This is a genomic window from Meridianimarinicoccus aquatilis, from assembly GCF_004358675.1.
Taxonomy (GTDB): Bacteria; Pseudomonadota; Alphaproteobacteria; order Rhodobacterales; family Rhodobacteraceae; genus Meridianimarinicoccus; species Meridianimarinicoccus aquatilis.
Window position 1 is genome coordinate 1 of sequence record NZ_SMZO01000001.1, and the last position, 55,413, is coordinate 55,413.

Annotated in this window: 58 protein-coding genes, 1 tRNA gene, 1 pseudogene and 1 riboswitch (1 of these 61 only partly in view); of the genes and pseudogenes, 40 read left to right on the plus strand and 20 right to left on the minus strand. The window is 60.2% G+C overall.

The window, feature by feature from the left end:
- The 8 genes from E2L05_RS00005 to E2L05_RS00040 all read left to right on the plus strand — a co-directional run.
- Nucleotides 1-937: protein adenylyltransferase SelO family protein (locus E2L05_RS00005; protein ID WP_208016198.1), on the plus strand; the 937-nt coding region annotated here is incomplete at its 5' end.
- Nucleotides 938-1,009: 72 nt separating this feature from the next.
- Complete coding sequence (locus E2L05_RS00010; RefSeq protein WP_133340845.1) at nt 1,010-1,420, plus strand: Fur family transcriptional regulator; 411 nt, start codon at nt 1,010-1,012, stop codon at nt 1,418-1,420.
- A gap of 103 nt (nt 1,421-1,523) precedes the next feature.
- Entirely contained in the window at nt 1,524-2,105 is a 582-nt protein-coding gene (locus E2L05_RS00015) for an FMN-dependent NADH-azoreductase (protein ID WP_133340846.1), read from the plus strand.
- Between the two features lie 95 nt (nt 2,106-2,200).
- Nucleotides 2,201-3,100 (plus strand): DMT family transporter, encoded by a 900-nt coding sequence (locus E2L05_RS00020; protein WP_133340847.1) that lies wholly within the window; start codon nt 2,201-2,203, stop codon nt 3,098-3,100.
- A 44-nt stretch (nt 3,101-3,144) separates the two neighbouring features.
- Entirely contained in the window at nt 3,145-4,422 is a 1,278-nt protein-coding gene (gene eno / locus E2L05_RS00025; protein WP_133340848.1) for a phosphopyruvate hydratase, read from the plus strand.
- A 230-nt stretch (nt 4,423-4,652) separates the two neighbouring features.
- Nucleotides 4,653-5,624: a polyphosphate kinase 2 gene (gene ppk2, locus E2L05_RS00030; RefSeq protein ID WP_133340849.1), complete on the plus strand. Its 972-nt coding sequence runs from the start codon at nt 4,653-4,655 to the stop codon at nt 5,622-5,624.
- Nucleotides 5,625-5,719: 95 nt separating this feature from the next.
- Complete coding sequence (locus E2L05_RS00035) at nt 5,720-6,256, plus strand: alkylphosphonate utilization protein (protein ID WP_133340850.1); 537 nt, start codon at nt 5,720-5,722, stop codon at nt 6,254-6,256.
- 49 nt (nt 6,257-6,305) lie between these two features.
- The gene (locus tag E2L05_RS00040) at nt 6,306-6,731 is read left to right on the plus strand and encodes a cupin domain-containing protein (RefSeq protein WP_133340851.1); all 426 of its coding nucleotides are present in this window, start codon (nt 6,306-6,308) and stop codon (nt 6,729-6,731) included.
- A gap of 68 nt (nt 6,732-6,799) precedes the next feature.
- Here the strand turns inward: E2L05_RS00040 and pgi are convergent, their stop codons facing one another.
- The 8 genes from pgi to E2L05_RS00080 form a co-directional block, all read right to left on the minus strand.
- Nucleotides 6,800-8,404, minus strand: a complete 1,605-nt coding sequence (gene pgi / locus E2L05_RS00045) for a glucose-6-phosphate isomerase (RefSeq protein WP_133340852.1) — start codon at nt 8,402-8,404, stop codon at nt 6,800-6,802.
- A 31-nt stretch (nt 8,405-8,435) separates the two neighbouring features.
- Entirely contained in the window at nt 8,436-9,110 is a 675-nt protein-coding gene (gene pgl / locus E2L05_RS00050) for a 6-phosphogluconolactonase (protein ID WP_133340853.1), read from the minus strand.
- Nucleotides 9,107-10,558, minus strand: a complete 1,452-nt coding sequence (gene zwf / locus E2L05_RS00055; RefSeq protein ID WP_133340854.1) for a glucose-6-phosphate dehydrogenase — start codon at nt 10,556-10,558, stop codon at nt 9,107-9,109. The genes pgl and zwf overlap by 4 nt, the downstream gene beginning before the upstream one ends.
- A 169-nt stretch (nt 10,559-10,727) precedes the next feature.
- Nucleotides 10,728-11,312 carry an HNH endonuclease gene (locus E2L05_RS00060; protein ID WP_133340855.1) on the minus strand — a complete coding sequence of 195 codons (585 nt, stop codon included), beginning with the start codon at nt 11,310-11,312 and terminating at the stop codon, nt 10,728-10,730.
- Between the two features lie 157 nt (nt 11,313-11,469).
- Complete coding sequence (locus E2L05_RS00065) at nt 11,470-12,144, minus strand: alpha/beta hydrolase (protein ID WP_133340856.1); 675 nt, start codon at nt 12,142-12,144, stop codon at nt 11,470-11,472.
- On the minus strand, nt 12,141-12,770 hold the full coding sequence (locus E2L05_RS00070; protein ID WP_133340857.1) for a DNA-3-methyladenine glycosylase family protein: 630 nt from the start codon (nt 12,768-12,770) through the stop codon (nt 12,141-12,143). Before E2L05_RS00070 ends, E2L05_RS00065 begins: the two co-directional genes overlap by 4 nt.
- The gene (locus E2L05_RS00075) at nt 12,749-13,501 is read right to left on the minus strand and encodes a cobalt-precorrin-6A reductase (protein ID WP_133340997.1); all 753 of its coding nucleotides are present in this window, start codon (nt 13,499-13,501) and stop codon (nt 12,749-12,751) included. The genes E2L05_RS00070 and E2L05_RS00075 overlap by 22 nt, the downstream gene beginning before the upstream one ends.
- Nucleotides 13,502-13,503: 2 nt before the next feature.
- Nucleotides 13,504-14,556: a cobalt-precorrin-5B (C(1))-methyltransferase gene (locus E2L05_RS00080; RefSeq protein ID WP_133340998.1), complete on the minus strand. Its 1,053-nt coding sequence runs from the start codon at nt 14,554-14,556 to the stop codon at nt 13,504-13,506.
- A gap of 117 nt (nt 14,557-14,673) precedes the next feature.
- Between E2L05_RS00080 and cobA the strand changes: the two genes are divergently transcribed.
- Nucleotides 14,674-15,528, plus strand: a complete 855-nt coding sequence (cobA, locus tag E2L05_RS00085) for a uroporphyrinogen-III C-methyltransferase (RefSeq protein ID WP_133340858.1) — start codon at nt 14,674-14,676, stop codon at nt 15,526-15,528.
- Between the two features lie 51 nt (nt 15,529-15,579).
- Nucleotides 15,580-16,905, plus strand: coding sequence for a cobyrinate a,c-diamide synthase (locus tag E2L05_RS00090; protein WP_133340859.1), 1,326 nt, complete (start codon nt 15,580-15,582; stop codon nt 16,903-16,905).
- Nucleotides 16,906-17,050: 145 nt separating this feature from the next.
- Here the strand turns inward: E2L05_RS00090 and E2L05_RS00095 are convergent, their stop codons facing one another.
- Nucleotides 17,051-17,719: a PEP-CTERM sorting domain-containing protein gene (locus E2L05_RS00095; RefSeq protein ID WP_133340860.1), complete on the minus strand. Its 669-nt coding sequence runs from the start codon at nt 17,717-17,719 to the stop codon at nt 17,051-17,053.
- A 363-nt stretch (nt 17,720-18,082) separates the two neighbouring features.
- Here E2L05_RS00095 and E2L05_RS00100 point away from each other — a divergent pair, with 363 nt between their 5' ends.
- Nucleotides 18,083-19,327: an MFS transporter gene (locus tag E2L05_RS00100; protein WP_133340861.1), complete on the plus strand. Its 1,245-nt coding sequence runs from the start codon at nt 18,083-18,085 to the stop codon at nt 19,325-19,327.
- 16 nt (nt 19,328-19,343) lie between these two features.
- On the opposite strand, the gene E2L05_RS00105 is transcribed toward E2L05_RS00100, so the two are convergent.
- The 3 genes from E2L05_RS00105 to cysS form a co-directional block, all read right to left on the minus strand.
- A complete protein-coding gene (locus E2L05_RS00105) occupies nt 19,344-20,108 on the minus strand; it encodes a squalene/phytoene synthase family protein (protein WP_133340862.1) in 765 nt (254 codons plus the stop codon).
- Complete coding sequence (gene cimA, locus E2L05_RS00110) at nt 20,105-21,763, minus strand: citramalate synthase (protein WP_133340863.1); 1,659 nt, start codon at nt 21,761-21,763, stop codon at nt 20,105-20,107. Before cimA ends, E2L05_RS00105 begins: the two co-directional genes overlap by 4 nt.
- 88 nt (nt 21,764-21,851) lie before the next feature.
- Entirely contained in the window at nt 21,852-23,222 is a 1,371-nt protein-coding gene (gene cysS / locus E2L05_RS00115) for a cysteine--tRNA ligase (protein WP_133340864.1), read from the minus strand.
- Nucleotides 23,223-23,327: 105 nt separating this feature from the next.
- Here cysS and alr point away from each other — a divergent pair, with 105 nt between their 5' ends.
- The 14 genes from alr (at nt 23,328) to E2L05_RS00180 (ending at nt 36,038) form a co-directional block, all read left to right on the plus strand.
- Nucleotides 23,328-24,392 carry an alanine racemase gene (alr, locus tag E2L05_RS00120; protein WP_133340865.1) on the plus strand — a complete coding sequence of 355 codons (1,065 nt, stop codon included), beginning with the start codon at nt 23,328-23,330 and terminating at the stop codon, nt 24,390-24,392.
- A gap of 92 nt (nt 24,393-24,484) precedes the next feature.
- A complete protein-coding gene (locus tag E2L05_RS00125) occupies nt 24,485-25,267 on the plus strand; it encodes an MlaE family ABC transporter permease (RefSeq protein ID WP_133340866.1) in 783 nt (260 codons plus the stop codon).
- Nucleotides 25,264-26,010 (plus strand): ABC transporter ATP-binding protein, encoded by a 747-nt coding sequence (locus E2L05_RS00130; protein ID WP_133340867.1) that lies wholly within the window; start codon nt 25,264-25,266, stop codon nt 26,008-26,010. The genes E2L05_RS00125 and E2L05_RS00130 overlap by 4 nt, the downstream gene beginning before the upstream one ends.
- A gap of 96 nt (nt 26,011-26,106) precedes the next feature.
- Nucleotides 26,107-26,763, plus strand: a complete 657-nt coding sequence (gene gph, locus E2L05_RS00135; protein WP_133340868.1) for a phosphoglycolate phosphatase — start codon at nt 26,107-26,109, stop codon at nt 26,761-26,763.
- Between the two features lie 408 nt (nt 26,764-27,171).
- Nucleotides 27,172-27,525: a hypothetical protein gene (locus E2L05_RS20945; protein ID WP_208016199.1), complete on the plus strand. Its 354-nt coding sequence runs from the start codon at nt 27,172-27,174 to the stop codon at nt 27,523-27,525.
- A 50-nt stretch (nt 27,526-27,575) separates the two neighbouring features.
- Nucleotides 27,576-27,974, plus strand: a complete 399-nt coding sequence (locus E2L05_RS20950) for a hypothetical protein (RefSeq protein WP_208016200.1) — start codon at nt 27,576-27,578, stop codon at nt 27,972-27,974.
- A gap of 458 nt (nt 27,975-28,432) precedes the next feature.
- The gene (locus E2L05_RS00145; RefSeq protein WP_133340869.1) at nt 28,433-28,900 is read left to right on the plus strand and encodes a hypothetical protein; all 468 of its coding nucleotides are present in this window, start codon (nt 28,433-28,435) and stop codon (nt 28,898-28,900) included.
- Nucleotides 28,897-29,391, plus strand: coding sequence for a hypothetical protein (locus tag E2L05_RS00150; protein WP_133340870.1), 495 nt, complete (start codon nt 28,897-28,899; stop codon nt 29,389-29,391). The genes E2L05_RS00145 and E2L05_RS00150 overlap by 4 nt, the downstream gene beginning before the upstream one ends.
- Nucleotides 29,372-29,860 carry a DUF6634 family protein gene (locus E2L05_RS00155; protein WP_133340871.1) on the plus strand — a complete coding sequence of 163 codons (489 nt, stop codon included), beginning with the start codon at nt 29,372-29,374 and terminating at the stop codon, nt 29,858-29,860. Before E2L05_RS00150 ends, E2L05_RS00155 begins: the two co-directional genes overlap by 20 nt.
- 113 nt (nt 29,861-29,973) lie before the next feature.
- Nucleotides 29,974-30,366: a hypothetical protein gene (locus tag E2L05_RS00160; RefSeq protein ID WP_133340872.1), complete on the plus strand. Its 393-nt coding sequence runs from the start codon at nt 29,974-29,976 to the stop codon at nt 30,364-30,366.
- A gap of 150 nt (nt 30,367-30,516) precedes the next feature.
- The gene (locus tag E2L05_RS00165; protein ID WP_133340873.1) at nt 30,517-31,107 is read left to right on the plus strand and encodes a class I SAM-dependent methyltransferase; all 591 of its coding nucleotides are present in this window, start codon (nt 30,517-30,519) and stop codon (nt 31,105-31,107) included.
- Between the two features lie 60 nt (nt 31,108-31,167).
- Nucleotides 31,168-34,272, plus strand: a complete 3,105-nt coding sequence (locus E2L05_RS00170) for a DUF3427 domain-containing protein (RefSeq protein WP_165971652.1) — start codon at nt 31,168-31,170, stop codon at nt 34,270-34,272.
- A 385-nt stretch (nt 34,273-34,657) separates the two neighbouring features.
- Nucleotides 34,658-35,415 (plus strand): IS5 family transposase gene (locus E2L05_RS00175; protein WP_133340999.1). Its coding sequence is split into 2 segments (ribosomal slippage): nt 34,658-34,994 and nt 34,994-35,415, totalling 759 coding nucleotides; the frame shifts between segments, so codons are not numbered across the junction.
- Nucleotides 35,412-36,038 carry an ATP-binding domain-containing protein gene (locus tag E2L05_RS00180; protein WP_165971653.1) on the plus strand — a complete coding sequence of 209 codons (627 nt, stop codon included), beginning with the start codon at nt 35,412-35,414 and terminating at the stop codon, nt 36,036-36,038. The genes E2L05_RS00175 and E2L05_RS00180 overlap by 4 nt, the downstream gene beginning before the upstream one ends.
- Nucleotides 36,039-36,077: 39 nt before the next feature.
- Here the strand turns inward: E2L05_RS00180 and E2L05_RS21020 are convergent.
- A pseudogene (locus E2L05_RS21020) lies at nt 36,078-36,191 on the minus strand (IS3 family transposase); the annotation flags it as partial.
- Between the two features lie 341 nt (nt 36,192-36,532).
- Between E2L05_RS21020 and E2L05_RS00190 the strand changes: the two are divergent.
- The 3 genes from E2L05_RS00190 to E2L05_RS00200 are packed head-to-tail and all read left to right on the plus strand — an operon-like array spanning nt 36,533 to nt 38,272.
- Nucleotides 36,533-36,736, plus strand: a complete 204-nt coding sequence (locus E2L05_RS00190; RefSeq protein ID WP_133340875.1) for a helix-turn-helix transcriptional regulator — start codon at nt 36,533-36,535, stop codon at nt 36,734-36,736.
- The gene (locus E2L05_RS00195; RefSeq protein WP_133340876.1) at nt 36,736-37,242 is read left to right on the plus strand and encodes a helix-turn-helix domain-containing protein; all 507 of its coding nucleotides are present in this window, start codon (nt 36,736-36,738) and stop codon (nt 37,240-37,242) included. The genes E2L05_RS00190 and E2L05_RS00195 overlap by 1 nt, the downstream gene beginning before the upstream one ends.
- Entirely contained in the window at nt 37,220-38,272 is a 1,053-nt protein-coding gene (locus tag E2L05_RS00200; protein WP_133340877.1) for a tyrosine-type recombinase/integrase, read from the plus strand. The genes E2L05_RS00195 and E2L05_RS00200 overlap by 23 nt, the downstream gene beginning before the upstream one ends.
- 6 nt (nt 38,273-38,278) lie before the next feature.
- On the opposite strand, the gene E2L05_RS00205 is transcribed toward E2L05_RS00200, so the two are convergent.
- From E2L05_RS00205 to E2L05_RS00215, 3 genes are all read right to left on the minus strand, one after another.
- Nucleotides 38,279-40,051, minus strand: coding sequence for a 7-cyano-7-deazaguanine synthase (locus E2L05_RS00205; protein ID WP_243721815.1), 1,773 nt, complete (start codon nt 40,049-40,051; stop codon nt 38,279-38,281).
- Between the two features lie 52 nt (nt 40,052-40,103).
- Nucleotides 40,104-40,883 carry a hypothetical protein gene (locus tag E2L05_RS00210; RefSeq protein ID WP_133340879.1) on the minus strand — a complete coding sequence of 260 codons (780 nt, stop codon included), beginning with the start codon at nt 40,881-40,883 and terminating at the stop codon, nt 40,104-40,106.
- Between the two features lie 135 nt (nt 40,884-41,018).
- A tRNA-Lys gene (locus tag E2L05_RS00215) sits at nt 41,019-41,094 on the minus strand.
- A 107-nt stretch (nt 41,095-41,201) separates the two neighbouring features.
- Here E2L05_RS00215 and dapF point away from each other — a divergent pair.
- From dapF to E2L05_RS00240, 5 genes are all read left to right on the plus strand, one after another.
- Entirely contained in the window at nt 41,202-42,041 is an 840-nt protein-coding gene (dapF, locus tag E2L05_RS00220) for a diaminopimelate epimerase (RefSeq protein WP_133340880.1), read from the plus strand.
- A complete protein-coding gene (mtaB, locus tag E2L05_RS00225; RefSeq protein ID WP_133340881.1) occupies nt 42,038-43,294 on the plus strand; it encodes a tRNA (N(6)-L-threonylcarbamoyladenosine(37)-C(2))-methylthiotransferase MtaB in 1,257 nt (418 codons plus the stop codon). Before dapF ends, mtaB begins: the two co-directional genes overlap by 4 nt.
- 61 nt (nt 43,295-43,355) lie before the next feature.
- Nucleotides 43,356-43,946, plus strand: coding sequence for a hypothetical protein (locus tag E2L05_RS00230; protein WP_133340882.1), 591 nt, complete (start codon nt 43,356-43,358; stop codon nt 43,944-43,946).
- Nucleotides 43,947-44,037: 91 nt separating this feature from the next.
- On the plus strand, nt 44,038-44,316 hold the full coding sequence (locus tag E2L05_RS00235; RefSeq protein ID WP_133341000.1) for a hypothetical protein: 279 nt from the start codon (nt 44,038-44,040) through the stop codon (nt 44,314-44,316).
- A 3-nt stretch (nt 44,317-44,319) separates the two neighbouring features.
- A complete protein-coding gene (locus tag E2L05_RS00240) occupies nt 44,320-44,931 on the plus strand; it encodes a glutathione S-transferase (RefSeq protein ID WP_133340883.1) in 612 nt (203 codons plus the stop codon).
- Nucleotides 44,932-45,007: 76 nt separating this feature from the next.
- Here the strand turns inward: E2L05_RS00240 and E2L05_RS00245 are convergent, their stop codons facing one another.
- Entirely contained in the window at nt 45,008-45,670 is a 663-nt protein-coding gene (locus E2L05_RS00245) for an outer membrane protein (RefSeq protein ID WP_133340884.1), read from the minus strand.
- Between the two features lie 324 nt (nt 45,671-45,994).
- Here E2L05_RS00245 and petA point away from each other — a divergent pair, with 324 nt between their 5' ends.
- From petA to aroC, 4 genes are all read left to right on the plus strand, one after another.
- Nucleotides 45,995-46,558: a ubiquinol-cytochrome c reductase iron-sulfur subunit gene (petA, locus tag E2L05_RS00250; protein WP_133340885.1), complete on the plus strand. Its 564-nt coding sequence runs from the start codon at nt 45,995-45,997 to the stop codon at nt 46,556-46,558.
- A 12-nt stretch (nt 46,559-46,570) separates the two neighbouring features.
- On the plus strand, nt 46,571-47,986 hold the full coding sequence (locus E2L05_RS00255; RefSeq protein ID WP_133340886.1) for a cytochrome b: 1,416 nt from the start codon (nt 46,571-46,573) through the stop codon (nt 47,984-47,986).
- A 17-nt stretch (nt 47,987-48,003) separates the two neighbouring features.
- Nucleotides 48,004-48,789, plus strand: a complete 786-nt coding sequence (locus E2L05_RS00260; protein WP_133340887.1) for a cytochrome c1 — start codon at nt 48,004-48,006, stop codon at nt 48,787-48,789.
- Between the two features lie 205 nt (nt 48,790-48,994).
- Nucleotides 48,995-50,107, plus strand: coding sequence for a chorismate synthase (gene aroC, locus E2L05_RS00265; protein ID WP_133340888.1), 1,113 nt, complete (start codon nt 48,995-48,997; stop codon nt 50,105-50,107).
- Nucleotides 50,108-50,144: 37 nt separating this feature from the next.
- Here the strand turns inward: aroC and E2L05_RS00270 are convergent, their stop codons facing one another.
- The 3 genes from E2L05_RS00270 to E2L05_RS00280 all read right to left on the minus strand — a co-directional run bounded on the left by E2L05_RS00270 (nt 50,145) and on the right by E2L05_RS00280 (nt 52,971).
- Nucleotides 50,145-51,023, minus strand: a complete 879-nt coding sequence (locus E2L05_RS00270) for a DMT family transporter (protein ID WP_133340889.1) — start codon at nt 51,021-51,023, stop codon at nt 50,145-50,147.
- A gap of 74 nt (nt 51,024-51,097) precedes the next feature.
- Nucleotides 51,098-51,385 carry an HU family DNA-binding protein gene (locus tag E2L05_RS00275; RefSeq protein WP_133340890.1) on the minus strand — a complete coding sequence of 96 codons (288 nt, stop codon included), beginning with the start codon at nt 51,383-51,385 and terminating at the stop codon, nt 51,098-51,100.
- Nucleotides 51,386-51,504: 119 nt separating this feature from the next.
- Nucleotides 51,505-52,971, minus strand: coding sequence for an AMP nucleosidase (locus tag E2L05_RS00280; RefSeq protein ID WP_133340891.1), 1,467 nt, complete (start codon nt 52,969-52,971; stop codon nt 51,505-51,507).
- A gap of 494 nt (nt 52,972-53,465) precedes the next feature.
- A riboswitch (TPP riboswitch) is annotated at nt 53,466-53,557 on the plus strand.
- 44 nt (nt 53,558-53,601) lie between these two features.
- Here E2L05_RS00280 and thiM point away from each other — a divergent pair.
- The 3 genes in view from thiM to thiD are tightly spaced (at most 1 nt apart) and all read left to right on the plus strand, a layout consistent with a single transcriptional unit that may run on beyond the window.
- Nucleotides 53,602-54,399, plus strand: a complete 798-nt coding sequence (gene thiM, locus E2L05_RS00285; protein WP_133340892.1) for a hydroxyethylthiazole kinase — start codon at nt 53,602-53,604, stop codon at nt 54,397-54,399.
- Between the two features lies 1 nt (nt 54,400).
- Nucleotides 54,401-55,036 (plus strand): thiamine phosphate synthase, encoded by a 636-nt coding sequence (gene thiE, locus E2L05_RS00290; protein ID WP_133340893.1) that lies wholly within the window; start codon nt 54,401-54,403, stop codon nt 55,034-55,036.
- A protein-coding gene (gene thiD / locus E2L05_RS00295) for a bifunctional hydroxymethylpyrimidine kinase/phosphomethylpyrimidine kinase (protein WP_133340894.1) crosses the window boundary here: on the plus strand, nt 55,033-55,413 show its 5' end (the start). Its footprint extends 426 nt past the window's final position; 381 of the gene's 807 nt are visible here — the first part of the coding sequence; it begins with the start codon at nt 55,033-55,035; the stop codon falls past the right edge of the window. Before thiE ends, thiD begins: the two co-directional genes overlap by 4 nt.

Sequence of the window (55,413 nt, forward strand, 5' to 3'; positions counted from 1 at the left end):
CCCGATGCCGGGCGCGGTGCTGACCCGCGTCGCAAGCAGCCACCTGCGCGTTGGCACTTTCCAATACTTTGCCGCCCGCGGCGATGAAGAGGCAATTCGCCTGCTGACAGACCACGCTATCGCGCGCCATTATCCCGATGCAGACGGGGCGCTTGGCCTTCTGACCGCGGTGATCGACGCGCAGGCGGGGCTCATCGCCCGCTGGCTGGGCGTTGGGTTCATCCACGGCGTCATGAACACCGACAATTGCGCAATCTCGGGCGAAACCATCGACTATGGCCCCTGCGCCTTCATGGACAGGTTCGAAGCGGGCAAGGTGTTTTCCTCCATCGACCGGTTCGGGCGCTATGCCTATGACCAGCAGCCCGACATCGCGGTGTGGAACATTGCGCAATTTGCAACCTGCCTGCTGCCCCTGATAGATACCGACCCAGACACGGCTGTCGCAAAGGCAACCCAAGCCGTGCACCGCTTCCCGGATCTTTTCGCAGAAAAATGGCTCAGCGTCTTCCGCGCGAAACTGGGCCTGCGGGATATCGGCACGCCCGAAGAAGACGGCGCGCTGATCAATGCCCTGCTGGCTGCCATGCAGGCGGGCGGCGCGGATTTCACCAATACCTTCGCAGGGCTGGCACAGGGCACCGCAACAACCGCCTTCAGAACCCCTGCCACCTTCGATCCGATTGCTGCCAAGCTGAACGAACGGCATGCCGCGCAAGGCGGCGCAGATACCGACGCCATGGCCCGCGCAAACCCAACCCTGATCCCGCGCAACCACCAGATCGAAGCGATGATTGCCGCCGCACTGGACGGCGATTTCGCGCCCTTCCAACGCCTGAACGACGCGCTGGCCCATCCGTTCGATCCAGCCCCTGATGACCTGACCGCCCCCCCGAAACCCGCGCAAGAAGTGCAGGCAACGTTCTGCGGAACCTGACTGCGCGGTTTTTTTGCTAGAGCCGGGCGCCGTCATCCCGTAAAACCATGAGACCACAAAACGGAACGGCTGATGCCCCGCACGATCATTGCCCGCTGTGAACAAAAGGGCCTTCGCATGACGGAACAGCGCCGCACGATTGCCGGCGTTTTGGACCGTGCCCGCGACCACCCACATGTGGAAGAATTGCATGCCCGCGCGTCGGCGGCCGATCCACGCATCTCGCTTGCAACCGTCTATCGGACCGTCAAACTGCTCGAAGAGTCTGGAATTCTTGAAAAAGTTGACTTCGGTGATGGCCGGGCGCGGTACGAATCCGCCGAGCGCGAGCATCACGATCATCTGATAGATCTGGACACCGGCAAGGTGATTGAGTTCGTCGACCCCGAAATCGAAGAGCTTCAAGAACGGATCGCCAGCAAACTCGGATACAGACTGATGGGCCACCGGATGGAACTCTACGGGGTTCCCAAAAAGGATTAACCTCAACTCCGCATAAATGCACAAATGCAGTGCGTGAGCGGCCATTTCATATATTTCTGCACAGTGTACACCTGTGTCAAACACCTTGATCGGAGTATGACACATGACCCTTACACACACCCCATCGGCCCCGACCCGCATTTTGCACATCGACGCCTCTGCCCGTACAATCGGGTCCGCAACGCGCACCCTCAGCGCGAATGTCGTCAGTCGCATTTCCGATGGCCCTGCCACCGTCACCCGCCGTGATCTGGGCACGCCGCTGCCCTTCATCGACGAAACATGGGTGGGCGCAACCTTCACCCCACCTGCAGACCGAACCACCGCTCAGCGCGAAAAACTGGCTCTGTCCGACAGCCTAGTTGACGAGCTGGAACGCGCCGACACGATTGTCATCGGCACCCCGATCTACAACTTCGGCGTGCCTGCCGCCCTCAAGGCCTGGGTCGATCAGGTGGCGCGGGTCGGACGCACGTTCAACTACACCGCCGAAGGGCCAAAGGGCCTGTTGACCGGCAAGCGCGCGGTGATCGCCGTCGCCTCTGGTGGAACAGAAATCGGCTCTGACCTCGACTTCGCGACCGGGTATCTGCGCCACGTTCTGGGGTTTCTCGGGATTGACGATGTGACCGTGGTCACTGGCGACACCGTCGATGCAGAATTGCCCGTCAAACACGCCGCCTGATCGTAATCCAAGGGCGCCGACATTTCGGTCGCGCCCCACTGGCGCCACCTCGGAAAAGCCGCTACGCCGAAACCACACTCCACAAGGTAATCGGCATGGAAAACATTAACGGCATCCTCTTCATGGTGGCCGCCATGGGTGGCTTCGCGCTTGAGGACATGTTCATAAAACTTGTGTCGGCGAACCTGCCCACAAGCCAGATCCTGCTTGTTCTTGGCATTGGTGGAACCGCAATATTCGGCCTTTGGGCCGTGCTTCGCGGCGATAGCCTGTTCGCCCCGGCGATGTTCACGCGCACCATGATGCTGCGCAACCTTGGCGAAATGATCGGTACAGTCTGCTTCGTGACAGCGATTACGCTGACGCCACTGGCCAGCGCCTCGGCTATTTTGCAAGCGACCCCACTTGCCGTCACCCTTGGGGCCGCGGTGTTTCTCGGCGCGCCTGTGGGCTGGCTCCGCTGGACAGCGATTCTTGTGGGCTTCGTTGGTGTGCTGATGGTCGTGCGTCCCGGACTGGCGGGGTTTCAGCCCGCATCCCTCTTTGCCGTCGGCTCTGTGATCGCCTTGGCCACAAGGGATCTGTGCACACGCGTGGCACCGACCGGCATCTCGTCGATCGTTCTGTCGGCATACGGGTTCGGCATGATGCCCATTGCCGGGCTACTTCTGCTTCCCTTCGGGGACGGGCCGCAACTACCCACACTCGGTCAAAGTGGGTATCTGCTTGGCGCGCTTATTGCTGGAATGCTTGGCTATTATGCCCTGACCTCAGCTGTCCGCATGGGCGACGTGGCCGTGGTCACACCCTTTCGCTATTCCCGCCTGATTTTCGCGATTGGAATCGGTATCGCCGTCTTCGGCGAAATGCCCGACCACTGGACGTTGATCGGCGCTTCCATCATCATCAGCTCGGGGCTTTATACGCTCTTGCGCGAACAACGCCTTCGCCGCAGTGCCGCGCGCCCCCTAGCCACGTCGATGCCGCCGCGTTAAACAGTGGCAGAACGACCATCGTTAGCGCCAACAAGGACGTATTCATGAGCACTATCATCGACATTATCGGCCGCGAAATTCTCGACAGCCGTGGCAACCCCACCGTCGAAGTCGACGTGATCCTCGAAGACGGCACCCTGGGCCGGGCTGCTGTGCCGTCTGGCGCATCAACCGGTGCCCACGAAGCCGTCGAAAAACGGGACGGCGACAAAAGCCGCTACATGGGCAAAGGCGTTCTTGACGCCGTGGCCGCTGTAAATGGCGAGCTGGCCGAAAGCCTCGTCGGCATGGACGTGACCGAACAGGCCTCCATCGACGCACTGATGATCGAACTCGACGGCACACCCAACAAAGCACGCCTTGGCGCAAATGCCATTCTCGGCGTCTCACTGGCCGCTGCGCACGCCGCCGCTGACGTGACCAGCCAACCACTGTATCGCTATGTGGGCGGCACCTCGGCGCGCATCCTGCCCGTTCCGATGATGAACATCATCAACGGCGGCGAGCATGCCGACAACCCGATCGACATTCAGGAATTCATGATCATGCCGGTCAGCGCGAACAACATCGCCGACGCCGTGCGCATGGGCTCCGAAGTGTTCCACACCCTGAAAAAAGAACTCTCTGCGGCGGGCTTGTCCACTGGCATCGGCGACGAAGGCGGCTTTGCACCCAACATCTCGTCCACCCGCGACGCACTTGATTTCATCCTGAAATCCATCGAAAAGGCGGGCTACAAGCCGGGCGACGACATCTATCTCGCCATGGATTGCGCGGCGACCGAATACTACAAGAACGGCAAATACGAGATGAAGGGCGAAGGCGCTTCGCTCAGCTCCGATGAAAACGTCGCCTACCTTGCCAAACTCTGTGACGACTATCCGATCATCTCGATCGAAGACGGTATGTCCGAAGATGACTGGGACGGCTGGAAAGCCCTCACCGACGCGCTTGGCGACAAGGTGCAGCTTGTGGGCGACGATCTGTTCGTGACCAACCCTGTGCGTCTGGCCGATGGCATCGCACGCGGTTGCGCAAACTCCATGCTGGTCAAGGTAAACCAGATCGGCACCTTGTCCGAAACGCTCAAGGCCGTCGATATGGCCCACCGCGCACGCTATACCAACGTGATGAGCCACCGCTCCGGCGAAACCGAAGACGCCACCATCGCCGACCTCGCCGTGGCCACCAATTGCGGCCAGATCAAAACCGGCTCGTTGGCGCGGTCCGACAGACTGGCCAAATACAACCAACTGATCCGCATCGAAGAAATGCTGGGCGAAACCGCCGAATACGCGGGCCGTTCGATCCTCAAAGGCTAATGTAATACCCCTTTGAAATGCACATAAGGGCGGGCTTCAGGCTCGCCCTTTTTCTTTGTGCGATATCGGGGTCAAAAGACTGTCCAGCCGGAACAGTGACCCTGACAGTGTCACCTGCTCGCTTCTGGTCGGCCTAATCTCGCCCAACAGCCCGAAACACGCCAATACGTTGATCCGGATCAAGGCTCAAAATCAGAAATGCGGTTACGCAAGCGCAAAAGGAGTTGCGCATGAAAGCTGATCAAACGGTTACGACCGACCTGAGCCAAACACCTGAACCCGTCGCAAACAACGACACGGCAGCCCCAACACCTGCCGCTGAAAAAGCGCCCTCGGCAAATCCGACACCCGAACAGGTGCGCTTGGCCTTCGAAGGGGGGCGCTACCCCTATCGCACCCGTATGGGGCGCCGCGATTACGAAAAGACCAAGGCGCAGCTTCAGGCCGAGTTGCTCAAGGTTCAGCTTTGGGCACAGGAAACCGGCGAAAAGTTCGTGCTGCTCTTTGAAGGCCGCGATGCTGCGGGTAAGGGCGGCACGATCAAGCGCTTTACAGAACACCTCAATCCGCGCCTTGCCCGCGTTGTCGCGCTGAACAAACCCACCGACGAAGAACGCGGCCAGTGGTATTTCCAGCGCTACATCAAACACCTGCCCACCAATGGTGAAATGGTGTTCTATGACCGGTCTTGGTACAATCGCGCGGGCGTCGAACGGGTGATGAGCTTTTGCGACCCCAACGATTACCTCGAATTCATGCGCGAAACCCCTGAACTCGAACGCATGTTGGTGCGCTCTGGTATCCGGCTCTACAAATACTGGTTCTCGGTGACGCAAAAAGAACAGCATGCACGCTTTGCCAGCCGCGAAACCGACCCGCTCAAGCAATGGAAGCTGTCGCCAATAGACAAGGCCAGCCTCGAGAAATGGGACGATTACACAGAAGCCAAAGAAGCGATGTTCTTCTACACCGACACCGCCGATGCCCCGTGGACCGTCATCAAATCCAACGACAAGAAACGCGCCCGCCTGAACTGCATGCGGCATTTTCTGGCCTCGCTGGACTACCCGGACAAAGACGAAGAATTGGTCGGCGCACCAGATCCGCTGATCGTCGGGCAAGCCGGGCATGTGATCAACCGCTCAAGCCATATCCTTGGCACCGCGCTGCACCCGGCGACGCGCCAAAAGGCTACGGACTGATCACCAGGAACGCTCTGCGACGGCACTCCCCCTTGCTTTGCCGTCGCAGGGCAGTCTAGGTCACCGAACCCCATTGAACCCGACAAAGGCGCGAGATGACCTCTCTTTCCCCGACTTGCGATCTGTGCGGCGCGGCAGACGACCTTGCGCCCCTGCCCGTCACTCCCCGTGACACTTTGGTAACGCTCTGCCCGGTTTGCACGACCGGCGCAGCCGGTGACATTCAGGACAAGCCGCACTGGCGTTGTCTTGGGGATGCAATCTGGTCAGAACGCTCCGAAGTTCAGGTTGTCGCGTGGCGTCTTCTGACGGCGCTTGACGACACGATCTGGGCACGGGACATCTTGGAAACCGTCTATCTCGCCCCCGAAACCGAAGCGTGGGCGCAAGACGGGCTGTCTTTCGACGCGCCTGACGTGACCCACAAAGACAGCAACGGCGTGGTGCTTGCGCAAGGCGATACGGTGACCCTGATCAAGGATCTCAACGTCAAAGGCGCCGGCTTCACCGCAAAGCGCGGCACAGCCGTGCGCGGCATCTCGTTGGTGCCCGACAACGCCGCCCAGATCGAAGGCCGCGTGAACGGGCAGCACATCGTGATCTTGTGTGAATTCGTCAAGAAATCAGCCTAGCCTCGCCTCGGGTCATTGCACAGGGGGCCAGACCGGGTACCCTGCCCCCATGACAGCAGATGACATCATCACCGCGCTCGATCTCGCACCACACCCTGAAGGCGGGTATTACCGGCAAACTTGGGTAGCAGACGCTGCGCCGGGTGAACGGCCCGCAGGTACCGCGATCTACTTTTTGCTGAGGGGCGGTTTTCCCAGCCACTGGCACAAAGTGGACGCGACCGAGATCTGGCATTTCCACGCGGGTGCGCCCCTGCTTTTGCGGACCGCAGCGGGCGATGCTGGCCCTGCTCAGACCCTGACGCTCGGCCCGGATCTTCTCGCAGGGCACCAGCCGCAAGGCATCGTGCCCACCGGCCATTGGCAGGCCGCAGAAACCACCGGCGATTGGACTCTCGTGGGCTGCACAGTGTCGCCGGGGTTTCAATTCGAAGGCTTCACACTGGCCCCGCCATGCTTCGACATTCCCGGCTGAGCAGCGGCACCGCACCGACATGTTACCGATGCGATACCGACGTAATACCGACGCGGCGTGCGCTGCCTTTAGTTTCCGGTAAGGTACGCCACAAGCTGTGCTGTGGACCCATCCTTGCCATCGGTGCTTTGTGTGCCGTCCAGCACCGGCCCCAGCGCCGTCGCGAGCTCTTTGCCCAGCTCCACACCCCATTGATCGAACGAGTTGATCCCAAGGATCACCCCTTCGACAAACACGCGGTGTTCGTACAAGGCTATGATACTCCCGAAGATTTCCGGCGTCAGTTGAGGATAGACCAGCGTGGTGGACACACGATTCCCGGGGAACACCCGGTGCCGCGCCTGACGTTCCAACTCGTCACCCGTCAAGCCCTTCGCGGCCATGATATCCCGCGCCTCGTCCAGTGACCGGCCCCGCAGCAACGCTTCAGATTGCGCCAGACAGTTCGCCACCAACAAGCGGTGCTGATGCGCCAGATCCGGCTCAAACCCTTGCTTTGCAACCATGAATTCACATGGAACAACCCCAGTTCCCTGATGGATCAACTGATAAAAGGCGTGCTGACCATTGGTCCCCGGCTCGCCCCAGACGATGGGTCCAGAAACGCGCGGAAGGTCGCTACCATCCATCGCCACGCGCTTGCCGTTGCTTTCCATTTCCAACTGCTGCAGATAGGCCGGAAGGCGGGCAAGGCGTTGATCGTACGGCAAAACCGCACGGCTGGGATAACCGCAAATCTGATGGTGCCAAATCCCGACCAAGGCCAGAAGAACCGGCAGGTTTTCGGATAAGGGCGCCGTGCGGAAATGGGTATCCATGGCCGCGCCGCCCTTGAGAAACGCCCGGAAATTGTCACCACCAACAGCCAGCATCAAGACCAGCCCGATCGGCCCCCACATGGAATAGCGTCCGCCGACCCAGTCTTCGAAACCAAAGACACGCTCTGGGGCAATGCCAAACGCCGCAGTCTTTTCCGCCGCGGTAGACACGGCAGCGAACTGCGCAGCCGGGTCAGAAACCCGTTCCGCCATCCAGCGGCGCGCCGTTTCGGCGTTGGTCATCGTCTCAATGGTCGTGAAGGTCTTGGAGGCGACAATCACGAGAGTCGTTTCAGGATCAAGACCCTGTAAAACTTCGGCAATCTGTGCGCCATCCACGTTGGACACGAAATGCGTGCGCGGCCCGTCATGCCACGGGCGCAGCGCAAGCGCCGCCATCGCCGGACCCAAATCCGACCCGCCGATACCTATATTCACGACATCGGTAATTGCACCGCCCTGGCCTTTGAACTGACCTGAGCGCACCTCCTCGCAAAAACGTTCCATCCGGTCCAGTGTCGCGCGGACCTCGGGCATCACGTCTTGGCCATCGACAACAACCGATGCATCGACGTTGCGCAAGGCCGTGTGAAGCACGGCACGCCCTTCGGTTTCGTTGATCGCTTCACCAGCGAACATCGCATCCCGGCGCGCGGGAACGTCAGCCGCTTCTGCCAGACCCCACAACAGGCCCATCGCCGTAGTGTCGAGGTTGGTCTTGGAATAGTCGAACAACATGTCGCCGAAACGTATGGAAAACTCAGCCGGGCGCGACGGGTCGTCGAACAATGCCAATATAGAACGGCCTTCGACGGTGGCTTGGTAACGGGCCAATTCGCCCCAGAAATCGGTCATGGCAGTGTTCTCCGGCAAGGTCTGCGCCACTTTATTCGGCCCAGTGGACCGTGGCGGTCTTCAAAATAAGCGATATCGGGGCGACGAGCGGGTCATCAAGGCTTTCGGCGCGTTCTACCGCAGCACGCTTCGCGGCGCCAGTAATCACCACATGTGTGCTCATCGCACCACTCAGTACCGGGCCTGTAAGCGTGACACGTGGTTCCGGTTGCCCCGGCGCAGTCACGGCCATTACCGGCGGCGCGTCGGATGCAACGGCGCTGGCCAGTTGTTCCGACCCGGGAAACAGCGAAGCCGTGTGCATGTCCGCCCCCATACCAAGCACCAAGACCGACAGCGGGAGCATAGGCGTCAGCTTGGCACTCACGGCTTGCAAACCCTCGTCAGGCTCCAGTCCGTCGGTGTAGAAGGGCAAGAATTGGGCCGTGGCGGCGTGGCCTGTCAAAAGGCGTGCACGCACCAACCGTGCGTTGGATCGTTCCGATGTTTCAGGCACCCATCTTTCATCGCCAAGCAGAACGGTCACACGGTCCCAATCCAACCGCACAGCGCTAAGCGTATCAAAGAGCGGGCCGGGGGTCGTACCACCGGGGACCGCGAAGCTAACCTTGTCGTTGGACATCAAGGCGTTGTTCAGGTCGCTGGCCAACGTGTCGGCCAGATCCATCATCATCATATCGCGATCGGGGTATTCGACCAAATTCATGTGCGTATGTCCCGCCATCTGCGTCCGTCCCGGTGCAACAGTTCAAGCGATGCCTCCGGCCCTGATGTGCCACTGTCGTATTTGGCCGGGCGAACTTTTGCCTCTTCCCAATTCGCAATGATCGGGTCTGTCCAAGCCCATGCGGCTTCGACTTCGTCGCCTCGCATGAACAGGGTCTGGTTACCACGGATCACATCCATGATCAGCCGTTCGTAAGCGTCTGGCACTTCTTCGGCATCCGGGCCAAGTGCCTCGGCAAAGGTCATATCAAGCGGCACATCAACCAAGCGCATACCGCCCGGCCCCGGTTCTTTGATCGTCACGCGCAGGTCCATTCCCTCGTCAGGCTGAAGGCGGATAGCAAGTTCATTGGCCCGCCCTCCTGCATCTTTGCCAAAGATCGAATGCGGCGGTTCACGAAACCGCACAACGATCTCAGACACCCGCGAGCGCAACTTCTTTCCTGTCCGAAGATAAAAGGGCGTTCCTTGCCAGCGCCAGTTGGCCACTTGGACTTTCATCGCCACAAAGCTTTCCGTAGTGCTGCGCGGATCCTCGGCATGATCCACATAATTTTCGCCTTCGGCCCCTTCGTACTGGCCGCGAACAACTTCGTTCGGCGCTACGGGTTCCAGAGCGCGGATTACCTTAAGTTTTTCATCGCGAACCGCGTCCGGTTCGAAACGGGCCGGAGGCTCCATCGCGATCAGGCACAACAACTGCATGAGATGGTTCTGCACCATATCCCGCATGGCGCCTGATTTGTCGTAATAACTTCCGCGCCCGCCAACCCCGACGGTCTCGGCCACGGTGATCTGAACATGATCGATGAACTGCGAATTCCACAGGGGTTCGAACAGGATGTTGCCAAACCTGACCGCCATGAGGTTCTGCACGGTCTCTTTGCCAAGGTAGTGGTCGATCCGGTAAATCTGACCCTCGTCAAAAAAAGTAGCTAAAGTCCGGTTCAACGAGCGCGCTGTTTCAAGGTCGCGGCCAAAGGGCTTTTCCACCACGATGCGGCTTTGATCGTCGGACAGGCCGCGGGTTTTCAGTCGCTCGGCAATATCGCCGAACAAGAACGGGGCAACAGAGAAATAGAACGCGCGCACGACACCATCACGCAACTTTTCGCGCAATGCGTCCCATCCGTCATCGCCCTGCGCATCCACTTGCGCGTAGTCGATATGCTCCAGAAAGCCATCAATAACGTCGTCGCCTTGTTCCGCCTTATCGCTGAATTCCTTCAGCGCATCACGGATCATAGACCGATACTCCGTCACATCCATATCGGACCGGGCTGCCCCGATTACCTGCGCAGCCTCAGGCATTTGCCCAGCCGCAAATCGCCGGAACAGACCGGGCAAAATCTTGCGGCGCGCCAAATCGCCAGTGCCCCCAAAAATCACAAGATCGAACGTATCGACCGGGATTACGCGAGAAACCATATGAACACCTTCGCATCGAGGCTTGCGCGATCATGGCCGTCCCGGCCGCTGTGATAGCGCAAACAGTTTCCGATAGCCCTGTCCTTAGCAGAGTTTTTCGAACCGACAAGTAGTCACACTGCACATTGGTAACAGCGCAACACTGTACCAAAGGTGTCAGATTACCCGTTCAGCCGTCAAGTTCCGCATCCCAATAGAGAAAATCAAGCCAAGTATGGTGCAGATAGTTCGGCGGGAACTTGCGCCCATGGTTTCGCAACTCTTCGGCATACGGTTGGCGGGGCGGCTTGCGCAGAGTGAAACCCACCTGCTTTAGCGATCTGGACCCTTTGGCAAGGTTGCAGCGCCCGCACGCGGCAACAACATTTTCCCAGCTCGTCACACCGCCGCGAGCACGCGGGATCACGTGGTCAAAGGTCAAATCACCCGTCGCGCCGCAATACTGGCATGAAAACCCATCCCTCAAAAAAAGATTAAAGCGCGTGAAGGCCACGCGCTTTTGGGGTTTTACAAATTCTCTGAGCACAACGACCGAGGGGATGCGGATCTCGGTCGTGGGGCTTCGAACAACCTTGTCGTATTCGGCAATGATATCGACCCTGTCGAGAAACGCCGCCTTGATCGCATCCTGCCAAGGCCAAAGCGACAATGGGTAATAAGAGAGGGGCCTGTAATCCGCATTCAGAACAAGTGCGGGGTGGTGCTTCAGGCTGTTTGGTTCCCTGACAAAATTGGTTCGAAACTCAGCATTCATCGGTGATCACGTCCCTGCCCTGCTTGCCCATTCGGACCAGGGGCGGGACGACCCGCCCCAACGGTGACTTTGACTATATATGGCGTTGACCTTCTGACAAGCCCCACACACTAGATGTCAAAATCACCTACAGCGGCGATGTAACGCCCGCATGACGTTATTGACTGGCTTCAAGTCCCAGACGATCGCGCATGAAGGCCAGCGCAACGCTCAGCCCATCGGGCGCAATCCCATGAGCCGTGCCCTTCATTACATGGGCAAAAACCTCAAATCCCGCAGCAGTCAGCGCATTTGCTGCATCAGGAAGGGATTGCGGCGGCACCACATCATCCTGATCGCCGTGCAAAAGAAGCACAGGCGGACGGCTGCGAACTTCGTCCTCAAGCAATTCCGGCTCAAGCAATCTGCCCGAAAAACCGGCAATTCCTGCGATCGGAGCATCCCGTCGCGGCGCGACGTGAAGCGACATCATCGTTCCTTGCGAGAATCCGATCAGGAAAAGACGATCCGGTGTGATGCCTTCGTCTTCCAAAACTCCGTCAAGGAATGCGTTCAGATCGGCCGCTGCAGACACCAGGCCGTTTGCCGCTTCTTCTTCTGATGAGCCGTCAATCCAGGGAATCGGAAACCACTGGAACCCCATCGGGTTCGCCGTGCTGCGTTCAGGTGCATTTGGCGCGATGAACACCGTGTCCGGCATGTGCGGCGCTAAAGGTTCCGCCAACCCCAAAAGGTCGTTTCCGTCAGCCCCATAGCCGTGCAAGAACACGACGACGGATTTGGTTATGCCACTATCTGGAGCGCGTCGCCCCGATTCGAGTGCGCGTGTCATCGAATGCCCTCTCGCTGTTTGTCCCAAGCGTAGTAGGCCCAGAGCAGCCGCGCCGCAACCGCACGCCAGGGCGACCAAGCTTTTGCCATGTCGCGCAAGGCTTTTTCGCGCGGTCGTTCGGATAACCCGAAGATGAGCCGCGCTGCTTCCTGCAAGGCAAGATCACCTGGCGCAAAGACATCGGCCCGGCCAAGCGAGAACATCGCATAGATTTCGGCGGTCCATGTGCCGATGCCCGGAACAGCGACGAGCGTGCCCACCACATCGGGGCTTGGCGCATCAATCAACGCGTCGAAGTCGATGCCCGCATCCGCCAAAGCACGGGCGTATCGCATCTTTTGCCGCGACAGGCCGCAGGCGCGCAGGGCCTCGTCTTCCATCGCTGCAATGGCATCGGGCGTGGTTGCACCCGCCGCCTCCATCCGGGCCCAGATCGCGTTGGCCGATGCGACCGATACCTGCTGGCTGACAATAGCTGACAGAAGCGCGGCAAAGCCGCCATCGGTCCGACGCAAGGGCAGCGGCCCAACAAGGTCCATCGCGGTCGCAAACCGCGGCTCGATCCGGCACAGATAAGCCGCACCTTCGGCCACACAGGCAGGCGTCAGGATGATGCGTTCGTCCATGCGTGCTCCTTAATGCGGGCCAGCGCGGCCTCCACGGTGGTGACGCTTTCAGCATCAGGTGGCGACGGACGGGTGATCATGGCCACGGGCATTCCCAGTGCGCGGGCCGCGTCCAGTTTTGACCGACTCGCTGCACCGCCCGCGTTTTTGACCACCAACCAATCCACGTTCAGTCGAGAGAATAGCGCGATTTCGTCTTCAACCGAAAACGGCGGACGCCCCACAAGATACTCACCGCCGGGAAAGGGAAACGCGTCGTCGGGCGGGTCGATCTGGCGGCAAATCAAGCGGCGGCCAGTCAGATTTTCAAAACCGCCCAAAGTTTGCCTTCCGGTCGCCAGAAAGACGCAGGACCCTGGTGCGATGTGTTGCGCGGCGTCTTCTTCACGGCGGATCATGGTCCACGCATCGCCCGGCCCCGCCACCCACTCCGGTCGCAGAACTTGCAGGTATGCAATGCCCTGCTCTGCGCAAACCCGCGCACTGCGGGCGCTGATGCGGTGGGCAAATGGATGGGTCGCATCAACAACCAGCCCGATACGTTCGGCATGTAGAACCTGTGCAAAGCCCTCTGCTGTGCCAAAGCCCCCGATCCGGGTCGGGATCGGCAAAGGCGCGGGTGCTCGCACAGCACCGGCCAGTGACGCCATGCCCGACACGCCGGGCATCTCCGACAGGCCCTTGGCAATGGCCCGCCCTTCCGCCGTGCCCGCGAGCAGCAGGACCTTCAATGTCATCCCGCGCGCCCCAGCACCGTGCCTGCACGATCAATGACAACAGTATCCACAGTTACCGGAGCCGCCCCAAGGATCTGCTGCGCCTGTTCGCGGGCCGCCTCAGCCACAAGCACAGCAAGGCCTGGGCCCGCTATCTGCACCGCCTCAAGCGCCGTGTTTGCGCCGGAAACATCGGGCAAACCGGCTTGCCGCGCCATGACCCCAAGCCGGGCAAAATCCACCGTCGACCGGCGCGAATGCAGATCCCGCGCGCCCTGTGCCAGTTTCGTCATTTTTCCTATCCCGCCACCGACCGTCAGCCGCGCCACGGGGTGCGCAGCAAGGTACTTCAGCAGACCACCCGCGAAATCACCCATGTCCAGCATCGCGTGATCTGGAAGGGCGAACATCTCTTGCACCACTTTTTCACTGGTCGCACCAGTGCATCCCGCCACATGTGGCAGGCCGCCCGCCACGGCGACATCAATGCCGCGGTGAATCGAGGCGATCCATGCAGCGCACGAAAACGGCCGGACAACACCTGTTGTGCCAAGAATCGACAGACCGCCTTCGATGCCAAGCCGAGGATTCCATGTCTTGGCGGCCAAAGTCTCTCCGCCGGGCACGCTGATCGTGATTTCGACATTGCCCAGCCTGCCGTGCCGTTCCGCAAGGCCCGCGACCACTTCGGACATCATCTGGCGGGGCACGGGGTTGATGGCGGGTTCCCCCACATTGATCGGAAGACCGGCACGGGTTACCGTGCCCACGCCCGGCCCTGCCCGAAATGTCACGCCTTGCCCGGCGTCGCGGACCGAGGCGCGGATCATAGCACCATGGGTCACATCCGGATCGTCGCCCGCGTCTTTTTCGACACTGCACGCCGCCCATCCCGGCCCCACATCGCAGTTTTCAATAGCAAAAACAGGGGTTTCGCCGCGCGGCAAGGTCAGTTGCACCTGCGCGGGAAAGGCTCCGCCCCATAGCCGTTCAAGCGCCCCCCACGTGGCGGCGGTCGCGCAGGCACCTGTGGTCCAGCCACGGCGCAACTTTGGAGGATCGGCATTCATTCGCAAAGTATGACGCCGGGTGCGGCCCAACGCAACGCGCCGCTGCATGCCGCATTCGGCACAAGGCGCGACGGTGTTGCTCTTTCTTGCTTGGAAAAATCGGGCCATAACGCGGATATGAGTGAATCGCCCTTTCTTGCAGGCCATGATTGGCCCGACTTGTTACCCGGCTGGGTTTGGCTTTGCGGTGCCGGGCCGGGTGATCCGGGCCTGCTGACACTGCACGCGGCACGGGCGCTGCAGCAGGCGGATGTGATTGTCTATGACGCACTGTGCAACACCGCCATTCTGGACCTTGCCGGGCCTGAAACCGAGCAGATTTATGCTGGCAAGCGAGGCGGAAAACCGTCGGCTATTCAACGGGATATATCCCTGAGGTTGGTCGATTTGGCGCGGGCCGGAAAGCGGGTTTTGCGACTTAAGGGGGGTGACCCTTTTGTCTTTGGGCGCGGCGGGGAAGAGGCACAAACGCTGGTGCAACACGGGGTGCCCATTCGCATCGTGCCGGGCATCACGGCGGGCATCGGCGGTCTGGCCTATGCGGGCATTCCAGTGACCCACCGCGACGTGAACCAGACCGTGGCCTTTGTCACAGGACATGATCAAAGCGGCAATGCACCGGGGGCCGTAAACTGGACCGCTCTGGCACAGGCCGCGCATGTTCTGGTGATCTATATGGGCATGAAACATATAGAAAAAATCACCTCGGAGTTGATCGCAGGTGGCCGTGATCCGAACGATCCTGTCGGCGTTGTGACGCAGGCCAGCCTGCCTGATCAACAAGTTCTGGAAACCACGCTGGCCCGCTGCGCGGCGGATGTCGTAACCGCCAATCTAGCACCACCTGCCGTGATTTGTGTGGGCCGAGCTGTTCTGATGCGGCAGACCTTGGACTGGCAAAGTCTGGCCGCTGGCGTTCCGCCGCGCAGCCTTGATCCGCTGGATCGAGGTCGCCCTGCAGAGGCGTCTTGATCCGGTGAAAACGCCCGTCGGATTCGCGTATGGCTTTTGTATGGCACGCGTATGACCCATGTGCCCCCACCAGACCAAGCCGTCGGGCGCGGGCTTTTAATAGCGGCGCCCTCTTCTGGCAGCGGCAAGACCACCGTCACGCTTGGGCTGTTGCGGGCGCTGCACCGGGCCGGGCATATCGTGCGCGGGGTGAAATCCGGGCCTGACTATATCGACCCGAAATTCCACGAAGCGGCCTGTGGCGGCGCGCCGTGTCTGAACCTTGATGCTTTTGCCATGGGGCCGGACCGGCTTTGCTCGTTGGCCGCCGGGCCGGGGCTTTTGATTGCCGAAGGGGCCATGGGTCTGTTCGACGGTGCGCCGCCCGACGGGCGCGGCTCGAGCGCAGACCTGGCCCGCGCCTTGCATCTGCCGACCGTGTTGGTGGTGGACGCAGCGCGCATGGCCCAATCGGTTGCGCCGCTGGTTGCCGGGTTTGCCCGGTTCGAGCCAGAGGTTCGGATCGCGGGCGTAATTCTGAACCGGGTGGGCAGCCCGCGCCATGCGGCGATGCTAACCCGTGCGCTTGCGCCGCTGGGCATTTCGGTTCTGGGGGCCGTTCCACGCGACGGGACGCTTGAAACGCCCTCGCGGCATCTGGGATTGGTGCAGGCTCAGGAGCGCGGCGATCTGGAGGCATTTCTGGAGCGGGCCGCGGACATCATGACAAGCGCCCTTGATCTTGATGCGCTAACCCGGCTTGCTGCGCCCCTTCCCGCGCCGCAGACATCGTCGCGCAACGGCTTGCGAATGCACCCGCCCGCACAGCAGATCGCCGTGGCGCAGGATGTGGCCTTTGGGTTTACCTACCCGCATATGTTGGATGATTGGCGCAGCTTTGGGGCAGAGGTGATCCCGTTTTCACCGCTCGATGACGAGCCTGTACCAGAGCAAGCCGGGTTTGTGTTTCTGCCCGGCGGATACCCTGAGTTGCACGCCGGGCGCGTGGCGGCCGCAGCGCGTTTCAAGGCGAGCCTGAACAGATGCGCGGCATCGGACGTGCCGATTTATGGCGAATGCGGTGGGTACATGGTGCTGGGCGATGGGCTGATCGATGCGCAGGGTGTGCGGCACGAGATGGCCGGCTTGCTGCGGCTGGAGACAAGCTTCGCCTCGCGCAAATTGCATCTGGGGTATCGGCATTTGCAGGGCGGCGCCGCATGTGGACCGATTTCAGGAGATTGGGCGGGCCACGAGTTTCACTATGCCACGACCCTTCGCGCAGACGGCACGGCGGTTTTTGAAGCTCAAGATGCAGAAGGGGCGCCCCTGCCCGCGATGGGTTTGCGCGAGAGCAGTGTCATGGGATCGTTTGCCCATCTGATCGACCGGGTGTGAGGGCGACAGGAGGGCTTTGCCCACCGTTCTGCACGTTCCGAGTCAGATTTGTGGCTCGGACATTTGAGGGTCTTTGCGAAACCAATGATGGGCTTCAGACTCCGAGCACGGCGAAACAGTATCTAGCCGTGCTCGGGCGGATTGATTATTTGCGCCGACGTCGGCCAACGAAGCCCGCCAATCCAAGTGCCCCGGCCAACAATGGCAGCGAGGCGGGTACCGGGACCTCGGCGGCAGGGGAATAGGCCGTGATCAAACGCGTCCAGTCACCCGGGCTGGTCGCCTGCCAACGGATATCAACCGAGTTTCCGTCAAAAACAGTTGTATCATTGGATTCCAAGCCCCTGGCCGTAAAGTTGTTGTACGACAAGCCGGGCAGGCCAAGTTGCGCATCGCTGTCGAACATATTCTGGTCCGAAGTCATGAATGCAAAAACCTGACTGTCCAGCGTGATTTTAGCGGTTACGGCTTGGCCACCGGGCGCAGGGTCCCACTGAATATAGTGGCTGGACACGACAGTTCCGGCTTTGATGTAGTAATCCCCGCCTGGCGCAGTGGTGATGAAACTTGCACTGGTGTCGAAGACCCGATCAACGCGCAAATCAGCTGTAAGTGTAAAGTTCTGAACTTCATCCCAAGCCAACAGTACGCCGTCATTTGGGTCTTTCGCGATGGGGTTGGGTGGGGTCGTGGTAATGGTGCAGGCCACGGCGGTTGCGCCGCAATTGGTGATATCCACAAGCGTCGCTTTTGCAGGCGCCGCAAGCGCCACAGACAGAGCGAAAGCTGTGCAAGTTGATTTGAAATACGTCACGATAAATCTCCTCTCGACCGGGTGGGTGTCATCTAGACGGCACCCTACTTGCCTGGCATCACATCAATCGGCTTCCCCTACGTAGCTTAAATTTGCAGAACGCCCGGATCAACACTCGACCCGCTCAAGAGCGCTTCTTCCGCACCAGTATCTTGAATTTTAGTTAACCGTCATTTTGGGGACTTGGCTGATCCAGCTTTCGCTTCGCAGGTCCGATCAACCCTGAGGTGCATCAAAGATCGTATCCGTGGATCACGCATTCGCACACTTGGGGAACGCTCTTGGCCGGTGCCATCGCTTCGTGCCAACACGACGCGCTGACGGCATCTTTCCCATTGCCTCTGCCGGGTATATTGGCAGGGTATGAGCACCGACATACCCCACCCAATCGACCCTGAATTGCCGCCTCACCCCGCGCCGGATCGCCGTGCGCGCCGCAACGTTGCCGTGCTGGTCGCAGCGCAGGCGTTGATCGGGAGCCAGATGCCGATGATCTTCGTGATCGGCGGTTTGGCGGGGCAAATGCTGGCGCCGAATGCCTGTCTGGCCACGCTGCCTATTTCATTGATCGTGTTCGGGTCCATGACGACGGCGCCTTGGCTGAGTTCGGTCATGCAAAGCGCCGGGCGGCGCGTGGGGTTCATGATCGGCGCGCTTGGCGGATTGCTGGGCGCGCTGGTCTGTGTTTTTGCTTTGTCGCAGGGATCTTTCACACTGTTCCTGCTGGGTAGCTATCTGACGGGCATCTATATGAGTGCGCAGGGTTTTTTCCGCTTTGCTGCGGCTGACACCGCGTCGGATGCGTTTAGGCCCAAGGCGATTTCCTATGTCATGGCCGGGGGGCTAGTGTCAGCAGTGCTTGGCCCGCAATTGGTCAAGGTGACGGTCGGGGCGACAGCGATTCCCTTTCTTGGCACCTATGCGGCGGTGATCGTGATCAACCTCGTTGGGATGCTGCTGTTTCTTGCGCTGGACTTGCCCAAACCACCGCCGCCAGTGGCAGGGGCCGCCCCAGCACGCACGCGGATGCAGTTGTTGCGCGATCCGGTGATCGGCGTCGCCGTGATCTGTGCCATGGTCAGCTATGCGTTGATGAACCTTGTCATGACCTCCACCCCTTTGGCTGTGGTCGGCTGCGGGTTCAGCGAAGGGTTGGCCGCCGACGTGGTAACGGGCCATGTGCTGGCAATGTTCGCCCCGTCCTTTTTCACCGGACATTTGATCGCGCGGTTCGGCGCCACCCGGATTGTCGCGCTGGGGCTGGCCATTCTGGCAGGGGCCGGCGTGGTTGCCTTGCAGGGTGTCGAGATCGAGAACTTCTTTATCGCGTTGATCCTGTTGGGGATTGGATGGAACTTTGGGTTCATCGGCGCGACCACGATGCTGGCCAGCGCCCATGCCCCTGAAGAGCGGGGCCGCGTTCAGGGGTTGAACGACATGATCGTGTTCGGCTGCGTGACGCTGGCATCCCTTGCATCAGGCGGGTTGATGAACTGCACCGGGGGCAGCACCGAAGCTGGATGGTCTGCAGTGAACTATGCCATGGTGCCGTTTTTGACCCTTGCGGGCGGCGCATTGATCTGGCTTGTGCTTCGGCCCGCCGATTAAGCAGGTCCCTGTCGGTCTATATCCGGCCTGTCAGCCCGGTGACCAACAGGCCCCAGCGTTTGCGCGCCTCGGCTTCCGGCAGGGTGGCGTCGCCCACGCGGGCTGGAACGGCTGACGCGCGGCTCAAAAGCGCCTTGGCACGCCATGCGGGCCAAAGGGCGGGCTTTGCGGATTTTGGCACAGCCCCCTGAGCTTTGCGAGCGCGGGCAAGCCGGGTGAGACCCTCTTGCGCGAGAGCCGCGACAGCTTGGGGCCGACCATCCACCAGCGGTCGGCGGCCGCGTTCTTCCAAATCCGGGACAGCAAGGAACCACGCGGCGAGGCCTGCGGCAAAACCGGCATCTTCGGCCACTTGGGTGTCTTTTGCGCCCAGAGTGCGTGCAGCAACGGACATCAGCCCCCCCCCGGTGGCCGCAATATGGGCGATCAGGGCAGCGTCGTCTTCGAACGTATCGCGATAGCAGGACCACCGGTGCGCGGCGACTAACGCATCAAGCCTGCGCGCGCCCTCGGCGTCGATCACGTCTGACAGCGGGGTTGCGACTTCGTGGCGGCGCACCTGCCCGCCATTGATGATCTCTTCGAGCACATCGCGCCACCATTGCAGGCGCATCTCGGCGATCATGGCTTCTTCGGTGAGCCACGGCGCACGAGAGACCTCGACATTGAAAGCATAGATCGGCAACAGACGTTTGCGCGCCTCAAGCGGCGCGGCCAGCAATGTGCGAAAGCGGTCCGGGTCGCCACGTTCCACCAGCCCCGCGCAGGCATCAAGGCTCATGTGGCGGCCTGCCCGGCGCGGGCCGTCATGGTTTGCGGCGGCACTGCACCATCGCGCACCAGCTTCCACGTCACCGCATCAAGCAGCGCTTCAAAACTGGCATCCACAATGTTGGGCGACACGCCCACGGTGGACCACCGCCGCCCCTGCCCGTCTTCACTGTCGATGATGACGCGGGTGACGGCCTCGGTGCCGCCATTGGTGATGCGCACCTTGAAATCGACGAGCTTGAGATCTTCGATATAGCTTTGATAGGGGCCAAGATCCTTGCTGAGCGCCTTGAACAGCGCGTTGACCGGTCCGCGATCACTGCCAGTGGCATCAAGGCTTTCGGACACGGAGAGGGTTTTTTCCTCACCGATCTTTACGACCACGACCGCTTCGGACAGCGAAATCATGCGGTCGTACTTGTTCTTGCGCCGTTCGACCGTGACCTTGTAACGCTTCACTTCGAAAAAGCGGGGCAGCGCCGCCAGCTCGTCGCGGGCGATCAATTCGAAGCTGGCTTGCGCGGTATCATAGGAATATCCCTGCGCTTCGGCGTCTTTCACCCGGTCGAGGATGCGCAGCAGAGCCGGATCGCCGGGCGCCACGTCAAGCCCGGCTTCGGCCAAACGGCGGCGCAGGTTGGACTGGCCCGCCTGATTAGACATGGGAATGACGCGGGCATTGCCCACGAGCTTGGGCTCCACATGTTCGTAGGTCGTGGGATCCTTGAGGATCGCGCTGGCATGCAGGCCCGCCTTGTGGGTGAAGGCCGATGCGCCGACATAAGGCGCAGGGCGCAACGGCACGCGGTTCAGGATATCGTCGAGCAGGCGCGAGGCGCGGGTCAATCCGGCCAGCGCATCGCCTGTGACACCAATCTCGAACTGATCCGCATAGGGCGCCTTGAGCTTCAGGGTCGGGATCAGCGTGGTCAGGTTGGCATTGCCGCACCGCTCGCCCAGCCCGTTGAGTGTGCCCTGCACCTGCCGTGCACCGGCGTCGATGGCGGCAAGACTGCCCGCAACCGCGTTGCCGGTGTCGTCATGGGTGTGAATGCCAAGCGACGTGCCCGGAATGCCCGCCGCGATCACTTCGGTCACAATACGCCCGATATCCGACGGGAGCGTGCCGCCATTGGTATCGCAAAGCACGACCCACCGCGCGCCCGCGTCAAAGGCAGCACGGATTGCGGCCAGGGCGTAATCGGGATTAGCGCGATAGCCGTCAAAGAAATGTTCCGCATCGAACAGCGCCTCGCGCCCTTCGGCCACCAGATGCGCGATGGAAGCGGCGATATTTTCAAGGTTCTCGTCCAGCGTGATACCCAGAGCGGCAGTGACGTGGAAATCATGGGTCTTGCCCACAAGGCACACGGCACCAGTGCCCGCGTTCAGAACGCCTGCCAGCACGTCATCATTCGCGGCAGAGCGCCCGGCCCGCTTGGTCATGCCAAACGCAGTCAGCCGTGCGCGGGTTTGGGGGGCGGCGTCGAAAAAGGCGCTGTCCGTGGGGTTCGCGCCGGGCCAGCCGCCTTCGATGTAATCGACGCCAAGCTGGTCGAGCACCGCCGCGATGCGTTGCTTTTCGTGGGTGGAGAATTGCACGCCCTGGGTCTGTTGCCCGTCGCGCAGTGTGGTGTCGTAAAGATAGAGCCGTTCGCGGGTCATGGGCGGTCCTCCGGACGGTTTGCAAAACGGCCTGCGCCCCCGGTCCGGGCGCTGCCCTTGTACGGGTATCTGGCGGCGTGCAACGCGATCATTTCAGCGCCTCTAGTTTGGCGGGGTCAAAACCGGCTTGAGGTGTCAGGCTCACGCCTACCTTGCTCATCTGGACTTCGACCCCGGCATCTATCAGCGCGGCTTTGAGTTGATCGACCCCGGTAAAGTCCTTTGATGCCATAGCTTCCATGCGCAAGTCGGACAGTCGCGTTTCAAAAGCGGACAGATCAACTTCGGCTTCAGCGGCCCAGCGTGGCGCCTCTTCGCCGATTAACCCGAGTTGTTCAAGCGAAGCACGCAGTGCGGTCGCATCTTGCGCCGCCGCCAATTGGTGGCATTCGGCCAACGCCTTATGGGTGTTCAGATCGTCGGCCAGTGCATTGATAACGGCCGCAGGGGGCGCACCGTCTGCCTGCGCAGATGAGGCCAGCGCATACCATTTGCGAAGCGTCTTTTCCGCCTCCTCCGCCTTCTTTTCTGTCCAGTCCATAGGCCTGCGGTAATGGGTGCTGAGCATCACGAAGCGGATCACTTCGCCGGGGTAGCCTTTGTCGAGCAGATCTTTGACGGTGAAGAAATTGCCAAGGCTCTTGGACATCTTCTTGCCCTCGACCTGTAACATTTCATTGTGCAGCCATACATTTGCAAAGCTTCCGCCGGGATGGGCGCAGCAGCTTTGGGCGATCTCGTTTTCGTGGTGGGGGAACATCAGATCATTGCCGCCGCCGTGGATGTCGAACGTCGCGCCGAGCAATTCATAGCTCATTGCAGAGCATTCGATATGCCAGCCGGGGCGGCCCCTGCCCCACGGGCTTTCCCAACCCGGCTCGCCATCCTTGGCGGGCTTCCACAGCACGAAATCCATCGGGTTGCGTTTGTAGGGCGCGACTTCGACGCGGGCACCGGCGATCATGTCATCGACGGACCGGCCCGACAGGCGGCCATAGTCGGCATAGCTGTCTACCGCGAACAACACGTGCCCTTCGGCGGCATAGGCATTGCCTTTGGCGATCAGTTCTTCGATCATCGCGACCATCTGCGGGATATACTGCGTGGCGCGGGGCATGGCACTTGGTTCCATGGCGCCCAAAGCGGCCATGTCTTCAAGGTACCAGCGGGTGGTCTCGGTGGTGATTGCGTCAATCTCGCGCCCGGCCTCGGCCGCGCGGGCGATGATCTTGTCGTCCACATCGGTGAAGTTGCGCACATATGTGACGTGATCCGCGCCGTATATGTGGCGCAACAGGCGATAGAGCACGTCGAACACCAGCACCGGGCGTGCATTGCCCAGATGGGCACGGTCATAGACCGTGGGCCCGCAGACATACATCCGCACGTTGTTCGGGTCGATCGGCGTGAAATCTTCCGCCTTGCGGGTTGCGGTGTTGTGCAAGCGTAGCTGGGTCATGGGGGCCTCCGTCACCGGCGGGACTTAGACGAGAATGCGCCCAAAGAAAAGAACACCCGCTGCGCTGGCTTGACGTTTCCCGCGCGGCTCGGTCATGTGCGTTGTATGGGAACACCGACACTGACGATCCGCCTCGATGCGCTTGCCCAGAACTGGCAAGCGCTTGACCGCCGCAGCGGCGCAAGCTGCCAGACCGCCGCCGTGGTCAAGGCCGACGGCTATGGCTTGGGCGTGGCAGAAGTTGGCCCCGCCTTGGCAAAGGCCGGGGCGCGGACCTTTTTCGTTGCGGTTGCCGAAGAAGGCGTGGCCCTTCGCAAGGCACTAGGCAGCGGGCCAGAAATCGGTGTGTTTTCGGGGCATATGGCGACGGACACTGGCCTCCTGCGGGATCACGCGCTGATCCCCATGCTGAACAGCCCCGAACAAGTGGCTCGGCATCGCGCGAAGCTGCCGGACGCGCCGTTCGGGATTCAGCTTGATTCGGGCATGCGAAGGCTCGGCATTGCACCCGATGATTTCGCCGCGCTGCGCGAGAGCGTCCTGGCCGCGAAACCCTGGTTGGTGATGTCGCATCTGGCCTGCGCTGACGAGCCTCAGCACCCGCAGAACGCCGCACAGCTTGCCACATTCACCGAGATGACCAACGGGCTGGGCCTTCGCCGGTCCCTGTCGGCCACGGGGGGCATTCTGCTGGGGTCAGACTATCATTTTGATATGACACGCCCCGGCATCGGCCTGTATGGCGGCGCACCGTTTTCCACGGCACTTCAGGTGGCCGAGCTGTCAATTCCAGTGATCCAGTGCCGCAATGCCGCCCCCGGTGATAGCGTTGGATACGGCGCAAGCTGGGTGGCCGCACGCCCATCGCGAATTGCGACGCTTGCGGCGGGATATGCCGATGGGCTGATCCGTGCCATGTCGAACACGGCGGTTCTGCATGCGCGCGGGGTCCCCTGCCCGCTTGCCGGGCGCGTGTCGATGGATTTGCTGACCGTGGATGTCACTGACTATGTCGAGGCGCACGGCGCGGATCCGGACGCTCTTGATATCTTGGGCCCCTACCAAGGGGTCGATGTTCTGGCCGATGCCGCTGGTACGATCGGGTACGAGATTTTGACATCGCTAGGCGGCCGCTATGCGCGCCGCTATCGAACGGGCGCGCCAGCCTGAGCCATCACCGCCATCTCGACAAGACGCACGCTTGGCGATAAGCCACTGAAGGTCAGCCGACATTGAACGACGGCGACCAGACAAGGATCACCATGGACGTCACAGCCCCTGTCGCCAGTATCGGGCGCAGCACATTGCGCACCATTGCCGCCCTCGGGCGGTTGTCGATTTTCACCGGCCAGACCCTGCGCCACATTCTTTTGCCGCCCTATTACCCACGTGAATTCTGGCATGCCGTGATCGCGATCGGGTGGCTGAGCCTGCCGGTCGTGGGCATGACCGCCGTGTTCACCGGCGCAGCGCTGGCGTTGCAAATTTATGCAGGGTCCAACAGGTTTGGAGCGGAATCGGTGGTTCCGCAGATTGTGGCCATCGGCATGACCCGTGAGCTTGGCCCCGTCCTGGGCGGGCTGATGGTCGCTGCCCGTGTGGCCAGTTCCATCGCGGCCGAAATCGGCACGATGAAAGTCACCGAACAGATCGACGCGCTTGTGACGCTGTCCACCAACCCGATGAAATACCTGACCGCGCCGCGCGTACTGGCTGCGACGTTGACCGTGCCCGTGCTTGTAGGAGTCGGAGACGTGATCGGAATCATGGGCGGCTATCTTGTCGGCACCTCGCGGCTTGGTTTCAATGAAGCTGCCTACCTGAAGAACACCTTTGATTTCCTGCAATTCTGGGATGTCGGGTCGGGCCTTGTAAAAGGGGCCGCCTTTGGCTTCCTGATCGCATTGATGGGCTGTTACTTCGGGATGCACTCCGGTCGTGGCGCACAGGGCGTGGGTGCTGCGGTGAAATCGGCTGTGGTTGCCGCTTCGGTTCTTATCCTCGCATCCAACTATCTTCTGACAGAGGCGTTTTTCGGGTCATGATTGAACTTAGAGGCGTCAGTAAGAGCTTTGGGGATTTCGCGGTTCTGCGCGGGGTCGATTTGGTCATTCCCAAGGGCAAAAGCATGGTCATCATCGGCGGGTCGGGAACCGGCAAGTCGGTGACATTGAAAAGTGTGCTGGGGCTTATCAAGCCAGACAGCGGCACGATCCTCGTCAATGGCGAGGACGTGGAACAGGCGCACCGGGACACGTTTTTGTCCCATTTCGGGATGCTGTTTCAGGGCGGCGCGCTGTTCGATTCGATGACCGTTTGGGAAAACGTGGCCTTTCGACTGCTGCGCGGAAGCTTGAAGCGCCCTCGGGGCGAGGCCCGCGAGATCGCAATTGATAAGTTGCGCCGGGTGGGGCTGAGAGCCAAAGTGGCCGACCAGTACCCGGGCGAATTGTCAGGCGGCATGCAAAAGCGCGTTGGACTTGCCCGCGCAATCGCTGCGGAGCCGCAGATCATCTTTTTCGATGAACCGACGACCGGGCTTGATCCGATCATGTCTGGCGTGATCAACGACCTGATCCGCGAGATCGTGGTCGAGATGGGCGCAACGGCCATGACCATCACCCATGACATGACCAGTGTGCGCGCCATCGCCGACAAGGTGGCGATGCTGCACGACGGGGTCATTCAGTGGACTGGTCCCGTAGGCGACATGGATGCGGCGGACGACCCCTATTTGCGCCAGTTCATCACAGGCAGTGCCGAGGGGCCAATCGAAGCGGTCCGGTGATGGGCGGTTACGAGACAGGCCTTGGTGCAAAGAACAGCAAAGCGCCGGATCAGGAATGACGCCGGTAAGCCAACCGTTTTGGAAGTGGACGAGAGCATGAGCGGCGCGGTTGTTTTTGATCTGGACGGAACCCTGATCGACAGCGCACCCGATCTGCACGCGGCAGGCAGCCAAATGTTGACGGAGTTCGGTGCAGCGCCTGTTACCCCGGCCCAGACACGCAGTTTCATCGGTAATGGTGTTCCCACATTGGTGGAACGGTTGATGGGGGCCGCCGGCCTTGGGTCTGATCCATCCCAGCACGCCGCCTGTTTGGCCGCTTTCACCCGCCATTACGAAGCGTCGCCAACTGCGAACACGACCATTTACCCCGGCGTCTTGGCTGCGCTTGATGATCTGGAGGCCGCGGGCTGGACCCTTGGCATCTGCACTAACAAGCCAGAGGGGCCCGCGGTGACGATCCTGCGTGCCTTTGGCCTGTTGGACCAAATGAAAGTTGTCGTGGGCGGGGATACTCTGCCGGTGAAGAAGCCGGACCCTGCCCCGCTGTTTCACGCGTTTGATGCCCTGCCGGATGGGCCACGTCTGTACGTGGGCGACAGCGAGGTGGACGCAGGCACCGCACAGGCGGCGGGCATACGGTTCGCACTCTATTCTGAAGGGTATCGCAAGACCCCGGTAGCCGACATTCCCCATGACCATGCGTTCGCGGATTTCGCCGCGTTGCCCGCGATTGCCGCATTAGCCCGCTAAGCGGCAAACATCAAAGGTAGCAGCCGTTGAACCGCGTCGCCGATCTATGCGGCGTGCGACGGCCATTCCCAATCCGCGAACGATAAGTTTCACGACCGGGATTTACCGCAGTCTCTACCGACTTTGGCGAATGGGTTGCATGCGCAACCAAGTCTTCGGAAACAGTGGTGAGCCGTGCAGGACGCTGCGCGTTGTTGAAAATCAAGGGGTTACACTGGCGAACCCCCACAACAGCCCCTTTGATTTCATTGCCGAAATTCAGGGCCTGACGAACCGTCCAGACGTCCCCGGAGCCCCAAACAAAATTGCCGGGGGAGCTGGCACTCCACCCGACAACAAAGAAAGTCTTTCGACACCAAGAGCCTACGCCCGCTCCGCCACTGGCGCAAGCCTCACGGAGGACCGGCCATGAGCTACGTCGTAGAGGCCCATTGCCATGAGCGCCGTTTCGGCAGTGCCGTCCGCAAGCAGATCATCATGTTCCTGGCCAACAAGGCCAGCGATGACGGCTCGGGCATCTGGTGTTCCAAGGGGTTCGTCCAGCGCCACACGGAGCTGAGCGAGAGCAGCGTCAAGCGGACCATCTCGGAGTTCCTCCGCGAGGGCATCTTGGTCCAGACCGGACAGCAGCGGCCCTGCAAGAACGGCTTCACCGTCGTCTACCGGATCGACATGGACGTCGTGGCGCAATTGGAGCTGATTGGTGCCCCGGCAAGGTCCCCCGAGCAGACGGGGTCCTCAGGGGACCCCAATCAATCCTAAAAACAACCCCTAAACCTCCTACGCGCGCGCAGGAGCCGGGGGAGGAGGGTTTGGGCAAGATCTGGGAAGCCTATCCCGAGGACCGGCGGCGGGACCGGCGGACCTCGCTCAGGCTGGCCCGGGATGCGCTGTCCGAGGTGACGGCGGCCGAACTGCTGACGGCGGTGAAGGCCTACGCCCTGCATTCGGCCGGGCACACCCGATCGAAGGTCAGCTTCTCGGACAACTGGTTCAGGCTGGAGAAATGGCGGCCGTTCGTCGAGGCGGCCAGGGTCGAGGTGCACAGGCCGCAAGAGATTGCCGAGAGGCTGCTCAGCGACGCCGCCGACGCCATCCGCGAGCGGAAGGACTGGATGTACCGGCACCTGCCGGAGGACAGGGTTTTCCAAGCGGTGCAGCGTGGGTTGATCTCGAGGGCAGAAGCCCAGGCAGCGGGGTTCCTGCGATGACCAGGCCCGGCATGATCCCGCCCCCCGCCTGGCCAACGGACCCCGCGCTAGGGCGGTCCGCGCTCCCGGGACACCTTGCAAGAGCCTGCCGACGCGCCCTCATGGCTGGCGGAGAAGGGCTTTTGCAGCCGCCATGGGCGGCTTCGATCCGGGACGGATCGGCGGCGCAGTCGCTTGGCTGGGTGCAGGGGCGCAGCGCCTTGCCAGACGTGTTGCTTGCCAACACAATAGTCGGTCCATATTGCGTTTCCCGGGGAACGGAGGTCGCAGCATGAGCGGCCCCCAGTTTTCCATCTCCAGAGCTTTTCGCGCAAGGCGAACCCCGCCGGACAATCGGTGGAGCAGGTCCTTGCCGAAGCGGCCCGTGTCCCCCGGCTTTGCACTCACGTGACCGCACCTCGTCCGCCCCTGTCGTTGCAGGCTTGCACCCGGCGCGGATCAAGGAGCGCCATGACGCCATGGTGGAGGCCGGGCGGATTTCCGTGGCGCTGGTCGAGGAAAATACCGCGGTGGCCGACGCTTACCTCCTCGACGCGCAGCGCAGGGCCCGGCACGCACGTCTCGACGCCGGGCGCAAGATGGAAGAGGTCCGATCCCAAGCCGATGCCTACCGCCGAGATGGGGTGCGCGAGGCTTTCGAACTGGCCCGCAAGCTGATGATCGGCGTGCTGACCGGTGAAGTCGTGCCAGCGCCATCGGGGGAAGGCTGGACCATCCACGACGAACGCCTGAAGCGCCGGGTTGGAGAGATGGACATCTATAGCTCCTTGGATCGCATCCTCCAGATCGTCTCCCGGTGCTGGGAGCTGATCGAGCGTCACCTGAAACCGGCTGCGGCCGAAGCTGAATTGAGCGACCTGGTGGAGGATCAGCCCCCGGCCGGGCGCGATCCGCTACATCAGTCCAAGAGAGGGATTGAACCATGACCCGAGAACTGGACGCCCGCATCGAGGAACTACGAGCCAGACGAAACGACACGATCCGTAAGACGGAGGCAGAGCTGGCGGAGATGCAGGCGGAGCTCGAGCGGCAGATGACGGCCTTCCGCAAGGAGGTGGCGGCTGAGGCAAATCGGATCGGGGGCGTAATGCAGGTCACCGGCCGAAGGGTTGTTGCGGCGGAAAAGCGGCAAGCGAAGCTCGAGGCAGACCTCGCCACCCTCGGCAAGGAGAGCGGCCGCCTTCTGCTGAGAAATAAGCGTCTTGGTATGGGCATATTGCTGGGAAGCGTCCTCCTGAGCGGCACCTTCATATCGCTGGCGCTCAGGGGGGGCACCGCTTTAGCCCCAGTGATCACCTCGGCGTTGACGGGATCGACAATGATCGGTTGCCTTGATCACGACGCGATACGCTATCGAAGGGCGCGACCAGCGGCCGTGGAGCGAGGAGGCCTTATGAATGCGATACACGAGCTGTGAGGACTTGTGGTCCGCGTTCAAGCAGGCCGACGCCGGGCCGAGGTCAGAGGACCTCGATAGTTCCCCGATGATTGACAACTGGTTCCTTGTCTGGCGTGACGGTGATGCCATCCGGGTCGATGGCGACGTGAGCGGTCATCCCGAGATTTCAGCCCCATGGGTGACGACGTCTCCTGTGCTGGGCTTCCGGTACGACTTCGACTTTAAGGCAGGCTGGTTGCGGACAGTGTCGCGCTGGTATCGCCTTGGTCGCCTGAGGGCTGTGCCGGTTGCGTCACCCGATCCGCAGGTAAAGCGGAGAGAAGCTCTCGATGCCGCGCAGGATCTTCTCACGCGACATCGGGAGGCTTGGCACGACCAAATCGTGTCGGGCGGACGACCAGTGGCAACTGATCTGCCAGAGTCGGAGACGGTTGGGGGCGATGTGCCAAATGAGCCTCTCGGTCCGGTCACAGGCCTCTTCGTCTAGCGGGACTTAGTTGTGCCCGCAAACATTCGAAAGTTCATGAAGAACACCGCCTCAGATTAGAGGCGGCCCCTGTTCTACCTGTGTGGAAGAAGTGCGATCCGGGAAAGACGCTTATGTCAGAGGTAGGTGGCAAATACCTTTTCGAAACGTTGCTGAGCGCCACCGAAATCGCCAATCTCGCGATCTGCGCCGACGTGTCGGAGCGGGGCGAAGCATGGACTACGGAGGCCAAGGACGCCCTCTACAAGCTGCTCAAGCCCACGATATCGCCGCACATCAGCTCGCGATCCCCCGGCGGTGCCGGGCCCACGAGAAGCCTCGCCCAAGCCTATCAGCTCCTCCTGCTTGACCTGGCCACACACGGAATGGACGCGCCCTCAACCGTCATGCGGAAGCTCCTAACGATCTGGGCGCTTGAAACATTTGGTCGTAGCACGGAGCTAGCAGGGTTGGATGACGGACAGGTATTCAACGTCGTGCTCAAGGCACTCGGATTGTCATCCTAAACGCTTGCATCGAAGTATTTGGGAACCTGTGCAGCTACAAATTTGGGTCAGGACTTCGGTAACGGGTCCTTCTCACCGGTGTGAGCCGGGCTTGACAGGTCAAGCCGCACTTCCGACAGTTCGCTCGTTTGCGTCGAACGGATTGAAGAAATGGCCGACTACTACGAAAGAAATGCGCAGAATTTTATTTCCGCCACCCAATCGGTCGACATGTCGGAACTGCGCACCCGGTTCTTGGCGCAACTGACCCAGATGCCTGGGGGCCAATGCCGCATTCTCGACGCAGGCACCGGTTCCGGACGCGATGCCCGTGCGTTCCGCTTTGCAGGCCATGAGGTTGAAGCCTTCGACGCCTCCTCAGCGATGGTTCAGGCAGCCACTCTCTTCAGCGGCGTCCCGGTCCGACTGCTCAGCTTCGAGGAATTTCAATGGGAGCAGTCGTTTGATGGCATCTGGGCCTGTGCGTCGCTCTTACATGTTGCCCGCGCTGATCTGCCCGCTGTCTTCCAACGCCTCGCTGATCACATTGTCCGCGGCGGCATCCTCTATGCCTCGTTCAAATTCGGCACTGGAAACCGCCGAAAAGACGGCCGCGATTTTACCGACATGACCGAAGAAACTCTCTCGTCCCTCCTGGACGAACTCCCTTCTCTGCGGCAGGTTGAAACCTGGCGATCCGAAGATCGCCGCCCTGATAGAAAAGAGGACATTTGGCTCAATGCTTTGCTGAGGAAAACCTGACACTTGCCCGCTGAATTACCTTCCGCAGACAACGCCCCCTGCCCATGCTGTAGCCCAGCTATGGACAAGGTGGTCGAATGCGACGCCAAGGTCATTGTGATCCGCCACGGGGCAGGCCTGATCCTCGCTCCGCGGAGGCACGCGAGACGGTGGCGCGACCTCGACGAGGCCGAGCAATCGGCCCTGATGGCGCGGATTACACCGGCTCAGACCCAGCTCGAGACCGACGGTATCACCGCCTCGGTCGCCCTTATCGAGTCTGGGCCGCACTTTCATTTCCGCCTCGAAGCCCCGGCATCCGCGACCGGTCCAATTCCCGGCGCCCCGCACGACCGACCGCTTATTTCAGGCGGAGACGACGCGCTCCATGCTCACCTCCGCCCCCTAATCGACCAGGCGAAGAGCGTAGATCTCGCCGTGTCCTTCCTGATGACCTCTGGTGCGCGCCTCGTCCTTCCCCACTTGCGTGACCTGCTCGAACGTGGCGGGCGGTTGCGGCTACTCACCGGCGATTACCTGGACGTCACAGAGCCGACCGCACTGCGCCTCATGCACGATCTCGACCACGACCGTCATCTCTACATTTTCCGCGCGGCGCGCATCCCGTTCCATCCCAAGGCCTGGATGTTCTCCTTTGCCGACGGCTCCGGAGCGCTGATCGTCGGCTCGTCGAACTTGTCACGCTCGGCTCTGACCGATGGCGTCGAATGGAACCTCCGCCACTTCGACAAGTCGGACGCCCTGCCGCTGACCACTGCTCGCGCGGCCTTTGACGATCTTCTTGCCCGGCCCGACGTGAGGGGCCTTTCGCCCGAGTGGATCGACAGCTACGAAACGCGACGGATCGCCCCGACGCCGATGGCTTCCGGCGTTCAGGAGGAGCCGCCCGAAGACGCACCCAAACCGCACGCCATCCAATTGGAAGCTCTCGCGGCCCTCGCCGCGACGCGCGCCAAGGGATACCGCGCTGGTCTGGTCGTGTTGGCAACCGGGCTCGGCAAGACTTTCCTCGCCGCTTTTGACAGCCAGCCTGCCGCGCGCGTTCTATTCGTCGCGCATCGTGAAGAGATTCTGACGCAAGCCATGGAGGCGTTTCGCGCAGTTCGTCCCAAAGCCCGTCTCGGACGGTTCGGCGGAGGTGAGAAGGACTTTGACGCCGACGTGCTCTTCGCTTCGATCCAGACGCTCTCCCGCGCCGAACACCTGAACCGCTTCTCGCCGGATGCCTTCGACTACATCGTCGTTGACGAATTCCACCACGCGGCCGCTGCGACCTATCGGCGGATTATCGACCATTTCACACCTGACTTCCTGCTGGGCCTGACGGCAACGCCTGACCGCTCCGATGGCGGTGACCTTCTTGGCCTTTGCGAAGAAAATCTCGTCTACCAATGCGACCTCTGGTCGGGCATCGACAGAGAATTGTTGTCGCCGTTCAAGTATTTCGGCGTCCCTGACCCTGTTGAATACGCGCAAATCCCCTGGCGTAGCGGACGCTTCGATGAGGCGGCACTGACTGAGGCAGTCGCCACGCAAGCTCGTGCTGAAAACGCTCTCGACCAGCTCGCACGGCGGGGCGGCAAGAAAGCTATCGGCTTCTGCGTCTCGCGTCGCCATGCCGACTTCATGGCCGAGTTTTCAAGAGCACGCGGACTACGCGCCGTGGCTGTGCATTCCGGCGAAACCTCTGCCCCACGCGCCAGCGCTTTGAAGGCCCTTGAACACGGCGACCTCGACATCGTCTACGCAGTCGACATGTTCAATGAAGGCGTGGATGTGCCATCCATTGACACGGTCTTGATGTTGCGCCCCACCGAAAGCCCAGTGATCTGGCTGCAGCAACTTGGCCGCGGGTTGCGCCGGTCCGCCGAGAAGACCCACCTTGCCGTGATTGATTACATCGGCAACCACAGGATCTTCCTGACCAAAGCCCGCACCCTTCTGCGCATCGGCGCGGGTGAAGGCGCGCTGCGGATCGCTCTGGAGCGTTTCGCCCAGCATGAAATTTCCTTTCCGGCAGGCTGCGAAGTCACCTACGACCTCGAAGCACTCGACATCCTGAAATCGCTGATACGCCAACCCCGTGATGGTGAAGAGCTGACCGCCTTCTATCGCGACTTCCGCGACCGCCACGGCGTCCGCCCCACCGCGTCCGAGGTTCAACACGCCGGCTTCAACCCAGGCCGCACCGGCCACGAAGGATGGCTCGGCTTCGTCAACGACATGGGCGATCTTTCCGCCGCAGGACACGCGGCGTGGACCGCGAAAAAAGGGTTGCTCGATGAGATCGAAACCACCCGCATGACCCGCAGCTACAAGATGTTGGTCCTGCGCGGCATGATCGAGGCCGGAGCCTTTCCGGGACGCATCGCCATTTCCGATCTAGCCGACCGTGTCGCGCGCCTCGCGCGGCGCAATCCGGAGATCAAGGCAGACCTCAGCGTCGATCCCAAAGACCCCGCCGCGCTGCGGGCCTTGTTGACACAGAACCCGCTGAAGTACTTGTCCGCGAAGGAGTGGTTCCAGCTCGGTCCCGGCACGTTTGAGACAACCTTTGGCAACGCGCCTGATCCAGCAATGGCGGAACTCGCATCCGAGATCGTCGACTGGCGCCTCCTGCGCTACCTGCAGAACCGCGCCACGACTTACAGTCAGGACGAAGCCAGTCCCCTCTCGGCGGCTGCCGACGACCAAACACCATACATCCCCGCACAAGCGACGGCAAAGATCTGGGATGAATATCCCCGCGATCACATCCCTCCTCTGTTTGGAGAGAGGTTCAATACCGGGTCCTGGAACTCCGGAATCGTTGTCATCTCAAAGGCCAAGGTCATGGTCCTGCTGGTCACCATGGACAAGCGCAGCATGTCTGTCGGAGACCATTATGCCGATGCCTTCGCCACTCCGACGCGCTTCATCTGGCAAACCCAGACCAGCACCCGCCGTGAAAGTTCACGAGGGCGAATTATATCAGGGGACGAGCCCGGCTGGACGATCCACCTCTTCGTCCGAAACTCCAAACTCCGTGATGGCCGCGCCGCTCCGTTTCGCTATGCCGGCCCGGTAACCTTCGCAGGCTGGGAGGGCGAATCCCCTATCACCGTCCAACTGGATTTGACCGCCTCCCTTCCAGCAGGTTTACAGTCACTGTTTGGCTTGAAGTAACACACCTATATTGGTGTGAGGTAGAGGAGGGCGGTCTACCGACCATCGGCTGCGCATCGCATGAATGGCCAAGTTGCGCAGGTAACGGACGTGGCACCTGGAAGAGGACTGCTAGGTTTGGCCGGAGCTTCCGGCCCTTTGCTGCCGTTGAGCGACCCACAAATTAATGTCCGCTTTAACTTCCTATACGACGTGCAGAGATCACAGCCTGAACTTGCCATGGAACCATGGCCAAACTATCCCTGATACGACACCATCGCGATCTCCGAGTATTAGATGCAGTACATTCCCAATGGCCCAGACATTCCAGAAGCTCGACTAGGGTCAGGATGCATTGATTTCGGTCGCACGGCGTGATTCACGGCTCAGAAAATGGAGCGGTGACATGAGCGACCTTTACTGGCTGACTGACGAGCAGATGGCCAAGCTCGCCCCTTTCTTCCCGAAATCGCACGGCAAGCCGCGGGTTGATGACAGGCGGGTTCTGAGTGGGATTATCTTCATCAATCGCAATGGGTTGCGCTGGCGGGACGCGCCTGCCGCCTATGGTCCGCACAAGACGCTCTACAGCCGGTGGAAACGTTGGAGCGAGAAAGGAATTTTCGCGCGGATGATGGCGGGGTTGGCAACGAAACACGGTGAGAAGACGACCGTGATGATCGACGCAACATACCTGAAGGCACATCGAACGGCGACCAGCATGGCCGCCAAAAAAGGGGGCGCGGGCGTCTGATCGGTCGCACCAAGGGCGGCATGAACACCAAGCTTCATGCCATCTGTGACAGCCAGGGACGACCGCTCGATCTGTTCGTCACCGCTGGACAAGTGAGCGACTACATCGGTGCACGGGCGCTTCTCGGTAGCCTGCCAAACGTCAAATGGCTGCTGGGAGATCGTGGTTATGACGCCGACTGGTTCAGGGAAGCGTTGAAAGATAAAGGCATACGCGCCTGCATTCCCGGCCGGAAGCAACGCAAGACGCCGATCAAGTACGACAAGCGCCGCTACAAGCGGAGAAATCGTATCGAGATCATGTTCGGCAGGCTCAAGGATTGGCGGCGTGTGGCGACCCGCTATGACCGATGCCCCGAGGTGTTCCTATCAGCCATCGCCCTCGCGGCAACCGTCATCTATTGGTTATGAATCCTGACCCTAGTGAAGCTCTTGATTGGGTCTCCAAGGACATCGTCCGGAAGTCGATAACCGTTTCTTACAGGCAAAGTCAGCGCTTAGTCGATTTAGCCAAAGATGTCGCCACGCTAGGCGGTTCGCATGCCGAAGACATCATTCTTCCGGACCATCTTGACACCCAAGGCATAGCTCCGGTTTGGCGAGACTGCCTCGACGATCATGAAAAAGTCGCGGATTGGCTGACCGAGCGGATCCAAGAGATTGATAGAATGCTGAATAGGGCTACCACAATTGCTGTCCTTGTAAATAAGGAGGCAGATGTGGAGCCGCTAGCTCTAACCTTGAATGACCGTCTTGAGGAAATCAGCCTAGCAGCGGTTCCTTGCAAAGATGGGAAGGTTGTTGGCAACGACCGAGACGTGAGGGTCTTTGATATCCAGCACATCAAAGGATTGGAGTTTGAAGCCGTTTTCTTCATTGGTCTTGATGAGACTTTGGAAAAGCACCCGGAATTATTCACGCAGTTTCTCTACGTTGGTGCGACCCGCGCGGCTACCTATCTCGGGATCACGTTCTATGGGGTATTTCCTGAGGTCCTCATGCCTCTGTCCTCGCGCTTCGCTGAAAAGTGGTAATAGCTGAGTGAAGTGCTCTCCGAAGAGTCCTTGGTTTTTGTTCGCACTGTTCAGGTTCTGGTCCTCTGCTGAGCTTTGCTGATACTTCCACGGGGTGAACCCGTCGACTCTCGTGTGTGGGCGATTGTGATCGTAACCTTCGCGCAAACCTGCTCTACCCGCCGGAACAGTTCCAGAGCGTGATTACGGTGAGCCTGGAGACGATGCGGTTCGTGAGTGGGTCGCCTAAGCTAGACATCGACCGAAAGCACGTGAGCAACCCGCAGTCAGTGGACTGCAGGCACCATGCCTACTGTCCCTTTTTTGGTTGGTCACGGCTTTTCCAAATGGGTCACAGCTTTGATCGAATAGAGAAATAAAATCATATACTTGAAAGACAATTGGTCACGGTTTCCTTTTGCGGGGCTACATACTTCACGCCGAAAGAAGCGCACCTTTTTCCTCAGAAGCGCATCGCACCCAAGCGATCCGCATAGAGGCGAAAAGGTCATCAGATGGCGAAGTTCACTCAGGTTCAGCTCGCAACGCGCTGGCACATTTCACCACGGACGCTGGAACAATGGCGCTGGCTCGGCAAAGGGCCGAAATTCCTAAAAATTGGCGCGCGAGTTCTCTACGACGAGGCAGACATTGAGGCCTTTGAGGCCGCGCAGCTTTGCCAGAACACACATGGCCCGTTGTCACCGGAGCGAAAGTGATGGCCAAGAAATTCCCCATGAACAGGATCAAGGCAAACCGGGTCTATGACGTTTGGGAGATCGCGCAGGCGCTGGGCTGTCACAAGCAAACCGTCATCCGCTGGATCAATAATAAAGATCTTGTTGCGGAAACGAGCCGTAAGCCTTGGTTGATCGAGGGAAAAGACCTCAAGGCCTTTCTCGGTGCCCGCCAGACCAAGATCGCCACCAACCTGGCCCTGCATCACTGCTATTGCCTCGGGTGCAAGTCTCCTCGCGAGCCTGATGGTAAGATGGCTGATTACATGCAGCAAACCCCCGAAACAGGGCGCTTGACCGGCCTTTGTCCCGAGTGCGGATCGCTGATGCATAAGGTCGTCAGGCGCACCGATCTGGAGGCCATTCGTCCCAAAATCGAGGTCGCAGTTCAGAAGGCGTCCCCAAGATTAGTGTCTCCAGCCGATACCCGTTCAAATGTCACCATGCAACAGGAAGGTCAAACCCATGGCAAAACGCAACAAGGATAATCTGCGCATCAAGCGCAAATACCTTCTCTGGCGCAAGGACGCTCAGGGCATTTCCGAGGCTTCCCTCGACAAGTCTGCCGCTGCCATCACGCTCTACGATGACTGGCTGGGCGGCAAGGATTTCCGCGCTTTCCATGCCGAACGCGCGCGGTCGTTCAAGCGTCATCTAGCGCGCCTTCGGAACGAGCGCACTGGCGCGCCGCTGTCCGCTGCGACCACCAACGGCACCTTGCGCGAGTTGAAGGCGTTCTTCTACTGGATGGCGGATCAGCCCAGCTACAAGTCGAAGATCAGCCGCTCGGATGCCGACTATTTGACGCCGGACCGCAAATCGGAAAACGCCCGACGCGGGACGCTGTGGAAACCGCACCCTTCGCCCGCACAGGCGCGTCACGTCATCAAGACGATGTCCACAGGCACGGTCATCGAACGCCGAAACCGCGCCCTTCTGGCGTTCCTGTTCCTCACAGCATCACGCGAAGGGGCCGCGATTTCATTGCTCTTGCGCAACCTTGAATTCAAAAGCGGGTGCGTGCAGTTCGATGGCCGATACGTTGACACGAAATTCGGCAAGTCTTTCTCAACCGGGTTCTACCCGTTCGGCGAATTCGCGGAAGTCATTCTCGAAGATTGGGCGACTGAGTTGACGCAGACTCACCTTTTCGGCGCGACCGATCCACTGTTCCCGAAGACCAAAGTCGCGGTTGGTGAATCCCACAGGTTTGAGGCCGTCGGGATTTCGCGGGAACCTTGGAAAAGCGCATCAAGCGCGGCGAAGATTTTCAAGAAGGCATTCTCCGACGCAGGTCTGCCGCCATTCTCGCCGCATCGGGTCAGAGATACGATGACCGAACTGGCCAACGACCATTGCCGCACGCCTGAGGACTTCAAGGCATGGTCACAGAACATGGGCCACGATGACGTTCTGACGACGTTCAGTTCCTACGGCACGGTCCCACCGGGGCGACAAATGGAGTTGATGGGCCGGTTTCGAAAACGCGGTGTCCAAGATGACAGCCTCATCAAATGATCCCCGTCATTCCGACTTGACCTTCCGGACCGCTACGCGGTCCGGGGTCAAACGATAGCCATGCCACGGTACGTTCTCGATTATCGCTTCGGCTTCCTGTTGTTCCCTGCCGCTGGAAGCCATTTTCTTCTTTAGCACGGTTTTCGCGCGATTGACCCGTTGGCGCACAGCTTCATCGCCCTCCAGTTTCAAAGCATTTGCCAGAAAGGCCGAACTGGCCAAAGGATAATCGAGAGGCGTCATGCCCTGCCCGGCCCCCTCAAGCCACTTGTCGGCCAATGCAATCAACAGGTCAGCCGTAGCATTGCGTTCAACGAAAATTCGTTCGTCGATAACGACGCGCCGCCGTTTCGTGTTTACTTCCATGACCATGAGATTCGAGGGTTTTGCAATAGGGCGAGATGGAACCGGCATATGCGGTAGAAGTTCCGGCCTTTGCGCTTCACCGTAGAGCCTTGGCAGGCTTCCGTCCGGAAAATCCACAGCATCCTTCGCCTTCAAAGTCGCGCGCATTACGTCGGACACCCCGGTCCCGTGCCGTTTCAACAAGCGGGCGATCATCTCAAGCGCCGTTTCCGTAGGCTGCTCCAAGTGAGCGACAGCGCTGACGACGGCAGGTAGGGCGCGCTCCAATTCCGATGGGGTGACGTGTTCGTAGGCATGTGCGCTGCGCAGGTAGGACAGCGCGATCTCGCGGTCGCGAAGATCATTTCTGGCATCGTCCATCAGTGCCACCCGATAAGCCTCTTCCGGGTCGAACCTAGTCAACCCGGCAGCCAGCACAGCAAAGCGCCTGTCGATGCATTGCGAACACCGCCCGCAATGGATGTGCTGCTTGGTCTGGTTGTGAACATCAGCGCAACTGCGCGTCTGCGCTATCAGTTCGGACATGCCCAAACGGGCAACCGCCTCGACCACTTCCCTCTTTGTCCGCCAGAAGAATGGATTGTCGATCCGGGTTTCGGACGTGAACACGCGGCTCAAGAAATCGGAAAACCGGGAAAGGGTTTGCGGATGGGTCGTTCGGGTGGCTCTGGTGCCAAGAACATTGCCAACCGGCGACAAGTTCAGGCTGACGACCCCGTTTTCGTAGAATGAAACCCGGTTCAGCCCGAACGCCTTTGCCGTGACAGCGCCCAGCGCAGCGAATAGGAACGACCTTGCCCGATGTGTCCCCTCCTTGAGTCCTCTGCCAACCATCTGCACTTGCACAGGGATATGGCGACAACTGTTCTCGCCGAACCTTGAAGCCAATGCCTTGTGAAGTTGCCGCTGCACAGGCGCGATCTTTGAAGCGGAAAAATGACTGACCAGCGCAACGCGCTCGCCTTGCTCGGCGACTTCCTCAAGCGCCCCAGCAAAGGAATCGAGGCCGCCGGAGAACATCATCACCCGCGTCGCCCGCCATGCGCTGCCCTCGTCGAACTTGAAGAACAATGATCGCTCGGCCTCGCCATCCTCTTTGGCGACGAACCGGAAAGCAAACCGATCTCCAGACAGGAACATCAGCATTTCTTCCAGTGCCGAGACCACTTCTGTGCAATTCCAGAAATCGTGATCCCGAACCGGCATCTCAACTTCAAAATGCCGATTCCATCGCGCGCCCATATGCTGATCTGCCGTGCCACCGCGACTTACGCCAGCATCGGCCCCGTAGACCACTGCCGCGACTTCAAGCAAGTCCAGGGTTCGGTCTGGCAATTCGGCCACCAGCTGCGCGTTCAAATGGCTGATGCAGACTTTGACGCCGACCGGTTGCCCATCGATCTCAAGGCACAATTGTGCGTCACCACCGCTCTTGGTCAGCGGCGGAAGGCACCTAACCCGATGCTCAAACGGTATCGCGCCGCCGCCCAAGCTCGGACCTCATCTTCTTGAATGCGTAGTCAGTGAAACGGTTGATTGCGTCCTGATCCAGAGACTGGTGCTGCCACACCGTTTTACCGAACCACCCACCTGCAAACTCCTGCACGATGCGTGAGGCTTCAAAGGTGTGTTGGGCCAAGGCTTGCTGGAAAGCGACGCGCTGGGCGTCACTCGCAAACCGACGGTCTTGCCCGATGTGGTTGGCCAGTTCTCGGCTTAGGTAATAGTCGAGAGAGCGATAAGTCAGTCTTGCAAAGAAATCTCGCGCTAAGTGGGCAAACTTGTCGCCCGAGGCAAATTCCCCCAACGCGATCCGGACTTCCTGCGAAGTCGGTTCAAACAACGTTGGCAACCGATCTCGTAGATTCACCGACAAGGATTCGAGCAAAGCGGATTTGGCCAATAGACCGGCATCCGATGCGTGCCCCGTTCCGAAACTCTGCCGTTCAATGGCAGCGTCCAGACCGGCTAAGAGATTGGCCACCGACACCAAGGCACTATCGCCACATCCCAAGTCAGCCAATGCGTCCTCGAACCCCGGCGCACGTGCCAAAAGCGGAAGTCGCACAAGAAGCGATGCTACGAACTGAAAGCGTGGGTCCTTGCTCGCATTGGAAAGGTCCCGCTCCGAGGCTTTCGCCGCAGCCTCGGCGATCACGTCAACTGACGCACCAGAATCTATTAAACCAACGACATCGCGCCACTTCTTCGACTGCGGCAAAGTGCCGAGCCTAATATGGCCCATAACTGTCTCCCTGTTGCGCCGACGCTGACGCAATTTATGAGGGAAATCAAAGAGAATCTTCAGTCCAAAGCTTACCTAGCGCTTACCCGCTAAGGGTAGCACTGGGATCGAAATCCTGTAAGTCTTTGATAACAGTGGTGAGCCGTGCAGGATTCGAACCTGCGACCCACTGATTAAAAGTCAGTTGCTCTACCAACTGAGCTAACGGCCCACTAGAAGCCGTCGTCTACAAACCCACCGCAGGAGGGTCAAGGGGCTTTGCGCAAGTTTTTCCGCGCAGGCTGGATTCTCTTTCAACAGAGGTCTATACGCCGCGAAATGAACAGTGCTGTTTCCGACCAAACGCTGCCCTTTGTGAAAATGCACGGGCTGGGCAATGACTTCGTGATCGTAGAATCGCGGGGACCGGAACGGCGTGTGTCGCCGCAGCTGGCACGCGCGCTTGGCGACCGCAATTTCGGCGTCGGTTTTGATCAGCTTGCAGAACTGCGCGACAGCGACCGCGCCGATCTGAGGCTGGAGTTCTGGAATTCTGATGGGACCTTGTCGGGCGCCTGCGGCAACGCCACCCGCTGCGTCGCAGCGCGAGAGATGAACCGCACCGGCCAAGATAGCCTGACGATTGAAACAGCCCATAGCGTTTTACTCGCGGTGCGTTGCCCCGATGGCCGGGTGAGCGTCAACATGGGCCAGCCGCAGCGCGCGTGGCAGGATATTCCGCTGGCGCGTGACGTGGATACGCTGGCGCTTCCTCTGGAAGGGCATCCGGCTGCCATTGGCATGGGCAATCCACATTGCATTCGCGTTGTAAATGACGTGACCACAGTCGCCCTGACCGAGCTTGGCCCGCGAATCGAGCACGATCCGCTTTTTCCGCAGCGCACCAACGTTGAGTTCGTGGAGATCCGTTCAGATGGCACGCTGCGGCTGCGCGTTTGGGAACGGGGCGCAGGCGTGACGCTGGCATGTGGGTCCGGGGCCTGCGCCACGGCCGTTGCCACGCATCTTCTGGGCCTCACCCCGCGCGCCGTCGACATCGAGATGGACGGCGGCTGGCTGTCCATTGACTGGCGCGAGGATGGCGTCTGGATGACCGGCCCGACCGCCCATGTCTTTGACGGGACACTCAACGCCGATTGGCTGCAGGCCGCCCAATGACCGCGCCCGTCTTCACCACCCATGGCTGCCGCTTGAACGCTTATGAAACCGAAGCGATGAAGGCGATGGCGGATGACGCCGGGCTGACCGGCGCCGTCATCATCAATACGTGCGCTGTTACGGCCGAAGCGGTGCGCAAGGCGCGCCAAGACATCCGCCGTGCCCGCCGCGAAAACCCTGATGCGCGTATCATCGTCACGGGTTGCGCCGCGCAGACCGACCCCGAGAGCTTTGCCGCAATGGCAGAGGTGTATCAGGTCATAGGCAATTCGGAAAAGATGGCGCCGGGAACCTGGGAGGGGCTCGCCGGACGGGACTGGATCGGGCAGACTGAAAAGATACAAGTCGATGACATCATGTCGGTGCGCGAAACGGCTGGGCATCTAATCGACGGGTTCGGCACCCGGTCACGGGCCTATGTCCAAGTTCAGAACGGATGCGATCATCGCTGCACATTTTGCATCATTCCATTCGGGCGCGGCAATTCACGGTCGGTGCCTGCTGGCGTCGTGGTGGACCAGATCAAGCGGTTGGTGCAGCGCGGCTACAACGAGGTGGTTCTGACCGGGGTTGATTTGACCAGTTGGGGAGCCGACCTGCCAGCAACCCCGCGCCTTGGCGATCTGGTCCGGCGCATTCTCACGCTTGTGCCGGACCTGCCGCGCCTGCGGATCAGTTCGATCGACAGTATCGAAGCCGATCCCGCCCTGATGGAGGCGATTGCGACCGAACCACGCCTGATGCCGCATTTGCACCTGAGCCTGCAGGCCGGGGACAACATGATTCTCAAGCGCATGAAACGGCGTCATCTGCGCGATGATGCCATCGCGTTTTGCGAAGAGGCGCGCGCGCTGAGGCCCGACATGACCTTTGGCGCGGACCTGATCGCAGGGTTCCCGACCGAGACCGAGGCGATGTTCGACAACTCGCTTCGCTTGGTTGAGGAGTGCCACCTGACATGGCTGCACGTCTTTCCCTATTCCCCGCGCCCCGGCACGCCGGCCGCGAAGATGCCGCAAGTCGGCGGGGTCGCCATAAAGGACCGCGCCGCCCGTCTGCGCGCTGCAGGAACCGCAGCGGTGGCGGCACATTTGGCCGCGCAGGTCGGCCGCACCCATGACATTTTGATGGAAGCCCCAACGTTGGGCCGTACCCGCCAGTTCGCCGAGGTCAGTTTCAACACGCCCCAACCCGAGGGCCAGATCGTCACAGCGCGGATTGCGGGCCATGATGGGGCGCGGCTCGCGGCCTGACCATGTTGACCTTGCGGCAATAAGCTGCGAGCATTCCCTTTTGGAATGAAGGGATTTTATCATGTCTGCCACGATTTTGCGCCTTATCGCAGCGGCAAGTTTGGCCATATCGGCAGGTCAGGGCATCGCGTCAACGCTCCCCACCCTGCCCGGCTACATCACAGATGTCGGCGTCTCGCCATCCTACCCAGGTGACAGTTTCAACTGGCCCGCCCCGGCATTGGCCTATCATTGGCTAGTGGATGTTGATGGTGTGACCTCGGTTCCCACGACGGTCATTGATTTCACCGTGACAAATTTCTTCCCCATCGCCCAACCCGTCACCACCTTTCAGGTCTTTGGCCAATGCACCGGGCCCGACGCGCCGTGGCGACCGGATTTCACGCTTGCTATCGACGGTGCGCCCACGCCCTGGACATGGGTCGAAAGCGATGTCTGCCTTTATCACAACTTGTTGAATTTTGCCCTCTCCCCAGGCGACACGCGCTTCACCGTAACGCTGAACAGCCCAATTGGCGCTCCCGGCCAAACGGTTGATGTGCGATTTGGCCACATCCTTCCAGCGATCCCATTGCCTGCCAGCCTGCTGTTGAGCCTATCGGGATTGGCGGCACTTTGCGGTCTGCGTAGCACCGTGGGCAGGTCCGCCTGACACGCGCATCCCTAACGGCATCGTGTGGCGTGCGCCCTTGCCAGACCCGCGCGCGCCTGATTACCTGAACGTGAGCAATACGGAGCATCTTATGGCCTTGCCTCTCGTTCCCACAGCGCTGACTGCCGCGCGCTATGCTGCTGTCGGCATTGCGGCTTATTCAGTGTGGCGCGCCCAGACCCAGCCCCGCCGCGACCAACGTGCCGAAGACGTCTTGGATGACCTTCCAGAAGGGACCACGTTTCAGCACGATGCAGAAGGCGCCCATGGCACGGTTCGCTGGAAGCGCACGGTCCGCGCCATGAAAAATGGACCTGGGTTTGAAATCGACCTGACCGCCCTTGGCCGCCTTCGCGTGCGGAAAGTGTAGTCCATGCGCCTGCACTATTCCGAGACGTCGCCATATGTTCGCAAGGTGCGCGTACTTCTGGCCGAAACCGACCAAACCGATGATGTCACGCTGGTGAAGGCGGCCGGAACGCCCCTTGATCCGTCGGGAATGCCCTTGGCGCAAAACCCGTTGGGAAAGATACCCACGCTGGAGCGCGACGATGGTCCGGCGCTTTATGACAGCCGGGTGATTTGCCAATATCTTGCACACCGCGCCGGCAGCACATTTTATCCAGAAGCGCCGCGCCTGTGGGACGTTCTGACGCTTGAGGCAACCGCCGACGGAATCCTCGATGCGGCGATAGCGATGGTTTACGAACATCGACTTCGGCCCGCTGAGTTGGTCAGCCCCGACCTAGTGGAAGGCTATTGGCGGAAAGTGTCGCGCGCCATTTCTGCGTTAGAGGATCGTTGGCTCGGATATCTGTCTGGGCCTTTGGACATGGGCCATGTCGCGGTTGGTGTCGCGCTGTCTTATGTTGATTTTCGCCACACGGCGCGAGACTGGCGCACGAATGCACCCGGACTGGCAGCGTGGCACGCGGCGTTTGATGCGCGCCCATCAATGCAAAGTACAGTGCCCCCGACTGGCTAACTGAAACAGGCGAGCACATACACGAAACGCCGGACCCGTCGGGCACCGGCGTTTTGTTCTTTCGATGTTCTGAAATTCAGAAATTCAGGCTGACGCCAAGGTTCAACGCATTGGTGACGATGTTCGTTTCCAACGTCCCGCCGCTCGCCAGATCTGCCTTGTTCTGGGAATAGCTGCCTTTGTATTCTCCGAATACAGACCACCGATCGCTGAGCGGATAGCTGGCACCGGCGACCCACTGAACCGCCGCGCCGGTGTACTGGTACTCAAAGGTTTTTCCGCCCGATGTCTGAACATCCACGTGCGGAACGGCGATGCCAACGCCGCCACCCACATAGGGCGTGAAACTGGTCGGAGTGCCGGGAAAACGGCGAAACACGTTGACCGTCACAAGGTTCAGGCCATCCGTGAATTCCAGACGGTTGAACCCGTTCTTGGCCAGCGTTTCGTCATCTGCATAGACTTTGGCGTGGTTGAATTCCAAAGCAAACCCCAGCGTGTCAGATTGCCACCACGTGCCGCGAAAGCCGTAATAAGGCGGCATTTCGCCCGACTTTCCTTCCCAGCCAGCGGTGAAGTCGAACGCACCAACCCCGCCAGGATCGTTGCCTTTGACCACGCTGTGGGGGGAAGTTTGCCAGCCTGTGTACACGCTGAGTTCGAATTCAGCAGCAGCAGGCACCGCCATAAGGCCAAGCGCGGCGGCAAGGGCAAGGGTACAAGCGCGAAAACGGAACATCAGACAGGCCTTTCGATTCGTCAGCTACAGCAAGGATACTCCCTCGCTTTGTGTTTTGGCTACTCCTTGAAACAGACGCATTCAAGATCTGTGCTGCACCGCCGCATGGGTCTGGCCGATCTGCCACACTTTCCAGCAAGCTTGGACGCGAACACCAATTTTATCCCCAAAAACGCAAAATACTGCGGCATTTCGCCTGTCATGTGCGCGATTGTCTGCTGGACGGTTCAGGGCGTGCGGTCTAGTTACCTCTAATGGCGGCTGCCTGTTCTGCGCGGCCACGGCCCGCATTGGCCCAGCCAGCGAAAAGATGGAGAGTTTTCAGTGTCACACACCGAAGATCACGAAGGAACCCGCCGGGACTTCCTGTTTTATGCCACAGCCGGGGCGGGCACCGTCGCAACAGGTGCCGCGGTCTGGCCTCTTGTCAATCAGATGAACCCGTCTGCAGATGTGCAGGCGTTGTCGTCGATTGTCGTCGATATCAGCGGCGTCTCCGAAGGCACGCAGATTACGGTCAAATGGCTTGGTAAGCCGGTGTTCATTCGCCGCCGTACCGCCGACGAGATCGAAAGCGCTCGCGAAACGCCGCTTAGCGATCTGCCAGACCAGAATGCGCGCAACGCGAACATCGCGGCGGATGCAGACGCAAGTGACCAGAACCGCGCCCTCGACGAGAGCGAGGAATGGTTGGTCATGATGGGTGTCTGCACCCACTTGGGCTGCGTCCCGCTTGGCGACGGTGCCGGCGACTTCGGCGGTTGGTTCTGCCCCTGCCACGGGTCGCACTACGATGCCGCTGGCCGGATCCGCAAAGGCCCCGCGCCAGAGAACCTGCCGATCCCGATTGCGTCGTTCCTCGACGATTCAACCATTCAACTCGGTTAAGGGAGAGACCGAATGTCCGGAATTCCTCACGACCACTATGAACCCAAGACGGGTGCCGAAAAGTGGCTGGATCGGCGTTTGCCGATTGTCGGCCTTTTGCACTCTACAATTACAATCCCCACGCCCAAGAACCTCAACTGGATGTGGATCTGGGGCATTGTCCTGACCTTCACACTGGCGTTGCAGATTGCCACCGGCATCGTGCTGGTGATGCACTACACGCCTTCCGCCGATGCGGCCTTCGCCAGCGTTGAGCACATCATGCGGAACGTGAATGGCGGGCACATGCTGCGCTATCTGCACTCGAACGGCGCGTCGCTGTTCTTTGTTGCTGTCTATCTGCACATTTTCCGTGGTCTCTTTTATGGTTCCTACAAGGCACCGCGCGAAGTGACATGGATCATCGGCATGCTCATCTATCTGCTGATGATGGGCACGGCGTTTATGGGCTACGTTCTGCCTTGGGGTCAGATGTCCTTCTGGGGTGCGACCGTGATCACCGGCCTGTTTGGCGCGATCCCGTTCATCGGCGAAGCGATCCAGACTTGGTTGCTTGGTGGGCCAGCTGTGGACAACGCAACGCTCAACCGCTTCTTCTCGCTGCACTATCTGTTCCCGTTCGTTATTGCGGGCCTCGTGATCGTGCACATCTGGGCTTTCCACACGACAGGCAACAACAACCCGACAGGTGTTGAAGTGCGTCGCACATCCAAAGCCGAAGCGGAAAAAGACACCCTGCCGTTCTGGCCCTACTTCGTCATCAAGGACCTGTTCGCCCTGGCGTTAATTCTGGTGGTATTCTTCGCCATCGTTGGCTTCATGCCGAACTACCTTGGCCACCCCGACAACTACATCGAAGCCAACGCGCTTTCGACACCCGCGCACATCGTGCCTGAGTGGTACTTCCTGCCATTCTACGCCATCTTGCGCGCCTTTGACGGTGACGTATGGGTTGTGCAGATTGCCCAGTTCATCAGCTTCGGCATCATTGACGCCAAGTTCTTCGGTGTTCTGGCAATGTTCGGTGCGATTGCGGTCATGGCGCTGGCGCCTTGGCTCGACACCTCGTCTGTACGGTCGGGTCGCTATCGTCCGATGTTCAAGTGGTGGTTCTATCTGCTGTGCGTCGACTTTATGGTTCTGATGTGGGTTGGCGCGATGCCTGCCGAAGGCATCTATCCATATATAGCCCTACTGGGGTCGGCCTATTGGTTTGGCTACTTCCTCGTCATCCTGCCACTGCTCGGCGTGATCGAGAAGCCACTGCCACAATCGGCCTATTGGTTTGGCTACTTCCTCGTCATCCTGCCACTGCTCGGCGTGATCGAGAAGCCACTGCCACAAGTCGAAACCATCGAAGAAGATTTCAACGCCCATTATGGCAAGTCCGACGACGCTTCTGGCACCGTCGCGACACCGGCCGAGTGAAAGGGGCAGAGGTAAACATGTTCAAGACACTCACCCTCGCAGCAACCACCGCGTTCGCCTTGACAGGCGGCGCGGCCCTGGCCGCGGGCGGCGAAGGCCACATCCATGATGTGAACTTCTCCTTCGAAGGTCCGTTCGGTAAATTCGATGAGGCGCAGCTTCAGCGCGGCCTGCAGGTTTACACCGAAGTCTGCTCAGCCTGCCACGGCATGAAGTTCGTTCCGATCCGGTCTATCGGTGAAGAAGGCGGCCCTAACATTCCTGAAGACCAGGTTCGCGCATATGCGGAATTCTGGGAAGTCTGGGATCCGGAAATCATGGACTATCGGACTGCAAAGCCGACAGACCATTTCCCGCCTTCGTCCTTGGAAAACGCACCTGACCTGAGCCTTATGGCAAAGGCACGTGCGGGCTTTCACGGCCCCTATGGCACAGGTTTGAGCCAACTGTTCAACGGCATCGGCGGACCAGAGTACATCACCTCCCTCCTCACCGGCTACACCGGCGAAGAGAAAGAGGAAGCCGGTGTTGTTCTGTATGAAAACACTGCTTTCCCAGGTGGGTGGATTGCCATGGCACCGCCAATCGGTGACGAGTACGTGGAATATGCAGATGGCCATCCCAACGACGCTGAATCCATCTCCGAAGACGTTGCCGCATTCCTGATGTGGACAGCGGAGCCGAAGATGATGGCGCGCAAAGAAGCCGGTCTGACCGCGTTTCTTTTCCTCACCGTCCTGACTGTTCTGCTATACCTGACGAACAAGCGGATTTGGGCGCCGGTAAAGAAGAAAAAAGCGTAAGCAAGACATCCGACGCTTCGCACCTAAACGGAGCCGAAACTCTTACTCAAGAATTCGCGCCTCAGGCCTGCGTCGGACTTACCTTCATAAAACGCGCCCTTTGGGGCGCGTTTTCCGTTTGTCGGCTGTCACGGTTGAGGCTTGAGCCCTCTGCCCGCGCCCGCTACATCCCCTGATAACACTTTCAAGACGGAGCCCGCGCCTCATGAGCCTGAACATTTTTGGCCACCTGTTCCGCGTCACCACATGGGGCGAAAGCCACGGACCCGCTCTTGGCGCGACTGTGGACGGATGCCCTCCGGGTATTCCGATCGACGCCGCCGACCTCCAACACTGGCTGGACCGCCGCAAGCCAGGTCAGAACAAATACACAACCCAGCGCCGGGAAGCCGATGAAGTCGAGATACTTTCCGGTGTCTACGAGGGTCAAACCACCGGCACACCGATTCAACTCATGATCCGAAACACGGATCAGAGATCGAAAGACTATGGTGACATTGCCGAGAAATTTCGGCCCGGGCATGCCGACATCACTTATTGGCAAAAATACGGGATTCGCGACCCGCGCGGGGGCGGCCGTTCATCGGCACGCGAGACAGCAGCACGCGTCGCAGCCGGGGGCATCGCTCGCAAGGCATTGTCTACACTTATGCCAAATGTGGAAATCAGCGGATACATGGTGCAGATTGGGCCCCACGCCATCGACCGGGCACGTTTTGATGCCGCCGAAATTGACCGCAATCCATTCTGGGTTCCAGACGCACAAGCCGCAACCGAGTGGGCCGCGTATCTTGATGGACTCCGTAAATCAGGCGATAGCGTCGGGGCCGTGATCGAAGTGACAGCGCGCGGCGTCCCTGCGGGCCTTGGTGCCCCGATTTACGCCAAGCTCGATACAGATCTGGCGGCAGCGATGATGTCGATCAATGCCGTAAAGGGCGTGGAAATCGGCGACGGCATGGCAGCGGCTGTTCTGACTGGCTCTGCCAACGCGGACGAGATCACACTGGGCGCAGATGGCGCGCCTGTTTATGGATCCAACCATGCAGGCGGGATTCTGGGGGGCATTTCCACCGGACAAGAGATCGTGGTGCGCTTTGCCGTGAAGCCCACATCATCGATCCTGACCCCCCGTGCGACAATCACCAAGTCGGGTGAACCTGCCCAGATCATCACAAAAGGCCGCCACGATCCTTGCGTCGGTATACGTGCTGTCCCTGTCGGAGAGGCGATGATGGCCTGCGTTCTTCTTGACCAGCTCTTGCTGCATCGCGGTCAGGTCGGAGATGGACCGCGCGGGCACATAGGCCCGGTCTGACGCGCAGCGCAGCCAGCGCGCCCTGCCCCCCGACCGGTCACGACGGGGGCGAAGGCACAGTTTTGGACAACTGCACGGCCAGAATACCCAATGTTACGATCACGACGCCCACGACATCGAGCAGGTGCACCTGCTCGCCCAGAATCATGAACGCAATTGCCACGCCAAAGACCGGGTTGAGGAAGTGAAAGGTTGCGGCCCGCGTGGGGCCAATCCTGTTCACCAGCACGAACCAGATCAACGTGGCCGCAAGGCCCGGAACCAGAAGCGTATAGGCAAAGGCGGCCAGCAGGCTTGGTGTGATCGTGAAAGGGGCGATCCCGGTGAACGCCACAGCCACCATCAAGCCCGCACTGCCGACCAGCATTTGTAGCCCAACGATCATTACGACATTGCCGCCCGAAGACGCGCCGCGCACCGACAGGGTCGCGGCCGTCAGTGCCAGAACCCCAACCAGACAAAGGCCCAGTCCAAAAAGATCAGCCCCCCCAGACACCCGCGTGCCCATGATCAGGACCACGCCACTCAACCCGGCCAGCAAGCCCGCCACCGCCTGTGGGCGCAACCGTTCGCCTTTTCCCAACCAACCGGCCAGAGCCACCAATAGCGGCATTGACGAGGCTATGATGGCTGCAAAGGACGCTTCAAGCGTCTGCATGGCGACAAAGAACAAACCAAGGTACAACGCGTTCTGGCAAATGCCGAAAACAATCGTGGCCCGCCACTGCGCCCGCGTCAGGTGCCAGCTTTGCCCAAGCGCCCGTGCGATGATGACCGCCAAAAGCCCCGACAGGAAGAACCGCAGTGCAAGCGCGGGCAGCGCGGGCGCCTGCGCGACAATGACCCGCGCAGATGTAAAGGCCGAGGACCACATAAAGGCAAAGGCCAGCCCCATTGCGACGGCTTTGTAGTCCATTGTCACACTCCAACAAAAAAGGCCGCGTCCTGCGCGACCTTTCTCATACTGAATCGGCGGATGCCAGAACGACCTCAGTCGTTCACGCTATCCTTAAGGGCCTTCGCAACGGTGATCTTGACCACCTTGTCGGCCTCTTTCTTGATCTGCTCGCCGGTGGCTGGGTTGCGCACCATCCGCTCGGGACGTTCCCGGCAGTAGAACTTGCCGACACCTGGCAGGGTCACCGCACCGCCCTGTGCAACTTCACGCGTGATCAATGATGTGATCGCGTCGAGTGCAGCACCAGCGGTCTTTTTGTCCGCGTCCATTTCTTCGGCGATTGCGGTAACCAGTTGGGCCTTTGTCATCGGCTTGCTCATTCGAGTCTCCATGCCTGTTTGTTTCGTATCGCCACACTTTAGCGGCAGAAGATTCGCGGACACAACGACTGTTCCTTTTTTTATTGGGGATAAGCGCAAAAAATCGGGTTTTCTGGTCGCTAAAGGAACGCTGTCTCTTCAAATGAACGCAACTTTCGGGAGTGAATCCGGTCTAGCGGCATTTCGCGCAAAAGCTCCATCGCGCGTATACCTATTTCCAAATGGCGCGAAACCTGTGTGCGATAGAAATCGCTGGCCATTCCGGGCAGTTTCAATTCACCGTGGAGTGGCTTATCTGAAACGCACAAAAGCGTCCCATAAGGCACCCTGAACCGGAACCCGTTTGCCGCGATTGTTGCGCTTTCCATGTCGAGGGCAATCGCCCTGCTTTGGCTCAAACGGTGCACCGGCCCGGAGTGATCGCGCAATTCCCAGTTGCGGTTGTCGATGGTCGCCACGGTGCCGGTCCGCATGATCCGCTTTAACTCATACCCCTGAAGTTGCGTGATTTGTTCCACCGCATCTTCCAGAGCGATCTGGATTTCTGCCAAGGGTGGAATGGGAACCCAAACCGGCAAATCCTCGTCCAGGACGTGATCTTCGCGAAGATAGGCATGAGCAAGGACAAAATCGCCAAGACGTTGCGAATTGCGCAGGCCAGCGCAGTGCCCGACCATCAGCCAGGCGTGGGGCCGCAGGACGGCGATATGATCTGTCGCGGTCTTCGCATTGCTTGGCCCGACCCCAATATTGACCAACGTGATCCCCGCGTTCTTGCCGCGCTTCAGGTGGTATGTCGGCATCTGCGGCAGCTTTGCCGGAGCAGCCAGCGGCATGTCAGGTGCGGTGATCTCCACATTGCCGGGGCCAACGAACGATGTGTAACCGCTCTCTGGATCAGCCAGCATCCGGCGCGCGAACGCCTCGAATTCTTCCACATAGAACTGGTAGTTGGTGAACAAAACGTGGTTTTGAAAATGCTCTGCTTCCGTTGCGGTATAGTGCGACAGGCGGGCGAGCGAATAATCCACACGCTGCGCACTGAACAATGCTAACGGGAACCTTCCATCTGGTCCTTCGCCCGATGCGCCGTTGACGATATCATCGTTGGTGGTTTTCAGATCGGGCACATCAAACGCGTCGCGCAGGGCAAATTTCAGTGCATGATCATGCGGGACCGCCTGCCCCGCCATGGCAAAGTGCAACGGCATGGGCGTCTCCGATGGGCCCACGGTTACTGCGACGCCGTGATTTTTCTGAACAAGTCCGATTTGTTGAATGAAGTAGTGATGAAACAAGTCGGGCCGGGTGATTGTCGTGGCATATTCGCCCGGATGCACAACGTGTCCAAAGCTCAGCCGATTGTCCACCGGGGCAAAGCTGGACATCGACAATCGGATCTCGGGGTAAAACGCACGATAGCGTCCCTCGGGACGACCTGACTGAATTGACTTGGTAAACCCGTCTGACAAAAACGTCTGCGCTGTTTCGTACAAGGAATGCAGATACGCTACCGCTTCGGCAGCGTCGGTGAACTGCCGCGCGGGTTGAATTGGCGGTGTCAGCAGCGGCAGCGTGTCAGTCATGAAAAAGGGCCCCTTGTTGTTTGTTGATCGAAACAGGCCACAGCGGGCAGCCCACCGCAAGGCCCTTTGGCCGACGGCACCGCCTTGGGAACAGCGAAAAATATGCAAAACAGTCTCATGCATACTCTCCGTTAACTTTGTTGTTCTATCGCTGAGATGGCCAAAAGGCAGGCGGGGAAAACGCCCCGCCACGGCGCAAAAGGCGCCACTATACGGGTAAATCCCCAACACTGCGCGGCGGCGGCCAAAACGGTCGTCGCACGCACCCGCCACGGGAACGGCGTGTCCTTGTGACTGCGCAGGACGCAAGTCTTGGTCCGGGTTTGCCAAGACGCTTCCGGATGGCACTTTGCCAATGGCGTGCGTCCTAAGGGCACTGCACTGCCTTGATGCAACCAAACACACCGCTCCCCGCCGAACTTCCCCCCGACGAACTTCGTCTTCGGACACGAAATTTCGCGCGTGACAGGACTGCTGGGCTGTGATCTATCCCTTTCTCAAGACAGGGGCGCCCCGACGGGGCTGAGAAGTACCCTTTGAACCTGACCCGGTTTGTCCCGGCGGAGGAAGTCTTGTGTGGTTTCGGCACCTGCCGCACCGCCCGGCTTCTCCGAATATTGGAGGCCCGACATGACCCTTTCCACATCACCCGCAACCGCTTTGCAAACTATGCGCGCCGGAACGCCCTTGGTTCATTGCATCACGAACTATGTCGCAATGAACATCGCAGCCAACGTGCTTTTGGCCGCCGGTGCATCGCCCGCGATGCTGCACACCCCAGAGGAGTCAGCCGATTTCGCCGCGATTGCCGGTGCGCTGACCATCAATTTCGGGACCCTCTCGCCAAATTGGGTGGATGGCATGCACAAGGCGATTGACGGTGCGCAGGCGGCGGGCAAGCCTTGGGTGTTCGACCCGGTGGCCCATTATGCGTCACCTTGGCGGTCTGGCATTGCGCGTGATCTGCTGGCCCGCAACCCGACGATTTTGCGCGCGAACGCATCCGAAGTGCTGGCTCTCGGCGGCGGCGAGACGGCCAGCAAGGGCCCTGATGCCGGGGATGAAGTCGTTGCAGCCGAAGCCACGGCACGCGCCTTGGCCAAAGATCTGGGCGGCGTTGTCGCCGTCACTGGCGCGGTAGATTTCGTCACCGATGGCACACGCGCGGTGCGCATCGCGGGCGGGTCGCCCTTGATGCCACTGGTCACGGCGATGGGCTGTTCGCTCACCTGTCTTGTCGGGGCCTATGCCGCTGTTCTGGATGATCCGTTCGACGCCACCGTCGGAGCGTTGGCGTTGTTCGCCAAAGCGGGTGACATGGCGAAGGACGGCGCAGCGGGACCAGCCAGCTTCCAGGTTGCCTTTGTTGATGCGCTTTACAATTTGCAACCGGCCGCGCTTGAAACGGTTGCGCTTTCGGACGCCTGATATGCGCAGCTTGCCCGATCTGTCAGTCTATCTTGTGCTGGACCCTGACCTGTGCGCCCTGCGCGGCATGGTCGAAACCGCGCGTCTCGCGGTCGCGGGCGGCGCGGGTGTGGTCCAGTTGCGCCACAAGACGGCAGGCACCCCCGCCATGATCGAAACGGGCCGCGCCTTGATGGACGCGCTGCACGGCACAGGTGCAATGCTCATCGTCAATGACGACGTCGAGGCCGCGCGCGCCCTGGGGGCCGGGCTGCACGTGGGGCAAGGTGACTTGTCCGCCGCCAAGGCACGGGCGGTCATCGGCCCAGATGCAATTCTTGGCGTTTCGGTTGAAACAGAAGATGCGGCAGGGGCCATTGACCCCGCTGTGGTCGATTATGTCGGCGCAGGCCCGGTGTTTGCGACACCGACCAAGCTTGATCACAAGGCGCCCGTGGGCTGGGATGGGCTCGCCCGCCTGATCGCCGCAGCACCGGTTCCCGCAGTCGCCATTGGCGGCATCAAGACCAACCATGTTGCGCTGGCGCATGCGGCTGGCAGCGTCGGTGTTGCTGTGGTTTCCGCCATTTGTGGCCAGCCCGACCCAAAAGCAGCCGCAGCCGAGTTGCGCGCCCAATTTGAAAGGGGCCACGCATGATCCGCAATGTTCTCTCCATAGCAGGGTCTGATCCCTCGGGCGGTGCGGGAATTCAGGCTGACCTGAAAGCCTTTTCCGCTCGCGGAGTATTCGGCATGGCCGCGCTCACGGCATTGACCGCGCAAAACACCACCGGCGTGACGGGCGTGCATGCAGTGCCGCCAGAATTCGTGGCCGAGCAGATTGCCGCCGTCTTTGCCGATATTCGTGTCGATGCCGTCAAGATCGGTATGATCGCCAATGCGGAAATCGCAAGCGCAGTAGCGGATGCCCTGCGCCCACATCTTGGCATCGCGATCGTCCTCGACCCCGTGATGGTGGCAAAAGGCGGCGCCCCACTTTTACCCGGCGATGCGGTTGCTGCCCTGCGGGATCAC

What these genes read in the sequence shown, in the direction of transcription:
- E2L05_RS00010 (WP_133340845.1), top strand. Translation starts at nt 1,010, where the DNA reads ATGCCCCGCACGATCATTGCCCGCTGTGAACAAAAGGGCCTTCGCATG.
- E2L05_RS00015 (WP_133340846.1), top strand. Translation starts at nt 1,524, where the DNA reads ATGACCCTTACACACACCCCATCGGCCCCGACCCGCATTTTGCACATC.
- E2L05_RS00020 (WP_133340847.1), top strand. Translation starts at nt 2,201, where the DNA reads ATGGAAAACATTAACGGCATCCTCTTCATGGTGGCCGCCATGGGTGGC.
- eno (WP_133340848.1), top strand. Translation starts at nt 3,145, where the DNA reads ATGAGCACTATCATCGACATTATCGGCCGCGAAATTCTCGACAGCCGT.
- ppk2 (WP_133340849.1), top strand. Translation starts at nt 4,653, where the DNA reads ATGAAAGCTGATCAAACGGTTACGACCGACCTGAGCCAAACACCTGAA.
- E2L05_RS00035 (WP_133340850.1), top strand. Translation starts at nt 5,720, where the DNA reads ATGACCTCTCTTTCCCCGACTTGCGATCTGTGCGGCGCGGCAGACGAC.
- E2L05_RS00040 (WP_133340851.1), top strand. Translation starts at nt 6,306, where the DNA reads ATGACAGCAGATGACATCATCACCGCGCTCGATCTCGCACCACACCCT.
- pgi (WP_133340852.1), bottom strand. Translation starts at nt 8,404, where the DNA reads ATGACCGATTTCTGGGGCGAATTGGCCCGTTACCAAGCCACCGTCGAA.
- pgl (WP_133340853.1), bottom strand. Translation starts at nt 9,110, where the DNA reads ATGAATTTGGTCGAATACCCCGATCGCGATATGATGATGATGGATCTG.
- zwf (WP_133340854.1), bottom strand. Translation starts at nt 10,558, where the DNA reads ATGGTTTCTCGCGTAATCCCGGTCGATACGTTCGATCTTGTGATTTTT.
- E2L05_RS00060 (WP_133340855.1), bottom strand. Translation starts at nt 11,312, where the DNA reads ATGAATGCTGAGTTTCGAACCAATTTTGTCAGGGAACCAAACAGCCTG.
- E2L05_RS00065 (WP_133340856.1), bottom strand. Translation starts at nt 12,144, where the DNA reads ATGACACGCGCACTCGAATCGGGGCGACGCGCTCCAGATAGTGGCATA.
- E2L05_RS00070 (WP_133340857.1), bottom strand. Translation starts at nt 12,770, where the DNA reads ATGGACGAACGCATCATCCTGACGCCTGCCTGTGTGGCCGAAGGTGCG.
- E2L05_RS00080 (WP_133340998.1), bottom strand. Translation starts at nt 14,556, where the DNA reads ATGAATGCCGATCCTCCAAAGTTGCGCCGTGGCTGGACCACAGGTGCC.
- cobA (WP_133340858.1), top strand. Translation starts at nt 14,674, where the DNA reads ATGAGTGAATCGCCCTTTCTTGCAGGCCATGATTGGCCCGACTTGTTA.
- E2L05_RS00090 (WP_133340859.1), top strand. Translation starts at nt 15,580, where the DNA reads ATGACCCATGTGCCCCCACCAGACCAAGCCGTCGGGCGCGGGCTTTTA.
- E2L05_RS00100 (WP_133340861.1), top strand. Translation starts at nt 18,083, where the DNA reads ATGAGCACCGACATACCCCACCCAATCGACCCTGAATTGCCGCCTCAC.
- E2L05_RS00105 (WP_133340862.1), bottom strand. Translation starts at nt 20,108, where the DNA reads ATGAGCCTTGATGCCTGCGCGGGGCTGGTGGAACGTGGCGACCCGGAC.
- cimA (WP_133340863.1), bottom strand. Translation starts at nt 21,763, where the DNA reads ATGACCCGCGAACGGCTCTATCTTTACGACACCACACTGCGCGACGGG.
- cysS (WP_133340864.1), bottom strand. Translation starts at nt 23,222, where the DNA reads ATGACCCAGCTACGCTTGCACAACACCGCAACCCGCAAGGCGGAAGAT.
- alr (WP_133340865.1), top strand. Translation starts at nt 23,328, where the DNA reads ATGGGAACACCGACACTGACGATCCGCCTCGATGCGCTTGCCCAGAAC.
- E2L05_RS00125 (WP_133340866.1), top strand. Translation starts at nt 24,485, where the DNA reads ATGGACGTCACAGCCCCTGTCGCCAGTATCGGGCGCAGCACATTGCGC.
- E2L05_RS00130 (WP_133340867.1), top strand. Translation starts at nt 25,264, where the DNA reads ATGATTGAACTTAGAGGCGTCAGTAAGAGCTTTGGGGATTTCGCGGTT.
- gph (WP_133340868.1), top strand. Translation starts at nt 26,107, where the DNA reads ATGAGCGGCGCGGTTGTTTTTGATCTGGACGGAACCCTGATCGACAGC.
- E2L05_RS20945 (WP_208016199.1), top strand. Translation starts at nt 27,172, where the DNA reads ATGAGCTACGTCGTAGAGGCCCATTGCCATGAGCGCCGTTTCGGCAGT.
- E2L05_RS00145 (WP_133340869.1), top strand. Translation starts at nt 28,433, where the DNA reads ATGGTGGAGGCCGGGCGGATTTCCGTGGCGCTGGTCGAGGAAAATACC.
- E2L05_RS00150 (WP_133340870.1), top strand. Translation starts at nt 28,897, where the DNA reads ATGACCCGAGAACTGGACGCCCGCATCGAGGAACTACGAGCCAGACGA.
- E2L05_RS00155 (WP_133340871.1), top strand. Translation starts at nt 29,372, where the DNA reads ATGCGATACACGAGCTGTGAGGACTTGTGGTCCGCGTTCAAGCAGGCC.
- E2L05_RS00160 (WP_133340872.1), top strand. Translation starts at nt 29,974, where the DNA reads ATGTCAGAGGTAGGTGGCAAATACCTTTTCGAAACGTTGCTGAGCGCC.
- E2L05_RS00165 (WP_133340873.1), top strand. Translation starts at nt 30,517, where the DNA reads ATGGCCGACTACTACGAAAGAAATGCGCAGAATTTTATTTCCGCCACC.
- E2L05_RS00170 (WP_165971652.1), top strand. Translation starts at nt 31,168, where the DNA reads ATGGACAAGGTGGTCGAATGCGACGCCAAGGTCATTGTGATCCGCCAC.
- E2L05_RS00180 (WP_165971653.1), top strand. Translation starts at nt 35,412, where the DNA reads ATGAATCCTGACCCTAGTGAAGCTCTTGATTGGGTCTCCAAGGACATC.
- E2L05_RS00190 (WP_133340875.1), top strand. Translation starts at nt 36,533, where the DNA reads ATGGCGAAGTTCACTCAGGTTCAGCTCGCAACGCGCTGGCACATTTCA.
- E2L05_RS00195 (WP_133340876.1), top strand. Translation starts at nt 36,736, where the DNA reads ATGGCCAAGAAATTCCCCATGAACAGGATCAAGGCAAACCGGGTCTAT.
- E2L05_RS00200 (WP_133340877.1), top strand. Translation starts at nt 37,220, where the DNA reads ATGGCAAAACGCAACAAGGATAATCTGCGCATCAAGCGCAAATACCTT.
- E2L05_RS00210 (WP_133340879.1), bottom strand. Translation starts at nt 40,883, where the DNA reads ATGGGCCATATTAGGCTCGGCACTTTGCCGCAGTCGAAGAAGTGGCGC.
- dapF (WP_133340880.1), top strand. Translation starts at nt 41,202, where the DNA reads ATGAACAGTGCTGTTTCCGACCAAACGCTGCCCTTTGTGAAAATGCAC.
- mtaB (WP_133340881.1), top strand. Translation starts at nt 42,038, where the DNA reads ATGACCGCGCCCGTCTTCACCACCCATGGCTGCCGCTTGAACGCTTAT.
- E2L05_RS00230 (WP_133340882.1), top strand. Translation starts at nt 43,356, where the DNA reads ATGTCTGCCACGATTTTGCGCCTTATCGCAGCGGCAAGTTTGGCCATA.
- E2L05_RS00235 (WP_133341000.1), top strand. Translation starts at nt 44,038, where the DNA reads ATGGCCTTGCCTCTCGTTCCCACAGCGCTGACTGCCGCGCGCTATGCT.
- E2L05_RS00240 (WP_133340883.1), top strand. Translation starts at nt 44,320, where the DNA reads ATGCGCCTGCACTATTCCGAGACGTCGCCATATGTTCGCAAGGTGCGC.
- E2L05_RS00245 (WP_133340884.1), bottom strand. Translation starts at nt 45,670, where the DNA reads ATGTTCCGTTTTCGCGCTTGTACCCTTGCCCTTGCCGCCGCGCTTGGC.
- E2L05_RS00255 (WP_133340886.1), top strand. Translation starts at nt 46,571, where the DNA reads ATGTCCGGAATTCCTCACGACCACTATGAACCCAAGACGGGTGCCGAA.
- E2L05_RS00260 (WP_133340887.1), top strand. Translation starts at nt 48,004, where the DNA reads ATGTTCAAGACACTCACCCTCGCAGCAACCACCGCGTTCGCCTTGACA.
- aroC (WP_133340888.1), top strand. Translation starts at nt 48,995, where the DNA reads ATGAGCCTGAACATTTTTGGCCACCTGTTCCGCGTCACCACATGGGGC.
- E2L05_RS00270 (WP_133340889.1), bottom strand. Translation starts at nt 51,023, where the DNA reads ATGGACTACAAAGCCGTCGCAATGGGGCTGGCCTTTGCCTTTATGTGG.
- E2L05_RS00275 (WP_133340890.1), bottom strand. Translation starts at nt 51,385, where the DNA reads ATGAGCAAGCCGATGACAAAGGCCCAACTGGTTACCGCAATCGCCGAA.
- E2L05_RS00280 (WP_133340891.1), bottom strand. Translation starts at nt 52,971, where the DNA reads ATGACTGACACGCTGCCGCTGCTGACACCGCCAATTCAACCCGCGCGG.
- thiM (WP_133340892.1), top strand. Translation starts at nt 53,602, where the DNA reads ATGACCCTTTCCACATCACCCGCAACCGCTTTGCAAACTATGCGCGCC.
- thiE (WP_133340893.1), top strand. Translation starts at nt 54,401, where the DNA reads ATGCGCAGCTTGCCCGATCTGTCAGTCTATCTTGTGCTGGACCCTGAC.